At 73.4% G+C, this 56,834-nt stretch carries 51 protein-coding genes and 2 pseudogenes (2 of these 53 running past the window's edge); 21 read left to right on the top strand and 32 right to left on the bottom strand.

The genetic code is table 11. The features are described 5' to 3' along the window. On the top strand, positions 1–55 hold the end of the coding sequence (locus ACN261_RS11735) for a hypothetical protein (RefSeq protein WP_421485194.1). It extends 125 nt beyond the left edge of the window; 55 of the gene's 180 nt are visible here — the last part of the coding sequence; its start codon lies beyond the left edge, outside the window; the stop codon is at positions 53–55. Between the two features lie 63 nt (positions 56–118). On the opposite strand, the gene ACN261_RS11730 is transcribed toward ACN261_RS11735, so the two are convergent. From ACN261_RS11730 to ACN261_RS11690, 9 genes are all read right to left on the bottom strand, one after another. Further along, positions 119–2,491, bottom strand: a complete 2,373-nt coding sequence (locus ACN261_RS11730; RefSeq protein ID WP_421485193.1) for a glycoside hydrolase family 65 protein — start codon at positions 2,489–2,491, stop codon at positions 119–121. After that, on the bottom strand, positions 2,488–3,237 hold the full coding sequence (locus ACN261_RS11725; protein ID WP_425850000.1) for a beta-phosphoglucomutase family hydrolase: 750 nt from the start codon (positions 3,235–3,237) through the stop codon (positions 2,488–2,490). The genes ACN261_RS11730 and ACN261_RS11725 overlap by 4 nt, the downstream gene beginning before the upstream one ends. A 49-nt stretch (positions 3,238–3,286) precedes the next feature. Further along, on the bottom strand, positions 3,287–3,754 hold the full coding sequence (locus ACN261_RS11720; protein WP_421485191.1) for a DUF4442 domain-containing protein: 468 nt from the start codon (positions 3,752–3,754) through the stop codon (positions 3,287–3,289). 143 nt (positions 3,755–3,897) lie between these two features. Next, positions 3,898–5,202: an ABC transporter ATP-binding protein gene (locus ACN261_RS11715; protein ID WP_421485190.1), complete on the bottom strand. Its 1,305-nt coding sequence runs from the start codon at positions 5,200–5,202 to the stop codon at positions 3,898–3,900. A gap of 135 nt (positions 5,203–5,337) precedes the next feature. After that, on the bottom strand, positions 5,338–7,512 hold the full coding sequence (locus ACN261_RS11710) for a bifunctional glycosyltransferase/CDP-glycerol:glycerophosphate glycerophosphotransferase (protein WP_425849996.1): 2,175 nt from the start codon (positions 7,510–7,512) through the stop codon (positions 5,338–5,340). A 17-nt stretch (positions 7,513–7,529) separates the two neighbouring features. Beyond that, positions 7,530–9,494, bottom strand: coding sequence for a DUF5941 domain-containing protein (locus ACN261_RS11705; protein WP_425849994.1), 1,965 nt, complete (start codon positions 9,492–9,494; stop codon positions 7,530–7,532). Continuing rightward, the gene (locus tag ACN261_RS11700; protein ID WP_420116350.1) at positions 9,491–10,231 is read right to left on the bottom strand and encodes an ABC transporter ATP-binding protein; all 741 of its coding nucleotides are present in this window, start codon (positions 10,229–10,231) and stop codon (positions 9,491–9,493) included. The genes ACN261_RS11705 and ACN261_RS11700 overlap by 4 nt, the downstream gene beginning before the upstream one ends. Next, on the bottom strand, positions 10,232–11,059 hold the full coding sequence (locus ACN261_RS11695; RefSeq protein ID WP_421485187.1) for an ABC transporter permease: 828 nt from the start codon (positions 11,057–11,059) through the stop codon (positions 10,232–10,234). A 59-nt stretch (positions 11,060–11,118) separates the two neighbouring features. Beyond that, entirely contained in the window at positions 11,119–12,489 is a 1,371-nt protein-coding gene (locus ACN261_RS11690) for an L-serine ammonia-lyase (RefSeq protein ID WP_425849990.1), read from the bottom strand. Positions 12,490–12,786: 297 nt separating this feature from the next. Between ACN261_RS11690 and ACN261_RS11685 the strand changes: the two genes are divergently transcribed. Further along, positions 12,787–12,993 (top strand): PspC domain-containing protein, encoded by a 207-nt coding sequence (locus ACN261_RS11685; protein ID WP_208565635.1) that lies wholly within the window; start codon positions 12,787–12,789, stop codon positions 12,991–12,993. A 177-nt stretch (positions 12,994–13,170) separates the two neighbouring features. Here the strand turns inward: ACN261_RS11685 and ACN261_RS11680 are convergent, their stop codons facing one another. From ACN261_RS11680 to pdxH, 7 genes are all read right to left on the bottom strand, one after another. Next, the gene (locus tag ACN261_RS11680; protein ID WP_421485185.1) at positions 13,171–13,938 is read right to left on the bottom strand and encodes a DUF4230 domain-containing protein; all 768 of its coding nucleotides are present in this window, start codon (positions 13,936–13,938) and stop codon (positions 13,171–13,173) included. Positions 13,939–14,039: 101 nt separating this feature from the next. Continuing rightward, positions 14,040–15,203: an acyl-CoA dehydrogenase family protein gene (locus ACN261_RS11675; RefSeq protein WP_425849986.1), complete on the bottom strand. Its 1,164-nt coding sequence runs from the start codon at positions 15,201–15,203 to the stop codon at positions 14,040–14,042. A 32-nt stretch (positions 15,204–15,235) separates the two neighbouring features. Then, positions 15,236–15,541, bottom strand: a complete 306-nt coding sequence (locus tag ACN261_RS11670; protein WP_088643534.1) for a type II toxin-antitoxin system VapB family antitoxin — start codon at positions 15,539–15,541, stop codon at positions 15,236–15,238. 179 nt (positions 15,542–15,720) lie between these two features. Then, positions 15,721–16,323 (bottom strand): nitroreductase family protein, encoded by a 603-nt coding sequence (locus ACN261_RS11665; RefSeq protein ID WP_421485183.1) that lies wholly within the window; start codon positions 16,321–16,323, stop codon positions 15,721–15,723. Positions 16,324–16,325: 2 nt separating this feature from the next. Then, positions 16,326–17,255 (bottom strand): aldose 1-epimerase family protein, encoded by a 930-nt coding sequence (locus tag ACN261_RS11660; protein ID WP_421485182.1) that lies wholly within the window; start codon positions 17,253–17,255, stop codon positions 16,326–16,328. A gap of 70 nt (positions 17,256–17,325) precedes the next feature. Continuing rightward, positions 17,326–18,618 carry an MFS transporter gene (locus tag ACN261_RS11655; protein ID WP_425849982.1) on the bottom strand — a complete coding sequence of 431 codons (1,293 nt, stop codon included), beginning with the start codon at positions 18,616–18,618 and terminating at the stop codon, positions 17,326–17,328. Next, positions 18,615–19,244, bottom strand: coding sequence for a pyridoxamine 5'-phosphate oxidase (gene pdxH, locus ACN261_RS11650; RefSeq protein WP_425853588.1), 630 nt, complete (start codon positions 19,242–19,244; stop codon positions 18,615–18,617). Before pdxH ends, ACN261_RS11655 begins: the two co-directional genes overlap by 4 nt. A 270-nt stretch (positions 19,245–19,514) precedes the next feature. On the opposite strand from pdxH, the gene ACN261_RS11645 reads away from it, so the two are divergent. The 4 genes from ACN261_RS11645 to ACN261_RS11630 all read left to right on the top strand — a co-directional run bounded on the left by ACN261_RS11645 (position 19,515) and on the right by ACN261_RS11630 (position 24,315). Beyond that, positions 19,515–20,621, top strand: coding sequence for a citrate synthase 2 (locus ACN261_RS11645; protein ID WP_145917623.1), 1,107 nt, complete (start codon positions 19,515–19,517; stop codon positions 20,619–20,621). Positions 20,622–20,882: 261 nt separating this feature from the next. Continuing rightward, the gene (gene serC / locus ACN261_RS11640) at positions 20,883–22,010 is read left to right on the top strand and encodes a phosphoserine transaminase (RefSeq protein ID WP_357757427.1); all 1,128 of its coding nucleotides are present in this window, start codon (positions 20,883–20,885) and stop codon (positions 22,008–22,010) included. Positions 22,011–22,198: 188 nt separating this feature from the next. Continuing rightward, positions 22,199–23,278, top strand: coding sequence for a septation protein SepH (sepH, locus tag ACN261_RS11635; protein ID WP_421485180.1), 1,080 nt, complete (start codon positions 22,199–22,201; stop codon positions 23,276–23,278). 50 nt (positions 23,279–23,328) lie between these two features. Further along, entirely contained in the window at positions 23,329–24,315 is a 987-nt protein-coding gene (locus ACN261_RS11630) for an aldo/keto reductase (RefSeq protein ID WP_421485179.1), read from the top strand. A 246-nt stretch (positions 24,316–24,561) separates the two neighbouring features. On the opposite strand, the pseudogene thpR reads toward ACN261_RS11630, so the two are convergent. From thpR to ACN261_RS11605, 5 genes and pseudogenes are all read right to left on the bottom strand, one after another. Next, positions 24,562–25,131 (bottom strand): annotated as a pseudogene (gene thpR, locus ACN261_RS11625) (RNA 2',3'-cyclic phosphodiesterase); the annotation flags it as partial. Continuing rightward, the gene (locus ACN261_RS11620; protein ID WP_425849979.1) at positions 25,128–25,643 is read right to left on the bottom strand and encodes a hypothetical protein; all 516 of its coding nucleotides are present in this window, start codon (positions 25,641–25,643) and stop codon (positions 25,128–25,130) included. The pseudogene thpR and the gene ACN261_RS11620, both read right to left, overlap by 4 nt. 92 nt (positions 25,644–25,735) lie before the next feature. Further along, positions 25,736–27,040: an MFS transporter gene (locus tag ACN261_RS11615; RefSeq protein ID WP_088643523.1), complete on the bottom strand. Its 1,305-nt coding sequence runs from the start codon at positions 27,038–27,040 to the stop codon at positions 25,736–25,738. A 66-nt stretch (positions 27,041–27,106) separates the two neighbouring features. Further along, positions 27,107–27,556: a MarR family winged helix-turn-helix transcriptional regulator gene (locus ACN261_RS11610; protein WP_421485177.1), complete on the bottom strand. Its 450-nt coding sequence runs from the start codon at positions 27,554–27,556 to the stop codon at positions 27,107–27,109. A gap of 126 nt (positions 27,557–27,682) precedes the next feature. Beyond that, positions 27,683–29,161, bottom strand: a complete 1,479-nt coding sequence (locus ACN261_RS11605) for an NCS2 family permease (protein WP_425849976.1) — start codon at positions 29,159–29,161, stop codon at positions 27,683–27,685. 89 nt (positions 29,162–29,250) lie between these two features. Here ACN261_RS11605 and ACN261_RS11600 point away from each other — a divergent pair, with 89 nt between their 5' ends. Next, positions 29,251–29,508 (top strand): DUF2530 domain-containing protein, encoded by a 258-nt coding sequence (locus tag ACN261_RS11600; protein ID WP_421485175.1) that lies wholly within the window; start codon positions 29,251–29,253, stop codon positions 29,506–29,508. Between the two features lie 11 nt (positions 29,509–29,519). Here ACN261_RS11600 and ACN261_RS11595 read toward each other — a convergent pair whose 3' ends face one another. After that, positions 29,520–30,356, bottom strand: coding sequence for a DUF3027 domain-containing protein (locus tag ACN261_RS11595; RefSeq protein ID WP_425849974.1), 837 nt, complete (start codon positions 30,354–30,356; stop codon positions 29,520–29,522). An 86-nt stretch (positions 30,357–30,442) separates the two neighbouring features. Between ACN261_RS11595 and ACN261_RS11590 the strand changes: the two genes are divergently transcribed. Both ACN261_RS11590 and ACN261_RS11585 read left to right on the top strand, forming a co-directional pair. Then, the gene (locus ACN261_RS11590) at positions 30,443–32,200 is read left to right on the top strand and encodes an MFS transporter (protein ID WP_425849971.1); all 1,758 of its coding nucleotides are present in this window, start codon (positions 30,443–30,445) and stop codon (positions 32,198–32,200) included. Next, positions 32,197–32,847 carry a futalosine hydrolase gene (locus tag ACN261_RS11585; RefSeq protein ID WP_425849969.1) on the top strand — a complete coding sequence of 217 codons (651 nt, stop codon included), beginning with the start codon at positions 32,197–32,199 and terminating at the stop codon, positions 32,845–32,847. Before ACN261_RS11590 ends, ACN261_RS11585 begins: the two co-directional genes overlap by 4 nt. Before the next feature lie 60 nt (positions 32,848–32,907). On the opposite strand, the gene ACN261_RS11580 is transcribed toward ACN261_RS11585, so the two are convergent. Together ACN261_RS11580 and ACN261_RS11575 are read right to left on the bottom strand one after the other, a co-directional pair. After that, positions 32,908–33,543 (bottom strand): GNAT family N-acetyltransferase, encoded by a 636-nt coding sequence (locus ACN261_RS11580; RefSeq protein WP_425853587.1) that lies wholly within the window; start codon positions 33,541–33,543, stop codon positions 32,908–32,910. 207 nt (positions 33,544–33,750) lie between these two features. After that, positions 33,751–33,924, bottom strand: a pseudogene (locus ACN261_RS11575) (helix-turn-helix transcriptional regulator); the annotation flags it as partial. Between the two features lie 525 nt (positions 33,925–34,449). Between ACN261_RS11575 and ACN261_RS11570 the strand changes: the two are divergent. Beyond that, on the top strand, positions 34,450–35,286 hold the full coding sequence (locus ACN261_RS11570) for a 1,4-dihydroxy-6-naphthoate synthase (protein WP_421485171.1): 837 nt from the start codon (positions 34,450–34,452) through the stop codon (positions 35,284–35,286). Here the strand turns inward: ACN261_RS11570 and ACN261_RS11565 are convergent. Then, positions 35,247–35,633: a cold-shock protein gene (locus ACN261_RS11565; protein WP_425849966.1), complete on the bottom strand. Its 387-nt coding sequence runs from the start codon at positions 35,631–35,633 to the stop codon at positions 35,247–35,249. The two genes, ACN261_RS11570 and ACN261_RS11565, sit on opposite strands and share 40 nt — an antisense overlap. Before the next feature lie 29 nt (positions 35,634–35,662). After that, on the bottom strand, positions 35,663–36,286 hold the full coding sequence (locus ACN261_RS11560; RefSeq protein ID WP_421485170.1) for an HAD family hydrolase: 624 nt from the start codon (positions 36,284–36,286) through the stop codon (positions 35,663–35,665). An 83-nt stretch (positions 36,287–36,369) separates the two neighbouring features. On the opposite strand from ACN261_RS11560, the gene ACN261_RS11555 reads away from it, so the two are divergent. Next, positions 36,370–38,832, top strand: coding sequence for a helicase-associated domain-containing protein (locus ACN261_RS11555; RefSeq protein WP_425849964.1), 2,463 nt, complete (start codon positions 36,370–36,372; stop codon positions 38,830–38,832). Between the two features lie 30 nt (positions 38,833–38,862). Here the strand turns inward: ACN261_RS11555 and ACN261_RS11550 are convergent, their stop codons facing one another. Both ACN261_RS11550 and ACN261_RS11545 read right to left on the bottom strand, forming a co-directional pair. Next, positions 38,863–39,096, bottom strand: coding sequence for a hypothetical protein (locus ACN261_RS11550; RefSeq protein WP_372444601.1), 234 nt, complete (start codon positions 39,094–39,096; stop codon positions 38,863–38,865). Between the two features lie 161 nt (positions 39,097–39,257). Beyond that, positions 39,258–40,145 carry a L,D-transpeptidase family protein gene (locus ACN261_RS11545; protein ID WP_421485168.1) on the bottom strand — a complete coding sequence of 296 codons (888 nt, stop codon included), beginning with the start codon at positions 40,143–40,145 and terminating at the stop codon, positions 39,258–39,260. A 172-nt stretch (positions 40,146–40,317) separates the two neighbouring features. Between ACN261_RS11545 and ACN261_RS11540 the strand changes: the two genes are divergently transcribed. Together ACN261_RS11540 and ACN261_RS11535 are read left to right on the top strand one after the other, a co-directional pair. Next, complete coding sequence (locus ACN261_RS11540) at positions 40,318–41,997, top strand: DNA repair helicase XPB (protein WP_421485167.1); 1,680 nt, start codon at positions 40,318–40,320, stop codon at positions 41,995–41,997. Positions 41,998–42,204: 207 nt separating this feature from the next. Then, positions 42,205–42,501 (top strand): hypothetical protein, encoded by a 297-nt coding sequence (locus ACN261_RS11535; protein ID WP_088643511.1) that lies wholly within the window; start codon positions 42,205–42,207, stop codon positions 42,499–42,501. Between the two features lie 143 nt (positions 42,502–42,644). Here ACN261_RS11535 and ACN261_RS11530 read toward each other — a convergent pair whose 3' ends face one another. Further along, positions 42,645–43,400, bottom strand: coding sequence for a TIGR03089 family protein (locus tag ACN261_RS11530; protein WP_425849960.1), 756 nt, complete (start codon positions 43,398–43,400; stop codon positions 42,645–42,647). Positions 43,401–43,501: 101 nt separating this feature from the next. On the opposite strand from ACN261_RS11530, the gene ACN261_RS11525 reads away from it, so the two are divergent. Continuing rightward, positions 43,502–43,783 carry an SCO0607 family lipoprotein gene (locus tag ACN261_RS11525; RefSeq protein ID WP_425849957.1) on the top strand — a complete coding sequence of 94 codons (282 nt, stop codon included), beginning with the start codon at positions 43,502–43,504 and terminating at the stop codon, positions 43,781–43,783. Positions 43,784–43,823: 40 nt separating this feature from the next. Here ACN261_RS11525 and ligD (ACN261_RS11520) read toward each other — a convergent pair whose 3' ends face one another. Beyond that, positions 43,824–44,735 (bottom strand): non-homologous end-joining DNA ligase, encoded by a 912-nt coding sequence (gene ligD / locus ACN261_RS11520; RefSeq protein WP_425849954.1) that lies wholly within the window; start codon positions 44,733–44,735, stop codon positions 43,824–43,826. Then, positions 44,728–45,666: a non-homologous end-joining DNA ligase gene (gene ligD / locus ACN261_RS11515; protein ID WP_421485163.1), complete on the bottom strand. Its 939-nt coding sequence runs from the start codon at positions 45,664–45,666 to the stop codon at positions 44,728–44,730. Before ligD (ACN261_RS11515) ends, ligD (ACN261_RS11520) begins: the two co-directional genes overlap by 8 nt. Positions 45,667–45,751: 85 nt before the next feature. Between ligD (ACN261_RS11515) and ACN261_RS11510 the strand changes: the two genes are divergently transcribed. Then, the gene (locus ACN261_RS11510) at positions 45,752–46,807 is read left to right on the top strand and encodes a Ku protein (RefSeq protein WP_425849950.1); all 1,056 of its coding nucleotides are present in this window, start codon (positions 45,752–45,754) and stop codon (positions 46,805–46,807) included. Between the two features lie 63 nt (positions 46,808–46,870). Here ACN261_RS11510 and ACN261_RS11505 read toward each other — a convergent pair whose 3' ends face one another. Beyond that, positions 46,871–47,263: a PPOX class F420-dependent oxidoreductase gene (locus ACN261_RS11505; RefSeq protein WP_425849948.1), complete on the bottom strand. Its 393-nt coding sequence runs from the start codon at positions 47,261–47,263 to the stop codon at positions 46,871–46,873. Between the two features lie 188 nt (positions 47,264–47,451). On the opposite strand from ACN261_RS11505, the gene ACN261_RS11500 reads away from it, so the two are divergent. The 6 genes from ACN261_RS11500 to ACN261_RS11475 form a co-directional block, all read left to right on the top strand. Then, complete coding sequence (locus ACN261_RS11500) at positions 47,452–48,099, top strand: FKBP-type peptidyl-prolyl cis-trans isomerase (RefSeq protein WP_425849946.1); 648 nt, start codon at positions 47,452–47,454, stop codon at positions 48,097–48,099. Between the two features lie 140 nt (positions 48,100–48,239). Further along, a complete protein-coding gene (locus ACN261_RS11495) occupies positions 48,240–49,064 on the top strand; it encodes an SCO6745 family protein (RefSeq protein ID WP_421486982.1) in 825 nt (274 codons plus the stop codon). A gap of 312 nt (positions 49,065–49,376) precedes the next feature. Next, the gene (locus ACN261_RS11490; protein ID WP_425849944.1) at positions 49,377–51,164 is read left to right on the top strand and encodes a hypothetical protein; all 1,788 of its coding nucleotides are present in this window, start codon (positions 49,377–49,379) and stop codon (positions 51,162–51,164) included. Then, a complete protein-coding gene (locus ACN261_RS11485) occupies positions 51,161–54,643 on the top strand; it encodes an AMP-binding protein (RefSeq protein WP_425849941.1) in 3,483 nt (1,160 codons plus the stop codon). Before ACN261_RS11490 ends, ACN261_RS11485 begins: the two co-directional genes overlap by 4 nt. After that, entirely contained in the window at positions 54,640–55,614 is a 975-nt protein-coding gene (locus ACN261_RS11480; RefSeq protein ID WP_421485158.1) for a hypothetical protein, read from the top strand. Before ACN261_RS11485 ends, ACN261_RS11480 begins: the two co-directional genes overlap by 4 nt. Before the next feature lie 5 nt (positions 55,615–55,619). Continuing rightward, positions 55,620–56,834: the 5' portion of an ABC transporter ATP-binding protein gene (locus ACN261_RS11475; protein ID WP_425849938.1), read on the top strand. Its footprint extends 711 nt past the window's final position; the window shows 1,215 of its 1,926 coding nt (coding positions 1–1,215); the start codon lies at positions 55,620–55,622; the stop codon falls past the right edge of the window.

The following is a 56,834-nucleotide window of genomic DNA, read 5'->3' as shown; positions in this document are numbered from 1 at the left end:
GGCGGTCGCCCCGCGCGACGCCGGTGGCCGGCCCTCCAACGGCCCCCAGTTCTGACCCGCTGATCAGTCACGGGTGGTGGGTCGCCGTCGCGCCCGCGACGGCGACCCACCGGCGGGGTCAGCCGGGGGACTCGGGCAGGCGCAGCAGCGGGGCCCGGCCGGGCGGCTGCTCCGGTGCCGGGCCGCTCCCGTGGCGCTGCGGCACCGGCACGGTCACCGGCGCGGCGGAGGTGACCCGCACGGTCTCGCCGTGGTGCCGCAGCTCAACCACCGTGTCCGGGCCGCCGTTACGCAGCGAGTACGTCGTCTGGTGCGGCCGGACGTCCACCCGCAGCCGCATCGACCGCCACTGCAACGAGAACTCCAACCGGCTCAACCGGCTGGACAGCCGGGGGGCGAACGACAGCTCGCCGTCGTGGTCGCGCAGCCCGCCGAACCCGGCCACCAACGCGATCCAGGCCCCCGCCAGCGACGCCATGTGCACGCCGTCGCGGGTGTTCTCGTTGAGGTCGTGCAGGTCCATCAGCGCGGCTTCCCGCAGGTAGCTGTGCGCCAGCTCGGCGTGGCCCACCTCGGCCGCGAGCACCGCCTGGGTGCAGGCCGACAGGGACGAGTCCCGCACGGTACGCCGCTCGTAGTAGAGGAAGTTGCGCAGCTTCTGCGCGTCGGTGAAGGCGTCCCCCCGCCAGTGCATGGCCAGCACCAGGTCGGCCTGCTTGACCACCTGCTTGCGGTACAGGTCGAAGTACGGGTAGTGCAGCAGCAGCGGGTACTTCTCGGTCGGGGTGTGCGCGAAGTCCCACTCCTGGAGCCGGGTGAACCCCTCCACCTGCTCGTGCACGTCGAGGTCCTCGTCGTACGGGATGTGCATGGCGGTGGCGGCGTCCCGCCACTCGGCCGCCTCCTCCTCGGACACCCCCAGGTCGAGGGCCTCGTCGCGCAGGCGCATCGCGCAGTCGGCGGCGGTGAGCAGGTTCCGCTGCGCCATCAGGTTGGTGTAGATGTTGTCGTCCTTGACGGCGGTGTACTCGTCGGGGCCGGTCACCCCGTCGATGTGGAACCGGCCGTACCGGTCGTGGTGGCCCAGGGAACGCCACAGCCGCGCCGTCTCCACCAGCAGTTCCAGGCCGATGTCCCGTTCGAGCTGCTCGTCGCCGGTGACCAGGACGTAGCGGCGCAGCGCGTCGGCGATGTCGGCGGCGATGTGGAAGGCGGCGGTGCCGGCCGGCCAGTACGCCGAGGACTCCGGCCCCTCGATGGTGCGCCACGGGAACGCCGCGCCGGCCAGGTTCAACGTCCGGGCCCGCTCCCGGGCCTGCTCCAGCGTGGCGTGCCGCCAGTACAGGGCGTCGCGTACCGCGCCCGGCTGGGTGTACGTCAACACCGGCAGCACGAACATCTCGGTGTCCCAGAACGCGTGCCCGTCGTAGCCGGGACCGGTCAGCCCCTTGGCGGAGATCGGCCGGCGCTCGGCCCGCGCCCCGGCCTGGAGCACGTGGAACAGTCCGAACCGGACGGCCTGCTGCACCTCCGGGTCCCCCTCGACCCGGACGTCGGCGGCGTCCCAGAACCCGTCGAGGTATTCGCGCTGCTCCCGGTGCAGCCCGTCCCAGCCGGTCAGCCGGGCGGCGGCCAGCGCCGCGCCGACCTGGTCGCGCAGCGCGGGCAGTGAGCGCCGGCTGGACCAGCCGTACGCGAGGTACTTGACCACCCGCACCGTCTCGCCGGGCTGGAGCACGCAGCCGATGGTGGTCCGGACCCAGTCCTCGTAGCCCTCGGACTCGAGGGTGGTCCGGCCCGGGGCGTCCACGTCGTGGCCCATCCCGGCGGCCACCCGCAACCCGCTGACCTTGGTGCGGTGGATGAGCAGCCCGCCGTCGTCGGTGGTCAGCTCCTCCTCGGCCTGCAACGGCGACTCCAGCACGGCGGCGACCCGGGGGTCGCGGCTCTGCGCCGGCAGGTTCTCGTTGGCGACCAGCTCGGACTGGAGGATCAGCCGCAGCGGGCCGCTGACCGCCTCCACCTCGTAGTGGATCGCGGCGACCGACCGTTGGGTGAAGGAGACCAGCCGGGTGCTGCGGACCTTCACCTCCCGGCCGGCGGGCGAGCGCCAGTGCATCTCCCGGTAGAGGGTGCCGGCCCGCAGGTCGAGGACCCGTTCGTGGCTGAGCAGCTCGCCGTAGCGCAGGTCGAGGGGTTCGTCGTCGACGAGCAGCCGGATCAGCTTGCCGTTGGTGACGTTGACGATGGTCTGCCCCGACTCGGGGAACCCGAACCCGGCCTCCGCGTACGGCAGCGGACGCAGCTCGTAGAACGAGTTGAGGTAGGTGCCGGGCAGGCCGTGCGGCTCACCCTCGTCGAGGTTGCCGCGCAGCCCGATGTGACCGTTGGAGAGTGCGAAGACCGACTCGGACTGGGCCAGCACGTCCATGTCGAGGCGGGTCTCCCGGATGTGCCACGGCTCGACCGGGTAGGCGCGCTCCCGGATCATGCGGCTGGCCCGCGCAGCAGCTCGGCCAGGTCGGTGACGACCACGTCGGCGCCGTGGGCGCGCAGCTCGTCGGCCTGTCCGGCCCGGTCCACCCCGATCACGTGCCCGAAGCCGCCGGCCCGGCCGGCGGCCACCCCGGCCAGCGCGTCCTCGAACACGGCCGCGTCGGCGGGGTCCACCCCGAGCAGCTCGGCGGCGGCGAGGAAGGTGTCCGGGTGTGGTTTGCCGCGCAACCCCTCGGCGCGGGCGACCAGCCCGTCGACGCGTACCTCCAGCAGGGGTTCCAGGCCGGCGGCGGCGACCACGTCGCGGCAGTTGGCGCTGGCCGAGACCACCGCGCGGCGCAGCCCGGCCCGCTCGGCCGCCTTCAGGTAGGCCACCGACCCGGGGTACGCCTCGACGCCGTCGTGGTGGATCCGGTCCAGCAGCACGACGTTCTTGCGGTTGCCGACCCCGTTGACGGTCTCCGCGTCGGGCGGGTCGTCGGGGCTCCCCTCGGGCAGGGTGACGCCCCGGGAGGCGAGGAAGGAACGCACCCCGTCGGCGCGCGGTTTCCCGTCGACGTAGCGGTGGTAGTCCGGGCCGGGATCGAACGGCCGGAACGGTTCGCCGCCGGCCTCGGCGTGCCGGCGCAGCAGGTCGTCGAAGGTCTGTTTCCAGGCGGCGTTGTGCACCTTGGCGGTCGCGGTCAGCACGCCGTCGAGGTCGAAGAGGCAGGCGGTCACATGAGCAGGTAGGCCCAGCACGCTACGAATCTATCCACCGCCCCACCCGGGCAAACCCCCGCCACGCGGGTCAGCGGTCGGGGCGCAGCGTCCACAGGACGGTCATGGTGGCGGTGACGGTCCCGTCGGGGGTGCCGATCTCGACCGCGACCGGGAACTCGGGGCGCTGCCCGGCGTCCAGCTCGGCGAGCACCTCGGCCGGGGGACGGCCGAGCCGCGCGGTGGCCAGCACCTCGCCCATCGCCACCCGCCGGTACGCGATGTCGGCCCGCACGGCGAGCGGCACGGCCCGGTCGAGCACCTGCCCGAACGCCGCCATCACCACGGCGCCGGAGGCGGTCTCGCCGAGGGTGAACATGGCCCCGGCGTGCGGGCCACCGACGTGGTTGTGGGTGGCCGGCGTGTCGGGCAGCCGGACGACCGCCCGGACTCCGCCCTCGGCCTCCGGCGCGACCTCGACGATCTCGAAGCCGAGCGTGCGGGCGAACGGGACGGCCCGCAGGACCCCGGCCGCCACCTCCCGGGAGTCAACGGTCATACCCCCGACGTTACCCGCGGGTAAACACCCCGCCAAGCCCTCGCACAATTCCCGCAATGTCACTGGAATTGCGGCATCAGAACCTGCGGACACCGCAATTGCAGCGACATTGCGGTATCCGCACCGGGCCAGGGCTCGACGGGTCAGCGCCAGCCGACGTCGATCCGGTCGCCGCGTTCGTCGAAGAAGTGCAGGGCGTCCATCCGGACCGCGACCGCCATCGGGTGCCCCGCCGAGATCGCCGGGTACGGGGCCAGCCGGACCGCCAGTTCCGCCGGGCGGCGGTGGTGCCGGCCGGGGTCGTTCAGCACGCTGGTGCGGTTGCCGCCGGGCGTCCGGTCGACCTCCTCCGGGTCGGTGGCCCGCCCGGTGAGCCGGGACATGACCTGGCCGAACCGGCGCAGCCCGCGCTGACCCGGGACCGCGTCCTCGGCGGGGGCGCTCATCTCGTCGACCATGATGGCGGTGGCGCCGATGTCGAGGAAGGCCAGCGACTCGTGCCCGTGGTGCTCCAGGTAACGCACCCGGCCCTGGAGCACGTCACCGGGGGTGTCCGGGGCGACCGGGGTGAGCGCCTCGGCCCGCATCCCGACCACGATCCGCTCGCCGTGGTAGTGCGCCACGGCCCGGCTGCGGATGTCGTCCCACGGCAGGTAGAGCGCCTGCTCGCCGAGGGTCAGCGTGACGTACCGGTCGAGGTGGACGTAGACCGACGCCTCCAGCAGGTTCATCCGGGGGCTGCCGAGGAACGCCGCCACGTAGAGGGTCGCCGGGCGGCCGTACACCTGGGTGGGGGTGCCGACGTCCTGGAGCACGCCCTTGCGCATGATGGCCACCCGGTCGGCCATGGTCAGCGCCTCGGCCTGGTCGTGGGTGACGTAGATGGTGGTGACGCCCAGCTCACGGGTCAGCGCGGAGATCTCGGCGCGCAGCTCGGCCCGCAGCCCGCTGTCCAGGTTGGACAGCGGCTCGTCCATCAGGAACAGCCCCGGCCGGCGGACGATCGCCCGACCCATCGCGACCCGCTGCCGCTGGCCGCCGGAGAGCTGGCTCGGTTTGCGGCCGAGCACGTCGCCGATGCCGAGCGCACTGGCCACATCCTGCACCCGCTCACCCCGGGGCACCGGCTCGACCCCGGACAGCTTGAGCGGGAAGCCGATGTTGTCACCGACGGACATGTGCGGGTAGAGCGCGAAGTCCTGGAAGACCATGGCGATCTTCCGGTCGCGCGGCGGCAGGTCGTTGGCGACCTCACCGTCGAGCATCACCGCGCCGGTGGTCGGCTCGGCCAGGCCCGCGATCATCCGCAGCACGGTCGACTTCCCGCAACCGGACGGGCCCAGCAGCACCATGAACTCCCCGTCGACGACGTCGAGACTGACGTTGTCGACGGCAATTGTCCCGTCCGGGAATACCTTTGTGACGTCCTTCAGCGCGACGGTGGTCACCGTCTCCTCCCCCAGCTTGGCCGAACCCCGGGGTTGACTGTGACGAGCATCATCGGGTTAGCACATCGGGTAAACGTGCCATGTTCGGCTGATGACAGCCCTATTACGGGCCAGTACGGCGATCCGCCCGGATCCTCACCCTGATTCGCCGAGAAACACCCGCCGGACCACCCGTTCCGCCGCGTGCCCGTCGTCCCAGCCGCAGAACCGCTCCCGGAACGCCCGTCGGGCCCGCTCGGCCGAAGCGCCGGTCACCGCGTCGGAGCGGAAGACCTCCCGGAGTTCGTCGAAGGTCAGCGCGACCGCGCCCGGCGGCTCGGCGGTCACGTCGAAGTAGACCCCCCGGGCCAACCGGTAGGCGTCGTGGTCCGGCGCGTAGATCACGATCGGCCGGTCCAGCACGGCGTAGTCGAACATCGCCGACGAGTAGTCGGTGACCAGCACGTCGGCGGCCAGGTAGAGGTCCTCGACGGTGCCGACGTCACTGACGTCGACCACCCGCCCCCCGGCCCGCTGCCGGACCCGGCCCTCCCGGTCGTGGAAGTAGTGGCTGCGCACCAGCAACCGGCCGGCCGGCCCGAGCACGTCCAGCAGCCGGTACGGGTCGAACGGCGGCCGGTAGCCGGGCAGGTGCTCCCGGTGGGTAGGCGCGTACAGCACCACCCGCTCGTCCGGGGCGATCCCGAGCCCGGCCCGGACCGCACGCACCTCCTCGGCGGTGGCGGTGACCAGCCGGTCGTTGCGCGGGTAGCCCACCTCCAGCCGGACGTAGTCCGCCGGGTAGGCGCGGTCCCACATCTGGGTGGAGAACGCGTTGGAGGTGATGCTGTAGTCCCAGCGGTCCACCCGGCGCAGCAGCCCGGCGAAGTCCATCCCGACCGCGCCGAGCGGGTACCGCTGCTGGTCCAGGCCCATCACCTTGACCGGGGTGCCGTGGTGGGTCTGCACGTGCACCTGGCCGGGGCGCTTGCGCACGAAGTCCGGGAAGTTGACGTTGTTGACCAGCCAGCGGGCCCGCGCCAGCGCCCGCTGGGCGTCGCGGGTGCCGGCGACGACGTACTCGGTGCCGGGCGGGAGGGTGTCGACCCGGTCCCGGCGGACGATCCACACCCCCCGGACCTGCGGGGCGAGCCGGCGGGCGGCGGCGTGCACCGCCGCCGGGTTGCAGGCGTACCCCCGGTACCAGTAGGCGGCGTAGACGGCCAGCGTCGGGTCGATCGGCCGGTGCAGCTCGGCCCGGTAGTACTCGTGCAGCAGCGCGTCGCGGGCCAGCCGGGCGGTCCGCCGGGCCACCGGCCGGGCCCGCCGCCCGGTCACCCGGGCGGTCTCCCGGGCCTGGCTGACGGCGCGCAACGCGCTGAAGGTGTGCCACCGGCCGGCAGCGACCAGCCGGTGCTTGAGCCCGTCCCCGCCGTCCGGCACCGGGTAGCCGCCGGGCGGGCGGAAGCGCCTGTGGTCGGCGGTGATCCGCCGGAAGAACGCCTGCCGCAGCGCCGGGGCGATCCGGTCGCCGTTGCCGAGCACGGTCAGGTAGTGCCAGATCATCCGCTCGAACACCACCGGGCGCAGGCCCGCCAGGTCGGGTCGCCCGTCGAGGAAGGCGAACACCCGGTGCCACTGGTCGAAGACCTCGAAGTGCCGGTCGTCGAGGGTCCGGGTGATCGCGCCCGCCCGACGCTGCCGGTAGTGCACGCAGACCCGGTCGAGCACGCCGATCCGCCCGGCGGCCAGCAGCACCGGGTAGCTGAACGCGACGTCCTCGTACCAGCCGGGGGCGAAGCGCAGCCCGAGGCCGGTCAGGAACTCCCGGCGGACCAGCCGGTTCCAGGCGGTGTGCAGCAGGCGCAGCGTCTCGGGCCGCTCCGCCAGCCGGAACGTCGCCGCGCCGGGCGGGTCGCCGAAGACCTCCGGCAGGGCACTGCGGGTGGCGCGCTCGTCCCAGTGCACCCGGACGTGGTCGACCAGCAGCACGTCGGGGCGGGTGGCGGTGAGCCGGTCGGCGACCTCGGGCAGGCAGTCGGGGGCGAGCCGGTCGTCGCCGTCGAGGAACCAGACGTACTCACCGGTGGCCCGGTCCAGCCCGAGGTTGCGGGCCGGACCGAGCCCGACGTTGCGCGGCAGGCGTAGCGCGTGGACCCGGGGGTCGCGGGCGGCGTACTCGTCGAGGATGTCGCCGCAGGCGTCCGGGGAGCCGTCGTCGACCCCGATCACCTCGATGTCCCGGTACGGCTGGCCGAGCAGCGAGTCCAGGCACTCGCGCAGGTAGCCCTGCACCCGGAAGGCCGGTACGACGAAGCTGATCAGCGTCATCCGCCCCGCCCCCGTCGTCAGCCCGGCGAAGCCCCCCGCACCGGTACGGCAGCCGCCCGGCCCGCGCGCGCCGGCAGCACGACCCAGGCCAGCACGACACTCGCCACGAAAACCACTAGAAGGTACGTACCGATTGTAGCCATGGCAGGGGCGGCAAATCCGGCGATCGCCGCCACCGCCAGCAGCACCGAACGCCCCTCCCAGCCCAGCGTCCAGGCGTGCAACGGCGGGGCCGCCTGCCGCTTCTCCAACCGGGCGGTCAGGTCGTAGTGGTGCACGGTCAGCACGAAGACGTACCCGAAGACCAGCCACGCCGGCACCCCGCCGACCACCCCGACCACGGCGGCGAACAGGTACTCGCCGGCCCGCAGCGCCGCCGGCACCAGCCAGTCCAGCGGCCCGTTGTGCGCCGCGCCCGCGCCCAGCCCGGCGACCAGCAGCACCACCAGCGCGACCGGCAGCCACCAGCGCAGGCCGCCCGGATCGCCGTCACCGGCCGCCCGGAACAACCCCACCGCCAGCAGCACCGCCGGCCCGAGCGCCCCGAGCACCGCCAGGGTCAGCGGGCCCATCGGCCGGACCACCGGCAGCCGGGCCGCCAGCGGCCCGTCGTCGCGGTGCAGCGTCGCGTCGACCGTATCCAGCACCGGCACCCACATCCAGCGCGCCCGCAGGGTCCGCAACGCGCCCGTGTAGCCGAAGGCCAGCACCCCCCACACCAGCACCGAGACCAGGCTGACCAGCGGCCCGAACAGCGCGGCGGTGACCGCGATCAGCGCCCACCGCTCGCCGATCGGGAAGACCACCGTCCGCTTCAGCCAGTACGACACCGAGCCGGTGTCCGCCTGCACCCGGGTCGAGGCGGCGTTCAGCTTCCCGCCGATCCCCCCGGCGGCCGGACCGGCCGGGCGCGGACGCCGGGCCGCCTCGTCGTGCAGCACCCCGTACCAGGCGTCGGTCATGTGCCTGACAGTCTGCAACGTCATCGCGGCGATCGCCAGCGCCCAGCCGTAGCGGAACCCGGCGTGCGTCGCGCCGTAGCCCAGCCCGGCGTAGACCAGGTACTCCTTGGCCCGGTCGGCCATCGTGTCCAGCCAGCCGCCCCAGGCGCTGAAGTGCCTGGTGTAGCGGGCCAACTGCCCGTCCACGCAGTCCAGCACGAAGCCCAGGTAGAGCAGGACCGCGCCGGCCACCAGGGCGGGCCGCCCGCCGGCACCGAAGAGCACCGCCGCGACCACCGCGAACAGCACCGAGATCATGGTGACCCCGGTCGGCGTCAGGCCCAGCCGGGCACACGCCTTCGTCACGTACGGCGACCAGGTGCTGACGAAGTAGGTGGTGAAGAAGTCGTCCCGTTCCTTCACCGACAGCCGCAGCTGCGCCCGGTCCTCGTCCACCCCGGCCAGGGCCGTCTCGGCGGCGGCCAGCCCGGCCGGGTCGGCGACCCGGTGCGCCACGAGCAGGCGTACCCGGTGGGCGAAGGTCAGGGTGCCGAGGTCGGCCAGCGCGGCGAACAGCCGGTCCACGGCGGCACCTGACGCCGGGGCGACGGCCGCCGAGCGGGCGGCGGCGGCCAGCGCCGGCAGGTCGTCCGCGCCGACCCGCACCGCGCCGCCGAAGACGCCGGTGGCGTCGGGCAGCTCCGGGCCGGCGTCGACCACCTGCCCGCGCTCCTCGCGCACCTGCGTCGCGCCGGCGGCCGGCGGGTCGGTGAGCACCAGGGCCACCGTCGGGCCGACCGGGCTGGTGGCCAGGTGCCGCAGTACGGCGGTGTGTGCGACCAGGTCGCCCCCGGTGACCAGGGCCGGGCCGGTGAGGGTGTCCACCAGGGCGGCGAGCGCCTGCAGGTCGGTGACGGTGTGCACCCGGTCCGCCCCGGCCCGGTGCAACTGCCCGGCGAGCCGGTCGGCCAGCGGTTCGCCCGTGCCGGTGGGCAGGCCCGCGGCCGGCGCACCGGCGGCGAGCACGATCGCCACGGTCATCGCGGCACCGCGGCGTGGTACGCGTCGAGCGCCTCGGCGACCGTCCCGTCCACGGTCAGCCGCCCGCCGTCGAGGTAGAGCCCCCGACGGCAGAACCGGGTCAGGTCCTTCTCGTTGTGTGACACCAGCACCAAGGTGCGCCCCTCCGCGAGCAGTCGGTCGATCGTCGAGTAACACTTCTGGCGGAACTCCGCGTCGCCCACCGCGGTCACCTCGTCCATCAGCAGGATCGGGTGCGGCAGGTGCGAGATGATCGCGAACCCGAGCCGCACCTTCATCCCCGACGAGTAGTGCCGCACCGAGGTGTCGATGGCCCGTTCCACCTGCTCACCGGCGAACCCGACGATGTCGTCGAAGTGCCGCCGCAGGTAGCCCGTGGAGAGCCCGTGCAGCCCGCCGACCAGGTAGAGGTTCTCCCGGCCGGTCAGGTCGTTGGAGAAGCCGGCGGAGAGTTCCAGCAGCGGCGCGACGTCACCGGAGACGGTGATCCGCCCCTCGTCGGGGATCAGCACCCCGGCGATCAGCCGCAGCAGGGTGCTCTTGCCGGTGCCGTTGCGCCCGATCACGCCGAGCGTGTCGCCCGGCGCGACGGTGAACGAGACGTCCCGCAGCGGCCAGAACTGGTCGGTGGCGGCCCGCCCGCCCCGGTGGATGAACAGTTCCCGCAGCCGGAGCTGCCGACGCCGGTTGCGGACGAACCGGATGCCGAGCCCCTGCGCCTCGATGATCGGCGGCACCTACAGTTCCTTCAGCACGGCCGGTTCGAGCCGGCGGAACGCCCACCAGCCGGCCGCCAGCACCAGCAGGCTCCCGGCGATCGTGGTGGTCAGCAGCCGGGCGTCGGGGAACTCGTCCGGGTACCAGATGGCGTGCTGGAGCTGGAAGATGCCGACCAGCGGGTTCAGCTCGTACGCCACCTTGATCCAGCCCGGCATGCCCGACTCCCGGACCAGGCTCAACGGGTAGATGATCGGGGTGGCGTAGAACAGCACCCGGATGACCAGCCGCATGAACCGTTCCACGTCGCGCATCAGCACGTTCACCGCGGACAGCAGCAGGGCCAGCCCGATCAGCAGGGTGCCCTGCACGGCGACGGCCAGCGGCAGGCTCAGCAGCGACCAGCCCAGCCCGATCCGGCCGTTGGCGGCGTAGACGGCGGCGACGGCCAGCAGGATCGGCAGGCCGGCGACGTACTCGGCGAACCGGCCGGTGACCCGGCCGATCGGGAAGACCTGCCGGGGCACGTTCATGGTGGTGATCAGGCGGGACTGCCCGGTCAGCGCGTTGGTCGCCTCGCTCAGCGCCGAACTCGTCCACATCCAGGCGAAGATGCCGGTGATCAGGAACAGCGGGTACGACCCGGCGGCCTCGCCGAGGTGCCTGTTGGTCGGCCCGGAGTAGAGCACCCCGAAGACGAAGAAGTAGATCGCGCCCATCCCCAGCGGCTCGATCAGCGACCAGAGGTAACCGAGCACGGACTGCTGGTACTTCACCGCGAGATCGCGTCTGACCAGGATGCGCAGTGAGTTGCGGTGCGACCACAACGCCGTGACGCCTGCGGTCACCGTCGCCTCCCGCCTGACAACAACGGACGACAGGTTAGCAGTCGGTGAACGAACGCCCCTCAGCACTCGATCACGTTGACGGCCAGGCCGCCGCGTGCCGTCTCCTTGTACTTGACCTTCATGTCCGCCCCGGTCTCGCGCATGGTCTTGATGACCTTGTCGAGCGAGACGTGGTGCACCCCGTCGCCGCGCAGCGCGAGCCGGGCCGCCGTGATCGCCTTGATGCTAGCCACCGCGTTGCGCTCGATGCAGGGGATCTGCACCAGCCCCCCGACCGGGTCGCAGGTCAACCCGAGGTTGTGCTCCATGCCGATCTCGGCGGCGTTCTCCACCTGCTCGGGGGTGCCGCCGAGGGCCTCGGCCAGCCCGGCGGCGGCCATCGAGCACGCCGACCCGACCTCGCCCTGGCAGCCCACCTCGGCCCCGGAGATCGAGGCGTTCTCCTTGAACAGCACCCCGATCGCCCCGGCGGCCAGCAGGAACCGCACCACCCCCTCGTCGGAGGCGTCCGGCACGAACCGGGTGTAGTAGTGCAGCACCGCCGGGATGATCCCGGCCGCGCCGTTCGTCGGGGCGGTCACCACCCGGCCTCCGGCGGCGTTCTCCTCGTTGACCGCGAGCGCGAACAGGGTCACCCAGTCCATCGCGCGCAGCGGGTCCGTCGAGCCGGCGTCGGCCTCCAGGCTGCGGCGCAGCTCGGCGGCGCGCCGCCGGACCCGCAACCCACCCGGCAGTACGCCGTCGCGGGTGCCGCCCCGGGCCACGCACTCCCGCATCACCCGCCAGATGTCCAGCAGCCCGGCCCGCACGTCCGGCTCGCTGCGCCAGGACAGCTCGTTGGCGAGCATCACCCCGCTGATCGACAGGCCGGTGCCGGTGGTGACGTCGAGCAGTTCGGCACCGGTCGAGAAGGGGTGCGGCACGGCGGTGGTGTCCACCGTGATCCGGTCCGCCCCGGCCGCCGCCTCGTCGACCACGAACCCGCCACCGACCGAGTAGTAGGTCCGTTCGCGGACCTGCGCCCCCGCCGCGTCCCAGGCCGAGAAGACCATCCCGTTCGGGTGGTACGGCAGCGACCGGCGGCGGTGCAGCACCAGGTCCCGGTCCGGCTCGAAGTCGATCTCCTGGGTGCCGAGCAGGGCGAGCCGGCCCCGGGCGCGGATCTCGGCGACCCGGGGGCCGACGCTGTCGGTGTCCACCGTCTCCGGGCTCTCGCCGGCCAGGCCGAGCAGCACGGCCCGGTCGCTGCCGTGGCCGTGGCCGGTGGCGCCCAGCGAGCCGAACAGCTCGGCCCGGACCCGGGTGACGGTGTGCAGCAGCCCGTCGGCCTTCAGCCCGGTGACGAAGGTGCGCCCGGCCCGCATCGGGCCCACCGTGTGGGAGCTGGACGGGCCGATGCCGACACTGAAGAGGTCGAAGACACTGATCATCGCTGCGCTTCCTCGCCGTCGCCCGGGTGGTGCCGGGTCGGGCCGGGTCCGTGGCCGCCGGGGTCGCCGGTGACCTGCTGATCCCGCCCGGGATGGGGGCGGTGTCGACCGGCGAGCCTACCCGCCCGGCCCACCGCACCCCGTCGTCGCCGCGGGTAGGCGTCGGCCGGGGTCGACTCGGGTAACCACCTACGGGTACGGGGTCACCGGATCACCCTCGGGACGGAGGGCACGGTGGCCGCCCCTTCCTACCGTGGAATGCAGCGCGGCGGATCGCCGCAGAGTGGGAGTACGACGATGAGTCGCAAACTGGTCCGACCCCGCGAGGGGCGCATGCTCGCCGGTGTCTGTGCCGGCCTGGCCCGCCGGTTCAACACCTCGGCCACCCTGGTCCGGCTGCTGTTCCTGCTGTCGCTGCTGCTGCCGGGCACGCAGGTGATCGTCTACCTGGTGCTGTGGATCCTGATGCCCAACGAGGACCGCTACGCCACCACCACCTACTGACCGCCCCAGGCCCCACCCGCCCGGGCCCCGCCCAGGTTACGCCCGGTGATCAAGAGGTTTGCGTCAACTTAAAGATCGACAATGACGCCAACCTCTTGATCACCAAGACCGCCGTCGGACCCCCGGCAGCGCCCACCGCCACGCGGCACCGGGGCCGCGTGGCGGTGGCGCTTCTGGTCAGGGGGCCGTGTAGGTGATGGTGATCTTTTCGTAGCCGAGCGAGCGGAGCAGGCCCTCCAGCATCTTGCGGGTGTTCTCCTCGGCGCGCTTGGCCAGGCCGCTGTCCCGGGCCGCCGTGGTGATCCGCTCCTCGGCCATCCGGTAGACCTGCTGCTGCCGGTTGGGGTCGCCCTTGACCAGGTCACCGATCCGGTTGAACAGGCCGCGCTCCTCGGCGAAGACGTAGCTCTTGTCCATGTCGAGGTTGGTCTCGCCGAGCTGCGGCGCGGGCAGCTTGATCTCGACGGACTTGCCGTCGGCGGACGGCACCACCGCCCCCTCGCCGATCTTGCCGAAGTCGACGTACGCCTCGACGCTGCCCGCCCCGACGAACAGCGTCCGCTGGTTGAGCAGGAACTCCGGCACGTTGTTGCGGTCGTTCTGGAGGTCGACCACGACCTGGAAGTTGCCCTCGGCCGCCACGTAACGGCTCAGATCCTGGATCGACTTGAGCAGCGGCGGCTGGCTGCGGTCGGTCTGTTCCTTGGCGAACGGGTTGCGGAAGTCCGGGAAGATCCCGGTCACCTGCGTGCCGAGCAGCACCACCACGACCAACGCCGCCGCGCCGAGCACCCAGAGCAGCCCCCGGGCCGGACCGCCGCCCGAGCGGGGCGGGTCGGTCGGTGGGGTGTCGGGGTCGACCGGGTCGCCCGACCGGGTACGCAGTGTGTCGGCGGTCGGGTAGCCGGGGAACTCACTCTGGGGGGTTTCACCGTCGCGGGCCATCGCCCTCACCGTCCTCGTCAGACACGTGCCTCTGTCGATGACGGTACGGCCACCGTACGACGCGCGCGCGGCGAGCGACCCGAACGGGTGACGGGCGGTGGTCAGCCGAAGGCGGACAACCCGGTGAGCCGCTGCCCGACGACCAGTTGGTGGATCTCGGAGGTGCCCTCGTAGGTGAGCACGCTCTCCAGGTTGTTGGCGTGCCGCATCACCGGGTATTCGCCGGAGACCCCGTTCGCGCCGAGGATCGTCCGGCACTGCCTGGCGATCGCCAGCGCCTCCCGCACGTTGTTCAGCTTGCCCACGCTGACCTGGTCCGGGCGTAGCGTGCCCGCGTCGGCCAGTCGGCCCAGGTGCAGGGCGAGCAGCAGGCCCTTGTTCCACTCCACCGCCATGTCGGCGAGCTTGGCCTGGGTGAGCTGGAAGCCGGCCAGCGGCCGGCCGAACTGGGTCCGGGCGCCGGCGTAGGACAGCGCCGTCTCCAGGCAGTCCCGGGCCGCGCCGAGAGCGCCCCAGACGATGCCCTGCCGGGCCTCGGTCAGGCAGCTCAGCGGCGCCTTGAGCCCGACCGCGCCGGGCAGCAGGGCGTCCGCCGGCAGCCGCACCCCGTCGAGGGCGATCTCGCCGGTCACCGAGGCCCGCAGCGACATCTTGCGACGGATCTCGCGCGCCGTCACCCCGGGGGTGTCCATCGGTACGAGGAAACCCCGTACCCCCTCGTCGGTCCGTGCCCAGATCACCCCGACGTCGGCGATCGGCGCATTGGTGATCCACATCTTCGCGCCGTCGAGGACCCAGTCGTCGCCGTCGCGGCGGGCCCGGGTGGTCATCGAGGCCGGGTCGGAGCCGTGGTCGGGCTCGGTCAGCCCGAAACAGCCGATCGCCTCACCGGCGGCCATCGCGGGCAGCCAGCGTTGCTTGTGCTCCTCGTCGCCGAAGCGCCGGACGGCGTACATGGCCAGCGAACCCTGCACCGACACCAGGGAACGTACGCCGGAGTCGCCGGCCTCCAACTCCAGGCAGGCCAGGCCGTACGCGACCATCGAGGCGCCGGCGCAGCCGTACCCGGTCAGGTGCATGCCGAGCAGGCCGAGGCGGCCGAACTCGCGGGCCAGCTCCCGGGCCGGGACGTCGCCGTCCTCGTACCAACCGGCGACGTGCGGGCGGACCCGGTCGTCGACGAGCCGGCGGACGACGGCCCGGATCTGACGCTCCTCCTCGCTCAGCGAGGCGTCCACGTCCAGCAGGTCAAGCGGGGTGCCCATGGCCGCCACCTTAACGACTGCTCAGGCGGACGTCACTCGGGCTGGCCGTTGTAGACCAGCACCCGGGCGTGGATCTGGTTGCGCTGCTGCAAGGCCGCGCGCAACGCCCGGTGCAGGCCGTCCTCCAGATAGAGGCCACCGTTCCACTGCACCACGTGCGGGAACAGGTCGCCGTAGAACGTGGAGTCCTCGGCGAGGAGCTTGTCCAGCGCCAGCTCGCGCTTGGTGGTGATGAGCTGATCCAGCCGCAACGGGCGGGGCGGGATCTCCGACCACTGCTTCAGCGTCAGGTTGTGCTCCGGATAGGGACGCCCGTCCCGGACCGCCTTGAAGATCACGGCACGCTCCCCTCCCCGTGGTCGGGCCGACCCTCGGCGTGGTGCCGGGTCACGCCGAGCTGCCGCACCGTGCGGCACCGATCACGGTGCCAGCCTATCCGCCCCCGCCACACCACGTTCTGCTCCCTGTTGTCGGTTTCCCTCGCCCCGACACCCACCGCGCAGGGTACGAACCGGCATCAACTCCACCGGCCGCGCCGGACCACCTCGTCCACCGGCCGACGCCCCCGCCGCAACGACGGTGACCGGTGATCGACCGCACGGTAACCTACCGTGATCGCACCGATCGGGTGGTACTCCCCCGGCACCCCGAACGCCTCCCGGTACGCCGCCAGCCGGTCCGGCGGGACGCCGAAGAAACACGCCCCCAACCCCTCGTCCACGGCGGTGAGCAGCATCAGCAGCGCGGCGAAGCCGGTGTCGACGTACCAGTAGGGCACCGGCCAGCGGTCCTCCGAGCGGTCCACCCAGCCCTTGTCCGGCTCGGCGTACCGCTCCAGGTAGGCCGAGCGGTTGGCGTGCGGTACCACGATCAGCGGGGCCCGGCGCATCCCGGCCAGCCACCGCTCCCGCCCACCACCGCCGGGCGTGGCCGCCGCCCAGAACCGGTCCCGGTCCGCCGGCTCCTCCAGCACCAGGAAACCCCAGCCCTGGGCGAAGCCGGCCGACGGCGCCCGGACCGCGTGGTCCAGCAGCCGCTGCACCACCTCCGGTGGGACCGGACGGTCCGGGTCGTAGTTGCGCACCATCCGGCGACGCCGGACCACCTCGCCGAACTCCACGCTCAGACCCCGGGCCGGATGCCCCAGGTGCCCCGCCAGGTCTCCCCCGGGGCCAGCGCGATCACGTCCCGACCGGAGCGGAACGCGTCCGGCGGGCAGGTCATCGGCTCCACCGCCACCGACCGGCGGTGCCGCTCGCCGGTCAACGCGTCCCCGGTGAAGACCTGCCACCAGCCGAACTGGTGGTCGGCCCACAGGCGCACCCCGTCCGCGTCGTCCGGGGCGGTCAGGGTCACCGACGAACCACCGTCGTCGTCCCGGATCACGTCCCCGAAGCAGAGGTCGAGCTGCGCGTCGCCGATCGGCCGGGCGGTGGTCCAGTCGTACTCGGTGCCGGCCACCGGGGTCGCCCCGATCGGCAGCAACCGGGCGTCGACCTGGAGCCGGCTGCGGGCAGGCAGGCGCATCGTCAGGTCGTCCACGGCCACCCCGGCCAGCCGCAGGTACGGGTGGACGGAGAAGCCGAACGGCGCGGCCTCGGCCCCGGTGTTGGTCACCTCGTGCTCGCCGCGCAGCCCGTCCGCGCCCACGCTCCACCGGCTCCGCAGCCGCAGCGACCACGGGTAGCCGGGAGTGGGCGGCAGGTCGTAGCCGAGGGTCACCGCGTCGGCCGACTCCTCGATCGGCTGCCAGCGCACCCAGTTGACCAGACCGTGCAGGGCGACCCCCCGGGTCGGCTCGGTCAGGTCGAGCTGCAACGACCGGCCACCGAAGGAGTACTGCCCGTCCCTGATCCGGTTCGGCCAGGGAGCCAGCACCTGCCCGGCGCTGCCGGGGGTGATCTCGTCCTCCGCGTACCCGTCGAGGTAGTCGACCCCGTTGCGCCGGTAGGCCCGAATCCCACCGCCGACCTCGACGATGACGGCCTCGTGGCCGTCGGCGGCGATCGTCCACTGTGTCCCCGAGGGCGGGCGGTGCGCAGCGTTGTCCATGCCGTGACCTTAGTCCGTGCCCCGGGCCTCCCGCCGGACCCGGCGCACCCGTCCCACCCGGCACGGGAGTTCAGCCACGGCCCGGTGCCGTCGTGCCCGCCCGGTAGCGCAGCAGGGCCGGGAAACCCACCACCAGCAGCACCGCCAGCCCGGCCGAGAGCAGCCCGCCGGCCACCCAGGCGACCGAGCCACCGAACCCGGCGGCCATCGCCCCGGCCCGCAGGTCGCCCAGCCGGGGCCCGCCGGCCACCACCACCGTGTTCACCCCCTGGAGCCGGCCGCGCATCCGGTCCGGCGCGTAGATCAGCAGCATCGACTGCCGCAGCACCGCGCTGACCAGGTCAGCCGCCCCGGCCACGGCGAGCAGCAGCACCACCAGCCAGAGCTGCCGGGCCAGCCCGGCCGCCGCGATGGCCAGCCCCCAGCCGACCACCGCCACCACGAGAGCGAGCCCCTGCCGCCGCAGCCGGCCGATCCAGCCGGAGGTCAGCCCGCCCAGCATCGCGCCGATCGCGATGGCGCTGTAGAGCCACCCGACCGCCGCCCCGCCGCCGAACCGCTCCTGCGCCACCTCGGGGAAGAGCGCCCGGGGCATGGCCAGGATCATCGCGATCAGGTCGATGGCGAACGACGAGAGCAGCACCGGCGTGGTGGCCAGGTAGCGGAACCCGTCGAGGATGCCCGCCAGGCCACCCCGGCGCGCCTCACCCTCGGCCGGTGGGGCCGGGGGCATCGCGGGCAGCCGTACCGTCGCCACCACCAGCCCGGTGAACAGCAGGGCGTCGGCCGCGTAGGCGACCGGCAGCCCGGCGTCGGTGCCGAACCCGGCGAAGACCAGGCCGGCGGCGAGCGGGCCGGCCACCGCCGCGGCGGTGAAGGTGGTGTAGTTCAGGGTGCTGCCCGCCGGGACCAGCTCGGGCGGAAGCAGCCGGGGCAGGATCGCCGACCGGGCCGGCGAGCTGATCGCGAACGCGATCGAGTGCACCGTCACCAGCGCCAGCAGCAGCACCGGGCTGCCGAGCCCGGACAGCGCGTGCCCGAGCAGGCCGAGCATCGACAGCCAGAGCAGCGCCGAGCCGGCCAACAGCACCCGCCGCCGGTCCCGGGCGTCGGCCACCGCCCCGCCCCACAGCCCGAAGACCAGCAGCGGCAGGAACCCGGCCACCCCGAGCAGCCCGACCCAGAAGGAGTCCCGGGTCAGCGCGTACATCTCCACCGGTACGGCGACCGCGGTGAACTGGAACCCGAACATCGCCACCGTGTTGCCGAGCCACATCCGGCGGTACGCGGGGACCCACAGCGGGCGCAGGTCGATGGCCAGCCGACGGGCCTGCCCCGGCCGGATCGGTGTGACGGCGGTCACGGGGCCAGCCGCTCGACGGCCCAGCCGTCCCCCTCGACCCGGCGGAACCGCAGCCGGTCGTGCAACCGGCCGGCCCGGCCCTGCCAGAACTCCACCGTCTCGGGGTGGACCCGGAACCCGCCCCAGTGCGGGGGCGCCGGGACCGGCGTTCCGGCCGGGAACCGCTCGACCACCTCCCGGTACGCCTCCTCGAGCGCGGCCCGGTCCGGCACCACCGCCGACTGGGTGCTCGCCCAGGCCCCGAGCTGGGAGCCGCGTGGCCGGGACGCGAAGTACGCCTCGGTCTCACCCCGCCCGACCTGCGCCACCCGGCCGGTCACCACCACCTGCCGCTGCATCGGGAACCAGGGGAAGACCAGGCTGGCCCACGGGTTGTCGGCCAGTTCGGTGCCCTTGCGCGAGCCGTGGTTGGTGAAGAAGACGAACCCCTGCGGGTCGTACTCCTTGAGCAGCACGGTCCGGCCGCTGGGCCGACCGGTGGCGTCGGCGGTGCCGAGGACCATCGCGTTCGGCTCGGGCAGGCCGGCGGCGACCGCGTCGGCGAGCCAGCGGCCGAACTGGGTGGGCCAGTCGGCGGCCAGGTCGGTCTCGGAAAGCCCCAGGTCGGCGGCGTACTCGTGCCGCATGGCCGCCAGGGCAGGTGTGTCGCCCGTCACGTCGTCCTCCTCACGCCGGCCGTCCGCGTCCCGACGACGCTGGTCAGCCCACCGACCAGTCTCACGGAGCGCACCCCGGCGTCCAGCGGCGGGGATGTCGCGTGCAGCACAGTCGCAGCGGGTCGCGCGCTTGGTTACTCACCAGGCAAGATGGCGAGAACACATCACTGAGGGTCGCCTTAGGTACCGGGCCGGACCGAGCCCGTGGCGGGCGCACCGAGCCAGAAGCCAGGAGACGACATGGCCGACTTCAAACCGGGCCTCGAAGGCGTCGTGGCCTTCGAGACCGAGATCGCCGAACCGGACCGCGAGGGCGGCGCGCTGCGCTACCGGGGCGTGGACATCGAGGATCTGATCGGCCAGGTCTCCTTCGGCAACGTCTGGGCCCTGCTGGTCGACGGGCGTTTCGGCCCCGGCCTGCCGCCCGCCGAGCCGTTCCCGGTGCCGGTGCACTCCGGTGACATCCGCGTCGACGTGCAGTCCGCGGTCGCGATGCTCGCCCCGTACTGGGGGCTCAGTCAACTGCTCGACATCTCCGACGCCCAAGCCCGCGCCGACCTGGCCCGGGTCTCGGTCACCGCGCTGTCCTTCGTCGCCCAGTCCGCCCGCGGGCTGGGTCTGCCGGCGGTGCCGCAGAAGGAGATCGACAAGGCGGAGACCATCGTCGAGCGGTTCATGAAGCGCTGGCGCGGCGAGCCCGACCCCCGGCACGTCAAGGCCGTCGACGCGTACTTCATCTCGGCCGCCGAGCACGGCCTGAACGCCTCCACCTTCACCGCCCGGATCGTCGCCTCCACCGGGGCCGACGCGGCGGCCTGCATCTCGTCGGGCATCGGCGCGCTCTCCGGGCCGCTGCACGGCGGCGCGCCGTCGCGGGTGCTCACCATGCTGGAGGCCGTCGAGCGCAGCGGCGACGCCGAGGGGTACGTCAAGGGCGTCCTCGACCGGGGCGAGCGGCTGATGGGCTTCGGCCACCGCGTCTACCGGGCCGAGGACCCGCGCGCCCGGGTGCTCCGGCGTACCGCCCGGGAGCTGGGCGCACCACGCTTCGAGGTCGCCGAGGCGCTGGAGAAGGCCGCCCTGGCCGAGCTCCAGGCCCGTCGCCCGGACCGGGTCCTCGCCACCAACGTCGAGTTCTGGTCGGCCGTGGTGCTCGACTTCGCCGAGGTGCCGGCGCACATGTTCACCTCGATGTTCACCTGCGCCCGGATGGGCGGCTGGTCGGCGCACATCCTGGAGCAGAAGAAGCTCCAGCGGCTCGTCCGCCCGTCGGCCCGCTACGTCGGGCCCGGCACCCGCAAGCCGCAGCAGGTCGAGGGCTGGGACGCCATCCCGCACGGCGTCTGAGCACACCTGCCGCAGGGGGCGTCGACCGGCCGGTCGACGCCCCCTGCGCGTGGCCGGCCACCCGCCCCCGGTGTGTCCGACGCCTCAGCCCCGGGCCTGGGACCAGCCGGCATCCGGGCCGCCACGGGTGCGAGGATGAAGGCCGGCAGTGTCGCCGGACCAGGCCCGGACCCGGCCACGACGTGCGCCAGCGCGCGTCCGCGGCGGCTCCGCGCCCGTTGAAGGGCCCGCCCTCGCCCATGCGGAAGGATCGAGAAAACCGTGGCTGACGCACCGACCATCCGGATTCCCGACGACATCAAGCCCGCCGACGGGCGGTTCGGCTGCGGGCCGTCCAAGGTCCGTCCGGCGGCGGTCTCCGCGCTCGCCGACGTGGCGACCAGCTTCCTGGGCACCTCGCACCGGCAGCAGACCGTCCGGGCCGAGGTCGCCCGGCTCCGCCGGGGCCTGGCCGAGTTCTTCTCCCTCCCCGAGGGCTACGAGGTGGTCCTCGGCAACGGCGGCACCACCGCCTTCTGGGAGGTCGCCACCTTCGGGTTGGTCCGTGACCGGGCCCAGTTCGCCAGCTTCGGCGAGTTCGGCGCGAAGTTCGCCAAGTCGGTCTCCGACGCGCCGTTCCTCGGTGAGCCGACCGTCCGCAAGTCCGAGCCGGGCAGCGCCCCGAGCCTGGTGGCCGAGGCCGGGGTGGACGTCTACGCCACCCCGCACAACGAGACCTCCACCGGTGTCGCGGTGCCGATCGGCCGGGTCGCCGACGCCGACCCGGGCTCGCTGCTGCTGGTCGACGCCACCTCCGGGGCCGGCGGTCTGGACGTCAACGTCGGCGAGACCGACGTCTACTACTTCGCCCCGCAGAAGTGCTTCGGCTCCGACGGCGGTCTCTGGCTGGCCCTGATGTCGCCGGCCGCCCTGGAGCGGGCCGCCGAGATCAAGGGCTCGGGCCGCTACATCCCGGCCTTCCTCGACCTGGTCACCGCGATCGACAACTCGCGGCTGGAGCAGACGTACAACACCCCGGCGCTGGCGACCATCTTCCTGGCCGCCGAGCAGACCGACTGGATGAACTCGCAGGGCGGCCTGAGCTGGGCGGCCAAGCGCACCGCCGAGAGCGCCGGGATCGTCTACGGCTGGGCCGAGCGGTCCGCGTTCGCCACCCCGTTCGTCACCGATCCGACGCTGCGCTCCAACGTGGTCGCCACCGTCGACTTCGCCGACGGGGTGGACGCCGCCGCGATCGCCAAGGTGCTGCGGGCCAACGGGATCGTCGACACCGAGCCGTACCGCAAGCTCGGCCGCAACCAGCTGCGGGTCGCGCTCTTCCCGGCGGTGGAACCGTCCGACGTGGAGGCCCTCACCGCCGCCATCGACTACGTGGTCGAGCGGCTCTGATCACATCCGTCACGGTGGGTGGTCGCAGCGGCTGCTGTGGCCACCCACTGTGATCATTGCCGCAGCTCAGTCGCGACATGCGGATTCACCTCCCCCACCTGTGGGCAGATGGGCGTACGGTGGTGCGAGGACGCCCGGGTGGCCGGCTCGTGGCGTGACGGCCAGCGAAGCGGGACGGAGGCTACGCCATGCGCCCAGTACGCTTCGTCGCCCTCTCCGAGGACGGCCAGGCGCTGGTGCTCGCCGACGAGGTCGGGCGCCTGCTCGCCCTCCCCATCGACGAACGCATCGCGACCGTGCTGCACGCCGAGCCCGGCACGCCGCCGCTCGCCGTCGTCCCGGTCGGGGTCGATCCGACCCCGTCGTTGTCCCCCCGGGACATCCAGGCCCGCATCCGCTCCGGCGAGTCCGCCGAGGACGTCGCCCGGATCGCCGGCGTCCCCGTCGACCGGGTGCTGCGCTACGCCGGTCCGGTGCTCCAGGAGCGGGCCATGCTCGCCCAGCACGCCCGGCGCACCCGGCTCAAGGGCGCCGAGAAGGCCACCCCGCTGGCCGAGGTGGTCAACGGCCGGCTGGCCCAGCACGGCATCGACACCGAGAAGATCTCCTGGGACGCCTTCCGGCGCGACGACGGCACCTGGCGGATCATCGCGACCTGGCCGTCGGGCAAGGCCACCGCGCAGGCCGTCTGGGATCTCGACAAGCTCCGGCAGAACGTCACCCCGCACGACGACATGGCGCAGTACCTCTGCGCCGAGCGTCCCACCCCGATCCTCGGCCAGGAGCCGGCACCGGAGCGGGGCGGCCACGCGCTGCCCGGCCCGTCGCGCGGTGAGCCGAGCCGGGGCGGGCACGGCCTGCCGGCCGCCAACGAGCAGGCCCGACCGGGCCGGGACCCGATCCGGGCCGGCCGGGACGCGCTGCTCGCCTCGCTGGACCGTCCGCTCGGCGGCACCTCGGGGCGGGGTCTCGACCCACGCTCCCCGGCCGCGCTGGCCGGGGCCGACGCCCCCCGTCAGCGGGCCGTCGGCGGCGGCGCCGCCGCGCTGCTCGGCGGTGGGCAGGGTTCCGCCTTCGACGACGACTCGGACGCGCCGAAGGAGGTCCCGGCCGTGCCGTCGCTGGCGGTGCTCCGGCCGCGCCGCACCGGCGCGGCGGCTGCCGCCGGCGGCGAGTCGACGGACGCCTCGGGCAAGCCGCGTAAGCGCCTGCCGAGCTGGGACGACGTCCTGTTCGGCAGTGGCCCGGCGGCCCGCGAGTCCTCCTGATCCGGGGCTCCACCCCGGCGGTGTTCCGCCGCGCGTGCCAGGGTGGGGTCATGGAGTACACGAATCTGGGACGCACCGGTCTGTCGGTGAGCCGGCTCTGCCTCGGCACGATGAACTTCGGGCCGCAGACGTCCGAGCCGGACAGCTTCGCCATCATGGACCGGGCGCTCGAACACGGCATCAACTTCTTCGACACCGCCAACGTGTACGGCTGGCAGACCGGTGAGGGGATCACCGAGCAGATCATCGGCCGCTGGTTCGCCCAGGGCGGCAGCCGGCGGGACAAGGTCGTCCTGGCCACCAAGGTCTACGGCAAGATGGGCGAGTGGCCCAACGACCAGGGCCTGAGCGCCAGGCACATCGTCCGGGCCTGTGAGGACTCGCTGCGCCGGCTCCAGACCGACGTGATCGACCTCTACCAGATGCACCACGTCTCCCGGAGCACCCCGTGGGAGGAGATCTGGCAGGCGATGGAGACCCTGGTCGCACAGGGCAAGGTGATCTACGTCGGGTCGTCCAACTTCGCCGGTTGGCACATCGCCCAGGCACAGACCGCCGCCGGGAAGCGCAACTTCCTCGGTCTGGTCGCCGAGCAGTCCATCTACAACCTGCTCACCCGGCACGTCGAGCTGGAGGTGATCCCCGCCGCGCAGCACTACGGGCTGGGGGTCATCCCGTGGTCGCCGCTGCACGGCGGGCTGCTGTCCGGGGTGCTGCGCAAGATGGCCGAGGGCGGGGCCGCGCGGGGCACCGCCGGTCGCGCCGCCGACGGGCTCGCCGCACACCGGCCGGCCATCGAGGCGTACGAGAAGTTCTGCGCGGAGCGGGGTCAGGACCCGGCGGACGTGGCGCTGGCCTGGCTGCTCTCCCGGCCCGGGGTGACCGCCCCGATCATCGGCCCGCGTACCGTGACGCAGCTCGACAACACCCTGGGGGCGCTCTCGGTGGAGATCGACGAGGCGACGGAGCAGCGGCTCGACGAACTGTTCCCGCCGGTCGGCAACGGCGGCCCCGGTCCGGAGGCCTGGGCCTGGTGACCCACCCGCCGGGGTGATCAACTCAACGGGGGCGATGGCGGTGTCCGAACGCTCGGACACCGCTGTGTCGCCCCCGTTGCGCCGGGGCAGCGCGTCGGGGCGGGGCAGCCCGTCGGGGCGGGGCAGCCCGTCGGGGCGGGGCAGCCCGTCGGGGCGGGGCAGCCCGTCGGGGCGGGGCAGCCCGTCGGGGCGGGGCAGCGCGTCGGGGCGGGGCAGCGCGTCGGGGCGGGCAGGCGGGCGCGGTGCCAGGGGCCAGGTGGCCAGGGGGGTGTGGTGCGGGCCGGGGCGGCTGTGGACCAGCACCAGGTCGGTGGCCGGCCACGACGGGCCGAGGTGGGCGTCGAGGGCGAGCCGGTCGGCCTCCACCTCGGACGGGGTGAGCCGGTCCCCGGGACGGGCCACCGTCAGGTGCGGGCGGAACGGCTTCCCGTCGTACGGCAGGCCGGCCCGGTCCAGCTCTGCGCGGATCAGCCGGGCCAGGGTACGCAGCGCCGGCACCTCCCCCGACACGTCCACCCAGAGCACGGTGGAGCGGCCCTTGCCGAAGCAGCCCCCGCCACCCAGCCGCAGCCGGGGCGGGTGCGTCCAGCCGGCACGGGCGGTCCCGGCCGCCGCAGCGAGGGCACCCTGGACCTCGGCCAGTCGACCGGGTGCCACCTCGCCGAGGAAGCCCAGCGTGACGTGCAGGTGCGCCGGCTGTGCCAGGCGAACGTCGAGGCCGGCGGCGGTGGCCGCGCCCACCCGCAGCCGGGCCGTCCGGGCGGTGAGGTCGGCGACGGCGGACGGCGGCGGGTAGACCGCGACGAAGAGTCTCACGCCCGCCGGTCACGGGGGCGGCGGTCGGCGCGGGTGGCCGGCAGTCCCAGCCCCGCGTCGGCGAGCAGCCCCTCGACCCGGACCCGTTCGATCTCCCGGTCGACCCCGGTCAGCTCGGCCAGGTGCTCGGCGATCCCCAGTGCCCGGCAGGCGGCGCGCAGCCGGTCGTCGTACGCCTCGATGACCGAGCTGTGCCAGACCACCGAGCGGCCGCCCGCGGCGAGCCGGTGCCGTCCGAGGCGGCGCAGGTCGGCGGCGAGGAGTTCGAGGGGGCGGCGGTCGGACCGGTCCAGCTCGGTCAGGTCGACCTCGCCGGTGACCGGGTCGGTGGCGAGGGCCCGGTCGAGCCGGGCGATGGTGCGGCGTTCCCGGCGGCGTTCCCGCCACTCGGCCCAGCCGCAGGCCACCCGGTCGAGAATCTCGTCAAAACAGAAGACCAGGGCGAACGCCGCCGGCAGGCAGGCCACGGCGAGGATAGCCAGTACCAGCGTCAGTGCGCTCTCGCCTGCCACACCTCGACGCTAAGGCCCGCCGGGTCCGCGCGCCACCGCTTTGTTGCTATCTGAACGCTGTGCGTGTCTGTCGCCGGGACGCACGGCACCGCTCACCGCCCGCTGGGGGTGAGCAGCCCGGTGCGGGACACCACGTAGAAGCGGGGCATGGGCAGCACCCGGAAACGCAGCCGGGCCCCGGAGCGGCGGAGCTGCCAGGTGAGCGCGAGCAGGGCGGTGGCCAGGGAGATGAGCCCACCCATCCAGATGCTCGCCCCGGCGCCGAAGGTCTCGGCGACCCAGCCGATGATCGGCGCGCCGACCGGGTTGGTGCCCAGGAACACCAGCACCCACAGCGCCATCACCCGGCCCCGGAAGGCGGCGTCGGTGCCGAGCTGCACCCGCTGGTTGGCCGCCTGGGCGAAGAAGACCATGAAGAAGCCGGTCGGCAACAGCAGGGTCACCACCAGCCAGTACGCCGGGGCGAGGCCGACCAGGGTGCCGAAGACCGCGCAGCCGACGGCCGCGCCGAGCACCAGCCAGACCGAGGGACGGCTGCGCCGGCCGGTGCCGGCGAGCGCCCCGACCAGCGCGCCCACCGCCAGCGCGGTGCTGAACAGGCCGAACGAGGCGGCCCCGGTGTGGAAGACCGTCTTGGCCAGTGCGGCGAGGGTGAGCTGGAAGTTGAACAGCGACATCCCGATCACCGACATGACCACCATCGGCAGCAGCAGGTCGGGGCGGCTGCGGACGTAGCGCAGCCCGTCAATGATCTTGGCCGAGTCCCGTTCGCCGAGCGGTGGGAGTTCCTTGCGGTACAGCTCGGCCGGCCGCATCCGGACCACGTTGGCCAGCGGCGCGACGGAGCTGACGGCGGTGAACAGGAAGACCGGGCCGACGTCGAACGCGGCGATGGCCAGGCCGGCGACGGCGGGGCCGATGATCCGGGCCGAGTTGAACACCGCCGCGTTGAGCGAGAGCGCGTTGGGCAGCAGGGTGGTGCCGACGAGTTCGCTGACGAACGCCTGCCGGACCGGGGTCTCCACCGCGTTGGCGATGCCGAGCAGGGCGGCGAACGCGAAGACGTGCCACAGCTCGACCAGGCCGGTGAGCACCAGCAGGCTCATCCCCAGCGCCAGCACCGTCCAGAAGGCGTTGGCGACGAACAGCAGCATCCGCTTGTCGTACCGGTCGGCGAGCCGGCCGGAGAGCAGGGTGAGCAGCAGCACCGGGGTGAACTGGAGGGCGGTGACCACGCCGAGCGCGGTGGCGGAATTGTCCGAAAGCTCAAGGACGAGCCAGTCCTGGGCGATGAACATCATCCAGACGCCGATCAGTTTGACCAGCTGTCCGGTGGCGAAGAGTCGGTAGTTGCGGACTCGTAGGGACTGGAACATCGTGCTCAGCTTCGCCTGCACTCTTGGTGCGCCTCCTCGGGCCGGGTACGCGTCATCGACGGCGGACGGCGCGGACCCGGTGGGGCGTCAGGCGCGGGCGAGCTGCTGGAGTATCTCGGCGGCCCGCCGTAGCGTGTCGCGTTCGTCCTCCGTGAGCGCGGCCAGCCGGCTGGCCAGCCACTCGTCGCGGGCCCGCTCGAACTGGTCGAGCACGGCCCGACCTGACTCGGTGGCCGCCAGGATGACCTGCCGGCCGTCGGTCGGGTGGGGGGTGCGCTGCACCAGGCCGCGCTCCTCCAGCTTCGCGACGATCTTGGTCATCGTCGGTGGCTGGACCCGTTCGACGTCGGCCAGCTCCCGGGGCGTCAGCGCACCCGCCAGCCGGAGGCTGGTGAGCGCGGAGAGCTGGGTGACCGTCAGGTCGCCGACCGGGCGGGCCTGCCGGACCCGCCGGTTGAGTCGGGTGATCGCATCACGCAGCTGGGGTGCCAGCTGCGCCGGTGGCACGCGGTTCGCCGTCACCGTCCGCTCCGTCACAGTCGTTAGCCTAACTAATGAGCCTGGCTAATGACATGCCATATGACCATGCTCACGAGGGGGAATGCCGCCGCCCCGGGCCGGGCATCCCGACGGGTCGCCCGGCCCGGAGGCCGACGGGTGGGGCTACATCACCGCGGACTCGATCGGCCCCCGCAGGAAGTAGAGCACGAACAGCGCCGCCACCGCGTAGAGCAGCGGGTGGACCTCCCGCGCCTTCCCCTTGGCCAGCTTCAGCACCACGTAGCTGATGATGCCCGCGCCGATACCGTTGGAGATCGAGTAGGTGAACGGCATCAGGGTGATGGTGAGGAACGCCGGGATGGCGATCTCGTAGTCGGTCCAGTCGATCGTCCGCACCGCGGTCATCATCAGGAACCCGACCACCACCAGCGCCGTCGAGGCCGCCTCGAACGGCACCACCGTGGACAGCGGCGACAGGAACATCGCCAGCAGGAACAGGGCACCGGTGACCAGGTTGGCCACCCCGGTCCGGGCACCCTCCGCGACCCCCGAGGCGCTCTCGATGTACGACGTGTTGCTGGAGACGCTCGCCGCGCCACCCGCCGCAGCGGCGATCGAGTCGACCAGCAGGATCTCCTTCGCCCGGGGCGGGGTGCCCTGCTCGTCGAGCATGTCCCCCTCCTGGCCGATCGCGACCATCGTGCCCATCGTGTCGAAGAAGTCCGTGATCAACAGGGTGAAGACGAACATCAGCGGGATCAGCCAACCGGCCCGGCTCCACGAGCCCAGCACGTTGAAGTTGCCCAGCAGCGACAGGTCGGGGATGTCGACGAGCCGCTCGGGCAGCTTCGGCACGTTCAGCGACCAGCCCTCGGGGTTGGGCTTGCCGTCGACGAAGGACGGGCCCACCTTGGCGACCGCCTCCACGATGATCGCCAGCACGGTCGAGGCCAGGATGCCGATCAGGATCGCGCCGCGTACCCGGCGTACCACCAGCACCAGGGTCACCAGCAGGCCGACCACGAAGACCAGCATCGGCCAACTGACGATCTTGCCGTTGATGCCGAGGCCCACCGGCACGGTGCTGTTCGCCGCGTCCGGCACCCGCCTGACGAAACCGGCGTCGACCAGCCCGATGATGGTCAGGAACAACCCGATGCCGACCCCGATCGCGGTCTTGAGCTGCGTCGGGACCGAACGGAACACCGCCGTACGCAGGCCGGTGAGCACGAGGATCGCGATGAGCACACCCTCGATCACCACCAGCCCCATCGCGTCCGCCCAGGTCATCTGCGGGGCGATCTCGAACGCGACGAGCGCGTTCACCCCCAGACCGGCGGCCAGCGCCATCGGGAACCGCCCGACGACCCCCATCAGGATCGTCATCAGGCCCGCCACCAGCGCGGTCGCGGCGGCCAACGCGGGGATCGAGAGCTTCTGGTCGTCACCGTCGACGGCCCCGCCCAGGATCAACGGATTCAGTACCACGATGTACGCCATCGTGAAGAAGGTCGCCAGGCCACCCCGTACCTCGCGGCTCATCGTCGAGCCACGGGCGGAGATCTCGAAGAACCGGTCGAAACCGTTCCGGGGTCGAGCGGGATCAGAGGGAATGCCGTTGTCCGGCGGCGCAATGGCCATCAGGTCCTCGCAAATGATCTACCGTTGTCGCGCGCATCGTCCCAGATCAGCGGCGGGCCGGGAAAGTACTTCGCGGTACGCTTCTGCCCGTGCCGCAGGAGCAACCACCCCGACCCGAACCACTCGACCCGCCGATGGTCCCGTTCGCCGTCGCCGGGCTGGTCGCCTGGGCGGTGGCCGGGCTCCTCCTGCTGGTCTTCTTCCGTGGGTGGCTCACCGAACACGGCCACCAGGACTGGCTCTGGACCTGTCTGGCCGGGTTCCTGTGGGGCTTTCCCGGTCTGGTCACGATGATGCGGCACGACGCCCACCGGCGTCGCCGTCGGGAAACCGCCCCCCGGGGCTGACCGTCCGACGGTCAGGCGGGGTCGGTCGACTCCACCGGCACCGGCTCGTCGGCCGTCGGCGCGACGTCCACCGTCATCGACTCGACCGCGCTGTCGTCGTACACCGTCGGAAGCTCGTCGACCACCGGCTCGGGAGTCTCCACCAGGGTCTCCGAGTGCGCGCCACACCCGTGGTCGGCGCTGACCACCCGACCGTCGTCGGGGGCGTAGAAGTTGCCGCAGGCCCCGAACGCCAGCCGGAGCGCACCGGCCAGCGGCAGGTAGAAGCCGCAGGTGCCGCAGCGGGCCGACGCGGGTGCGGCGGTGGAGATCGGCGCCGACGGGCCGTGGTCGCCGTCATACCAGCGCTGGGCCGTCTCGGCCCGTCCCTCGCGGGACAGCACCCGGGGGCGGCCCAGGCCCAGCTCCCAGGAGGTCTCCTCGACCGCAGGGTCGTCGGAGAGCAGGTAGCCGGGGGCGAGCCGGTCGTCGTCCGACGGGGTGGGCAGCAGGTCACCGGGGCCGAGGTCACCCGGCTGGAGGCGTTCCTGCCAGGGCAGCCAGCCTGGCGCGAGCAGCGCGTCGGAGCCGGGCAGCAGCACCGTCTCACAGACGGTGACCTGCCGGCTGCGCGGCACCCGGGTGACCGTCACGGCCCAGCGCCAACCCCGGTAGCCACCGAGCAGACACTCGAAATAGTGGGTGACGACCCGGTCGCCCTCGGCGACGGCCCGCAGGTGGTCGCCGATGTCGGAGGGCTCCACCTCGGTGATCGCGTCGCGGGCCACCTCGACGGCGGCGGCGCAGACCTGGTCGAGGCGGGCGGCACGGGCGGGAGCGGGCCTGGTCACCCGACCATTGTTCCCCATGCGCGCCGCGCGCTGACAGGCACTCCCCGAGTGAGTCTTCCCCCGTGGTGCGGCGTACCTGGAGCAGATGGGCAAGGATGGTGCACATGCCGCTGTTCTCCCGCTCCGGGTCGTCCGTCCTGGGACGGACCGTCGGCACCGGCATCCGCGCCACCCGCCTGCTGCTGCGTGGCTCGGTCAACGGCGGACGCTGGGTGACCCGCCGCGCCGGCTCGGCCCGCGCGCGGGGGGCCGGCGGCGAGACCGGCATGGTCCGCCTGTTCGACCTGCACGCCGTCTCCTGCGCCGGGGACACGTTGATCGCCATCGGCCTGGCCGGGACCATCTTCTTCGACGTCCCGCTCGGCGAGGCCCGCAGCAAGGTCGCGCTCTACCTGCTGGTCACGATGGTGCCGTTCGCGATGCTGGCCCCCGTGGTCGGTCCGCTGCTCGACCACTTCCGGCACGGCCGCCGGTACGCGCTGGCCACCACCATGCTCGGCCGGGCCTTCCTCGCCTGGCTGATCTCCGACTATCTCGGCAGCCTCGGACTCTATCCGGCCGCGTTCGGCGTGCTGGCGCTCTCCCGGGCGTACGGGGTGGCCCGGTCCGCCGCCGTACCCCGGTTGCTGCCGGAGGGTCTCGGATTGTCCCAGGTGGGGGCGCGGGCCAGCGTCTACGGCACGGTGGCCGGGGCACTGGTGGCCCCGCTGGGGCTGGCGGCGTTCTGGTTCGGGCCGCAGTGGCCGCTGCGGGTCGCCTCGGTCATCTTCCTGGTCGGCATGGTGATCGCGCTGCGGCTGCCACCCCGGGCGGACTCCGAGCCGCCCGAGCGGGTGCCCCGACCACTGCGGGCGCTGCGCCGCAAGGGCGACCGTCCGCTGGGTAGGGGGCGACCGGCGGGCCGGCTGGTGATCGCCACCCTGATCGGGGCGGCGGGCCTGCGCGCGCTCTACGGCTTCCTCCTGCTCTTCCTGGCGTTCGCCCTGAAGAAGGGGGACCTGACCAACGACCTGTTCGGCCGGGAACTCAACGACCAGGCGGCGCTGGGCCTGATCGGCGGGGCGCTGGCGGTGGGCGGTTTCCTGGCCACCGCGGTCGGCACCCGGCTGCGCATCCACCGGCCGGCGGCGATCCAGTCCAGCACGATGATCATCGTGGCCGGGGTGGGCATCCTGACCGTGCTGAAGTTCTCGCTGCCGATGGTGGCACTGTTCTGCCTGGTCGCCGCCCTGTCCAGCGGGATCGCCAAGCTCGCCGTGGACGCCTCGATCCAGGAACGGATTCCCGAACGGCTGCGGGCCAGTTCCTTCGCCCACTCGGAGACCGTCCTGATGCTCGCCTTCGTCGCCGGGGGTGGGCTCGGCCTCGTCCCGTTCGAGGGTCGGATCGGCATCGCGGTCGCTGCCGGGGTGGGTGTCCTCGCCGCCGTCCGGGGGGTCGTCGTGGCCGGCCGGCTCCGCGCCCAGCGGCTGCTCGGCCGGCCGCTCACCGACGAGGAACTGGCCGCCCAGGACCGGGCCGACGCCGCCGACGACGCGGCACGCCGCGCCCGCAGTGGCCGTGGCGCCACCGACGACCCGGCGGCCCGTACCGGTGGGGACGCCGCCGACCGACCGGACGGCGACCGCGCCGGCCCGACCACCGGTCAGCTGGCCGAGAGCGCCGACGACGCGGCGGCCGAGGCGGCGGCCCGCGCCGCGCCCACCTCACCGGCACCGAGCGGGGCGGGCGACTCCAGGTCTTCCGCCGACGGGCTGGCCCCGCCGGGTTACCACATCTACCGGCCGTCCTCGGCCGTCCCGGGCAGCGGCAGCGGTGTCGACGACGACCAGCGACGGCAGTCGCCGGGGTCGGTGTCGTGACGGGCCTGCTGGTGCTGACCGCCGTACCGGCCGAGGCGGAGGCCGTCCGGGCCGGGCTGACCGATCCGACGGTGACCGTCCGGGCGATCGGCGTGGGTCCAGCCGTGGCCGGTGCCACCACGGCCCGGATGCTGGCCCTCGCCGAGGCCGCCGGTCGCCCCTACCGCGCGGTGGTCAGCGTCGGGATCGCCGGCGGTTTCGCCGGCCGCGCCCCGGTCGGCGCCACGGTGCTCGCCTCCCGCAGCGTCGCCGCGGACCTCGGGGCCGAGTCCCCGACGGGCTTCATCCCCGTCGACGAGTTGGGCATGCCACCGGAACTGCTCGGTGGCGGCCCCACCATCGACGTCGACCGGGTGCTGCTGGGCGCGCTGCGCGCCGCACTCCCGCAGGCGGTCGTCGGGGCGGTGCTGACGGTCAGCACGGTCACCGGCACGGCCGCGAGCACCACCGCCCTGGCCGACCGGCACCCGGACGCGGTGGCCGAGGCCATGGAGGGGTACGCGGTGGCGGTCGCCGCCACGCAGGCCGGCCTCCCCTTCGCCGAGCTGCGTACCGTCTCGAACCCGGTCGGCCCCCGGGACCGCGACGGCTGGCGGATGCGGGAGGCGTTCACCGCCCTGACCGAGGCGGCCCGCGCGCTGGCCTGAGCCGCCACCCGCCACCCGCCAGCCCGGGGGCCGGACGGTTGCGGCAATCCGGCCGGGCGGCTACGGCGGTCGGAGTGTTCCCGGCGGTCGGGGTGGCCGGGGCGCGGGCCCTGCCGGGCGTGCCAGGGCCATGGCGAGGGGACGAGCGGACGCGACCCGGAACCCGCAGGCCGACAGGAAGCGGATGGCGACGTGCTCCTCGACCACCGTGCGGACCAGGCCGATGCCCGTCTCGTCCATCCGCCGTGTCATGGCCGCCATCAACCGGTCACCGATGCCGATCCGCCGGTGCCCGACCGCGACCAGCACCCCGTCGAGTACGAGTTCGCGCGGCCGGTCCCCGTCGTCCCCACGGACCAGGTGCAGGTCACGCTCGTGGGCGCGCAGCTCCCCCAGGAGGGTGCCGTCGGGCAGCTCCGCCACGAACCGCCAGGCGGTCGCCGGCCGACCGTCACCCTCCACCCACCGGACCCTGACGTCCCGACGGACCCGCTCCGCCGCCCGCCGCCGGTCCCGGTGTCCCCGATTCCGTACGTACGCCGCCGGCGGCAACCGCAGCGGCCACAGCGGGGGCGGCAAGTTGTACCAGTCCGCCCACCAGGCACCCGGCCAGTCCTTCGGCTCCCGCACCGGCCAGACGTCGAGGTGGGCCGGATAGCGCCGCCCGGCGGTGTCCCGCAGGTCGTCGTGTGGCACCGGCGGCAGCGCACAGGTCACCTCGGCAGCCGACGCCGCAGGCGGGGCTGTGGTCGGGGCCGAGGTCGGCGCTGTAGCCGGGGCTGTGGTCGGGGCCGTAGCCGGGGCTGTGGTCGGCGCTGTAGCCGAGGCTGTGGTCGGGGCCACCGACGACGCCGGCTCGACCGGCAGTGCGACCGTCAGGGTTCCGCCGACGGACCGCACCAGGCGCTCGACCGTGTGAAACCGAGGGTCGGTCGCCCTGCCGGACTCGATCCGGGCAATGGTCGCCTGGGGCACCCCGGAACGCCGGGCCAGCTCCCGCTGGCTCAGGTCGGCCGCACGGCGCAGCGCCCGGACCGTCCGGCCCAGGTCGGCCAGCGGGGCATCCTCCGTCGTCACCCCACCATGCTCCCGTTGCGTCAGCGCTGTTTCAACAGCCCCGCCCAACCTGTGGATAACCCTGTGGAAACCCGCTGGAGCTGGGGACAAGGTACCGAGTTCGCGTCCTTTCGAGCTGATGACCTCACCGAATCACACGGCCACAGGGCCACAGGGCCACAGGGCAGCCAAGCACCCGGCGGGGCAGATGCCCAGACGCGGGAGCCGATTCCTGAATCGCTGACGCCGTCAGATCGAAAGGACGCGTGGGAGTACTTCCCACCCCGCCCGGGTCCGCCCGGAACCCGCCCTCCGACCGACCCTGCGGAACGATCGGAGCATGCGGCCAGCAGCCCCGCCGAGGCCGGGTGGGGCCGGGGCCGGGTGGGGCCGGGGCCGGGTGGGGCCGGGGCCGGGTGGGGCCGGGCCACAGCGGCCCCCGACCACAGCAGGCCGCCGACGGGACGGTTGCCATCGGCAGGGGGCGGGGTCACATCGGGGCGGGCTCGGCGGGAGGACGCTCGGGAGCGGCGTTACCGTGGGGACGTGCCGCTATCCCTGGCGATCTCGCCCTGCCCCAACGACACCTTCGTCTTCGACGCGCTGGTGCACGGCCGGGTGCCGGGCGCGCCGCCGGTCGCGGTGACCTTCGCCGACGTCGACGTCACCAACACGGCCGCCGAACGGGGAGCCTTCGATCTGGTGAAGGTCAGCTACGCCGCGCTCCCCTGGCTGCTCGACGACTACCACCTGCTGCCGTGCGGCGGCGCGCTCGGCCGGGGCTGTGGCCCCCTGGTGCTCACCCGTGGGGAGACCGACCGGGCCGACCTGGACGGAGCCACGGTGGCGGTGCCCGGTGACCGGACCACGGCGTACCTGCTGTTCCGGCTCTGGTCGGCCGGACGGCCGCCGGCCCGGATCGAGGTCGTGCCGTTCCACGAGATCATGCCCGGCGTCGCGGCCGGCCGGTACGACGCCGGGCTGGTGATCCACGAGGCCCGCTTCACCTACCACCGGCACGGGCTGACCGCGCTGGTGGACCTGGGCGAGTGGTGGGAGGCCGACACCGGCCTACCCATCCCGCTCGGGGCGATCCTGGCCCGCAAGGGTGTGGTGGACCCGGTGGCCGCCGCCGGCTGGGTCCGCGAGTCGGTACGCCAGGCGTGGGCCGACCCCTCGGCCAGCCGGGAGTACGTGCTCGCGCACGCGCAGGAGATGGAGCCCGACGTGGTGGACCGGCACATCGACCTCTACGTCAACGAGTTCACCGCCGACCTGGGGGACGCGGGGTTCGCTGCCGTGGAGGCGTTGCTGGGCCGGGCCGCCGACGCCGGGCTGGTGCCTCAGACCTCCAGCTCGCGGGCCACCGCGTGGACCAGCTGAGCGATCTTCTGCGCGGTCTTCTTGTCGGGGAACCGGCCCCGACGCAGATCCGGCTGGACCTTCGCCTCCAGCACCTTGATCATGTCCTCGACCAGGCCGTGCAGTTCCTCGGCCGGCCGGCGGCGCAGTTCGGCAATGGACGGCGGTGCGTCCAGCAGCTTGACCCCCATCGCCTGGGCGCCGCGCCGGCTGTCCACCACGCTGAAGTCGACCCGTTGCCCACCCTTGAGGTCGGTGACACCCGCCGGCAGCGCGCCCTTCGGCAGGAACACGTCGCCACCCTCGTCGCTGGTGACGAACCCGTATCCCTTGGCCGCGTCATACCACTTCACTCGCCCCGTCGGCACCTTGGAGACCCCTGCTTCACTCGATACGACTACTGCTCCAAGGCTAGCCCGATGATCCGGTCGAGCGCCGCCGGGAATCCGGTGAGGTCGTCGAGCACCACCTGCGCCCCGGCCGCACGCAGGTCGTCTGCCGGGCAGGGGCCGGTGGCCACGCCCACGCCCGGGATGCCGGCCGCCCCGGCCGCCACCATGTCCGCCACGTGGTCACCGACGTAGAGCGCGGCACCGTGCTCCCGCAACGAGGTCGCCTTCTGTTCGGCGAAGAGGTCGCCGGCCAACTCGTCGACCGCCAGCCCGAGGTGGTCCAGGTGCAGCCGGGCGAGCCGGCCGATCTTGGAGGTGACGACCATCACCCGCCCGCCGTGCGCGTGCACCGCGTCCACCGCCTCCCGGGCCCCGGGCATCGGCACCGACGGGGTGATCGCGTACGCCGGGTACAGCTCCCGGTAGAGCGTCACCGCCTCCTCGACCTGCTCGGCCGGGAACCAGTGTGCGAGTTCGGTGCGCAGCGGCGGGCCGAGCCGGGAGACGGCCAGCTCGGCGTCGACCGGCACACCCGTACGGGCGGTGAGCGCCCGGTAGGCGGCGGCGATGCCGGGGCGGGAGTCGATCAGGGTCATGTCGAGGTCGAACCCGACCATCAGCACGGACATTCTGCGAAGGTACCCGGACAGGTCGCCCGAGCCGGACGTCCGGGCGGCGCGATCGGGCGTCAGCGGGCTAGCGTGGAACGACGATGACCACCTCACTCGCCGACCAGCTGCGCGCGCTGCCCGACGAGGCGCTCGCCGCGCTGCTCCAACTGCGGCCCGACCTCGTCGTGCCGGTGCCGGCCGACGTCTCCGCGCTCGCCCTGCGGGCCGAGTCGCGGGTGTCGGTCGCCCGCGCGCTCGACGGGCTGGACCAGTTCACCCTCCAGATCCTCGACGCCGCCCGGCTCACCCGGGACCCGGCGGAGGGCACCACCTCCACCGAGGCGGTCCTCGCCCTGGCCACCGCCGGGCCGCACCCGCCCGCCCCGGCCACGGTCCGTGGCGCCGTCGACCGGCTCCGCGCCCGGTTTCTGCTGTACGGCCCGGAGCAGGCCCTGCGGGTCACCGGGAGCGTGGACGAGCTGGCCCCGTACCCGGCGGGGCTGGGTCGGCCGGCGGAGGAGCTGGACCTGCGGGCGGCGGCGCTCTGCGCGGACGCCGCGAAACTGCGCCGGACGCTACTCGCCGCGCCCCCGTCGGCACGGGCGGTCCTGGACCGGCTCGCCGCCGGTCCACCGGTCGGCAGCGTGCCGCCCGGATCGCTGCAGGCACCGGCGCTCGGCGCGGAGGACGACGTACCGCCCGACCCGACCAACGGTGGCGCCCCGACCGGGTCGCCGGTGCGTTGGCTGGTCGAGGCCCGGCTGCTGGTGGCGGTCTCCGCCGGGACGGTCGAGCTGCCCCGCGAGGTGGGACTGCTGCTGCGCCGGGACACCGGCCCGCTCGGACCGCTGCGGATCGACCCGCCGCCGGTCGCGGCACCGCCCCGGGAACCCAAGGCCGTCGACTCCGCCGGGGTCGGGCAGACCATGGAGGTGGTACGGCACACCGAGGCGCTGCTGGAGGCGTTGACCGCCGAGCCGGCACCGGTGCTGCGTTCCGGCGGGATCGGGGTACGCGACCTGCGCCGGCTGGCCCGCACGGTGTCCCTGGACGAGTCGACGACCGCGCTGCTGGTCGAGGTGGCGTACGCGGCGGGTCTCCTCGGCGAGCTGGACCTCCCCGCCGCCGCCAGCCGGTACGGCGGCGAACAGCAGGTGCTGCCCACCGGTGCGTACGAGGTGTGGCGGGCGGTGTCGGTGGCCCACCGCTGGGAGCAGTTGGCCCGCGCGTGGTTGACGATGAGCCGGCAGGCCGGTCTGGTGGGGCAGCGCGACGACCGGGACCGACCGGTCAGCGTGCTCTCCGCCGAGGCGGAGCGGGCCGGTGCGCCGGCCGCCCGGCGGGCGGTGCTCGGGGTGCTGGCCGAGTTGGAGCCGGCCACCGCACCCACCGCCGAGGAGGTGCTGGCGCTGCTCGACTGGCGGGCCCCCCGACGCAGCCGGGGGCGGGAGGCCGCGCACCGGGAGGTGCTGACCGAGGCGGCCCGGCTGGGGGTGACCGGCCTCGGCGCGCTCACCTCGTACGGGCGGCTGCTGCTCGCCGACGTGACGGACACCGACGAGCGGGGTGGGGACGACCCGCTGGGGTTGCGCTCCGACGTCGACAGCGGTGATCCGTCGGGCACCGTCCGGGCGTTGGACGCCCTGCTTCCCGCACCGGTCGACCACTTCCTGGTGCAGGCCGACCTGAGCGTGGTGGTGCCCGGCCCACCCGACCCGACGCTCGCCGCCGAGCTGGAGACGGTGACCGAGCCGGAGTCGGCGGGTGGGGCCAGCGTGCACCGGGTCACCACGGCCAGCGTCCGACGGGCCCTGGATTCCGGCTACACGGCCGACGACCTGCACGACCTGTTCCGGCGGCGGTCGCGTACCCCGGTCCCGCAGGGGTTGACCTATCTGGTGGACGACGTGGCCCGGCAGCACGGTGGGCTGCGGGTCGGCTCCGCCGGCGGGTACGTGCGCAGCGACGACGAGGCGCTGCTCGCGGAAGTGCTGGCCGACCGGCGGCTGACGGCGTTGGCGTTCCGCCGGCTGGCTCCGACGGTGCTGTGCACCCCGTACCAGGTGGGGCGAATGCTGACCGCGCTCCGGGACGCCGGGTACTCCCCGGTGCCGGAGGACGCCACCGGCACGACGGTGCTGGCCCGACCCCGGGTGCGGCGGGCCCCGGCCCGGGTGCTGACCGGGCGGGCGGTGGACCCGCTGGCCACGCCCCGGTTGGCGCTGCCCCGGCTGTTGGGTGTGGTGGAGCAGATCCGGCGGGGCGAGGCGGCGGCGCGGGCGGCCCGGCGGGCACCGGCGGTGGTCCGGGGCGGTGCGGCCCGCGCGGCGGCCGGACCGATGCCCGCGCACGGTCACGCCGAGGCTCTGGCGGTGCTCCAACAGGCGGTCCGGGACAAGGCGCTGGTCTGGGTCGGCTACGTCGACGCCCACGGGGCGACGCTGTCCCGGCTGCTGCGGCCGGTGTCGATCGGTGCCGGCTACCTGCGTGCCGAGGACGAGCGGACCGAGATGCTGCACACCTTCGCCCTGCACCGGATCACCGCGGCCGTCCGGGAGCACTGACCGCCCGGCCGCGCCGTCCTCCGCTGCGGCTCAGCGGCGGCTGCGGCGGACGGTGCCGACGACGGAGACGATGAGCAGCAGGGCGAAGCCGGTGCCGGCGGCCTCACCTACCGAGTCGATGAAGCCCTGCCGCTGCACCAGCCATCCGAAGAGGAACCAGCCGACGACGGCGATCCCGGCGACGGCGTACCCGACCATGGTGGCCGTGGACACCTCGTCGGTCGGTGTCACCTGCTCGCCGTTCGCCGCGTCCTCGGCGATCATCTCGTGGTCGACGCTCATCCCAGCCCTCCCACCCCGTCCGGCCCCCGGCTTCCAGGGTGGCACCCGGTCGCCAGGACGGACAGGGGGAAATACCCCCGATCCGGCCCCTATGGAGAACTACCGAGGGGCCGGAGACGAGACGGGCAGGGTGGACGGAAGGCTCAGGTGCCGGGGCGACGACCGACCAGGACCACCCGGGAGCCGACCTTGCCCAGCTCCCACCAGCGCACCGCGTCGGCGTGCAGCAGGTTGACGCAGCCGTGCGAGCCGATGCCCGCGTTGTGCAGGTAGGTGGTGGTCTCGTGGAAGCCGATCCCGCCGTTGAAGCGCTGCCAGTAGGGCAGCCACACCTCGTACGGGTTGGACCACTCCTTCAGGTTGCGCAGGTTGACCTTGTACGTGCCGGCGGGGGTGGCGTACCCGGCCATCCCGGTCCGGGTGACGGTGGGCTTGGCGACCACCTTGCCGTCGCGCATCACCCAGGTGGTCTGCCGGGTCAGGTCGACGCAGAAGGTGGTGCCGGAGCCGGCGGAGCAGCGCTTGACGTCGGTGGTGGCCAGTCGCTTCGCCACGTCGAGCGTCAACGGGCCGGCCCGGCCCTCGGCGGGGCGGATGTCGTACCGCTGCTGGAACTTCTTGATCGCGGCGCAGTCGGCGTCGGTCTGCCGGCCGTCCACGGTGACCGTGCCGAACCCGCCCAGCCGGGCCAGGTACGTCTCCACCTCACGCTGGTGCTCGCCCACCTGGCAGCGGGTCTGGTTGGACTTCTGCGGGACGCGCGGGCGACGCCCGGTCGACGCCTTCGGGGTCTTGGTCGCGCGGACCTTCGGCTGCGGCTTCTCCCGGTGCCGGGGCTTCGTGTCGGACCCGGTCAGCTGGTCGGGCAGGGAGGAGGCACCCGCCCCCGTTACCTGTTCCGCACTGCCGACCGGGGCGAGCCCTCCTCCAGTGCCACCCGGATCGGCCTGCGGCACGGACGCACACCCACCGGCGCCGACCAGCATGACCATGGCCAGGGCGACGACCCGGGCTCTGTGGCGGACCTGCATAGTGTGCCTCCCCGGATCGGTCGTCCCACTGGTAGACGTGTGTCCCCCGGGAAACGTTGCACCCATTGCGAAGATTTTCTGGCAGTCTCCCACCCCCGTGCAACACTGGATGGTCGACCTGCGGCGGGATTCGCCGCCGGTCGCGGAATCCGGCCGAGGAGGGGGACCTGGCGTGAGCGGTGGACCACTGATCGTGCAGTCCGACAAGACGCTGCTGCTGGAGATCGACCACCCGGACGCGCAGTCCTGCCGGATGGCGATCGCGCCCTTCGCCGAGCTGGAGCGTTCCCCGGAGCACGTGCACACCTACCGGCTCACCCCGCTGGGGCTGTGGAACGCCCGCGCCGCCGGGCACGACGCCGAGGCCGTGGTCGACGCGCTGCTGAAGTTCTCCCGCTACCCGGTGCCGCACGCCCTGCTGGTGGACGTGGCCGACACGATGGACCGGTACGGCCGGCTCCAGCTCGCCAACGACCCGGCGTACGGCCTGGTGCTGCGCGGGCTGGACCGGATGGTGCTGATCGAGGTCGCCAAGAGCAAGAAGCTCGCCGGAATGCTCGGTGACAAGATCGACGACGACACGATCCGGGTGCACCCGTCCGAGCGGGGTCGACTGAAGCAGGCACTGCTCAAGCTGGGCTGGCCGGCGGAGGACCTGGCCGGGTACGTCGACGGTGAGGCGCACCCGATCGAGCTGACCGAGGCCGGCAAGGACGGCGGCAAGCCGTGGACGCTGCGGTCGTACCAGCGGGAGGCGGCGGAGGCGTTCTGGGCCGGCGGGTCCGGGGTGGTGGTGCTGCCCTGCGGGGCGGGCAAGACCATGGTCGGCGCGGCGGCGATGGCCGAGGCGAAGGCGACCACGCTGATCCTGGTCACCAACACGGTCGCCGGCCGGCAGTGGAAGCGGGAGCTGATCGCCCGCACCTCGCTCACCGAGGACGAGATCGGGGAGTACTCGGGTGAGCGCAAGGAGATCCGTCCGGTCACCATCGCCACGTACCAGGTGCTCACCTCGCGGCGCGGCGGCGCGTTCACCCACCTGGACCTGTTCGGCGCCCGCGACTGGGGTCTGGTCGTCTACGACGAGGTGCACCTGCTGCCCGCGCCGATCTTCCGGTTCACCGCGGACCTCCAGGCCCGCCGCCGGCTGGGCCTGACCGCCACCCTGGTCCGCGAGGACGGGCGGGAGGGTGACGTGTTCAGCCTGATCGGCCCCAAGCGGTACGACGCGCCGTGGAAGGACATCGAGTCGCAGGGCTGGATCGCCCCGGCCGAGTGCACCGAGGTCCGGGTCACCCTGACCGACGCGGAGCGGATGTCGTACGCGACGGCGGAGGCCGAGGAGCGTTACCGGATGGCGGCGACCGCCCGGACGAAGCTGCCTGTGGTGAAGGCGCTGGTCGGCCGGCACCCCGACGACCAGGTGCTGGTGATCGGGGCGTACATCGACCAGTTGCACCAACTCGGGGAGTACCTGGACGCGCCGATCATCCAGGGTTCCACGACCAACAAGGAGCGCGAGCGGCTATTCGACGCGTTCCGCTCGGGTGAGCTGCGCACGCTGGTCATCTCGAAGGTCGGCAACTTCTCCATCGACCTGCCCGAGGCGGCGGTGGCGATCCAGGTGTCCGGCACGTTCGGCTCCCGGCAGGAGGAGGCGCAGCGGCTGGGCCGGGTGCTCCGCCCGAAGGCCGACGGCCGGCAGGCGCACTTCTACACGGTGGTCTCCCGGGACACCATCGACACCGAGTACGCGGCCCACCGGCAGCGCTTCCTCGCCGAGCAGGGGTACGCGTACACGATCGTCGACGCCGACGACGTCCTCGGCCCGAAGCTACCCACGGTCGACTGACCCGGCTCGGGCCCCGCTGCTCCCCGCCCAGCCGGTGTTTTCGGGTCGCGGGTGTGGATGGTCGGTGCGCGTCCTTTCGAGCTGATGACGTCGACGACTCAGTGGACGGTCCCGCCGCCGTACGCCGCGCCTGCCCGGCAACCACGCCCCCCGGCAGGTACGGTGTCCACAGTGGATAGTGACATCGACACGTCGAAGGGATTCCGAGTGAAACGCCGACTTCTGCACGCCCTGGCGATCGCGCTCGTCGTCGCCCCGGGCACCGTCGTGGCCGCCACGCCGGCCTCGGCCAGCGACGCACCCGGCTTCGTCTGCAACCTCACGCAGAACACCTGGCTCCGCACGGCACCGCACGGCCAGGTGCTACGCACCCTGACCGCGGGTCGCGGCTTCCGCTGGCACGGTCAGGGCTGGTCCGAGGACAACGACACCTGGATCTACGGCCACGGCGCGGAGGACCCGTCCCTGGACGGCTGGGTCCCCGCCACCAACACCACCTGCTGACCCCTGGCCGACACACACCCCCACCCCCACCACCAGCCCGGTGATCAAGAGGTTTGCGTCAACTTGAAGATCAAGACTGACGCAAACCTCTTGATCACCGCACGCACCCCCAACGGGGCGAGGCGGGCGCGGGGCGGGGTGGGTCAGAGGGTGTGGGTGGTTCGTTCGGTGGCGATCCGGGTGGGCAGGGTGGCGGGGTCGAGGTTGGCGCAGATGACCACGGACGCGCCGACCGCCAGCGGGGCCAGCAGCCACTTCACCGGTTGTTCGTGTTCGGCGGCGTCCACCAGCAGCCGGTCGCCGGGGCGCAGGTCGAGTTGGGCGGCGACCTCCTTCGCCAGGCGCCCCCAGGCACCGTAGCTCGTGCCGTCGGGGGTGGCCGGGGCAGCCGGGTGCACGGCGGCGTAGTCGGGCGGGGTGTCGGTGTGCCGCAGCACCTCGGCGGACCAGTCCAGCCACCCCACCGGCACGTCGGCCAGCGACCCGGGGGCGGTGCCGACGAGGTAACGGTGCACCCCGTCGGGCACGTCCTCCAGCCAGTCGTCGAGGCGTTCCGGGGTGACGAAGACCGCGTCGTACGGCCGCTCGCCGCCCGGTTCGAGGACCGGCAACCCGGCGGTGGCACGCGGCCGGAACGACACCGCCATCCCCACCGACCAGGCCCCGAGCAACACCGCGGCGGTACGCCAGTGTGGCGGCAACAGCACCGCGACCCGGCTGCCCGGCCCGAGCCCGCACCCGTCGCGCAGCAGACCGGCGGTGCGCGCCGCCCAGTCACCGAGCTGCTTCGCGGTCAGCTCCGTCCGCTCCCCGGTCGCGTCGTCGCAGTAGGTCAGCAGCGGCCGTTCTGCCTGCTCAGGCGCGTCGGTCGACGTGGTGACGGCGAGGTGGGCAACCATCGGGCCTCCTGTCCGGACGGAGAAGTCCCACCCTACCCAGCCGGGGAGAGTTGAGTACGCGTGCGCATGACAGCGCCGCCCGCCGCCACGAGACTCGACCCATGCGTACGCGGATCATGATCGTTCTTGCCGGGGTGGGCCTGGGCGGCCTGCTGTTGACCAGCGGCTGCGGCTATCGGGAGAGCATCTGCAGCGATGGCGAGTACCCGGCGATCGCGGTGGGTGGGCAGGGCGGCAGCGCCTGCTTCCCCGACGGCCAGGAGCCGACCGCGCCGTACGTCAGGTACCCGCAGGGCAAGGTCCCGCAGCACGTCGACGACGAGTGGGACGTCTACTGGCGTGACCACGGCATCGACCCGAACGGCGTCATCATCGATCGCTGACCGGTCGACCGGGCCCCGGGGGCACGGAGCGCGACGCGACTCACGCCGTCGGCAGCGCCGGGCCGCCGTCGAGCAGCGCGGCGAGCAGGTCGCCGGACTTCTCCACCCGCCGCAGCACCTCCCCGGCGGTGTACGGCTTCGCCGACGGCCGCTTCCCCGCCGCCCCCGCCTCGACCTCGTCCCAGGTCAGCGGGGTCGACACCGCCGGTACCGCCTGCGCCCGCAGCGAGTACGGCGCAACTGTCGTCTTCGCCGCGTTGTTCTGACTCCAGTCGATGAAGACCTTCCCGGGCCGCAGGTTCTTCGCCATCCGGGACACGACCAGGTCAGGGTGTGCCTGCTCCAACTCCTGGGCGATCCGTTTCGCGTAGTCGGAGACGACGTCGGCGTCCTGGGTGGCGCTGACCGGGCAGCAGAGCTGCATGCCCTTCTTGCCGGAGGTCTTCGGGTACGCCGTCACCCCGTCGCGGGCGAGCCGGTCGCGCAGCAGGAGCGCCACCCGGCAGCACTGCCGCAACGTCGCCGGCGGGCCGGGATCGAGGTCGACGACCATCAGGTCCGGGTGGGTGCCGATCCGCCACTGCGGGGTGTGCAGTTCGAGGGCGGCGAGGTTGGCCAGCCAGACCAGGGTGGGCAGGTCGTCGGCGACCACGTAGTCGATGGTCTCCCGTCCCCTGCTCGACCCGGGCACCGGCAGCGTCTCGGTGCGTACCCAGGCGGGGGTGGCGGCGGGGGCGTTCTTCTCGAAGAACGAGCCGCCGGTGACGCCGTTGGGGAACCTGATCCGGGTCAACGCCCGGTCGGCCAGGTGCGGCAGCAGCACCGGGGCGATCCGGGTGTAGTAGTCGATCACCTCGCCCTTGGTGAAGCCGGCCTCCGGATAGAGCACCTTGTCCAGGTTGGACAGCTCCAGCGTCCGGCCGTCGACCTCCACCCTCACCCGCTCAGGCATCCTCCACCTCCCCGGGTGGCTTGTCGGGGCGCAGCCGCAGCACCCGGGGGAACCGTAGCCGCCCGTCCGGGGTGCGCTGGCCGTACTTCACCTCCACCACGATCCGGGGGGTCACCCAGATCGCGCCCCGGGCATCCTCGCGCGGCACGTCCCCGGCGAACGGCGACCCGTCGGTGCGCAGCGGTTCGAGTTCGCGCAGCAGCTCCCGTTCCAGGGCCGCGCCGATCCCACCGCCGACCCGCCCCCGGTAGGTGAGCCGCCCGTCCGGGCCGGGCACCCCGACCAGCAGCCCGCCGATCTTCCGGGCCCCGGGCCGCCAGCCGCCGATGACGAAGTCCCCGGTCACCTCCAGTTTGACCTTCACCCAGTCGGGTGAGCGCACCCCGGGCCGGTAGACCGAGTCGGCCCGCTTGGCCAGCACCCCCTCCAGGCCGTGTTCCCCGGCCGCCTGGTAGGTCGCCGCGCCGTCGGTGAAGCAGGGGGGCACCGTCCACCGGGCCGCGCCGAGCCCCAGGCCGTCGAGCGCCGCCCGCCGTTCGTGGTACGGCCACCCGGTGAGGTCCTCGCCGCGCCACCGCAACAGGTCGAAGATCATGTACGTGACGGGGAGGGTCGCCGCCAGCCGGGCCGCCTTCGCCCCGTCCCGGACGTGCATCCGCTCGGCGAGGGCGGTGAACGAGGGCTGTCCGGCCGGGTCGAAGAGGACCACCTCACCGTCGAGCAGCGCGTCGTCGACCTGCTCGGCGAGCGTCACCAGCTCCGGGTACGCGGCGGTGATCTCCACGCCGGAGCGGGCGAACAGGTGCGGGTGACCCCCGGTCAGGTCGGCGAGCGCGCGGACCCCGTCCCACTTGAACTCGTACGCCCAGCCGGCACCCACCGGGAGCGGCCCGGTCGTCGCGAGCATCGGCTTCAACGGCGCGCCGGGCACCTGTCCGACTGTAGTTGCGCACCGAAGCACGTGCGGGGGCTTCGATCGTTTGCGATCCTGGTCAGGGCGGGAGAGGAGCATCGGGATGCGGGCGATCTGGAAGGGGGCCGTGTCGTTCGGGCTGGTCTCGATCGGGGTGAAGCTCTACTCGGCGACCGAGGAGAAGGACATCCGGTTCCACCAGGTGCACCGTGAGGACGGCGGCCGGATCCGCTACAAGCGCACCTGCTCGGTCTGCGGCGAGGAGGTCAGCTACGACGACATCGCCAAGGGCTACGACCTGGGCGGCGGCGAGATGGTCATCCTGACCGACGCCGACTTCGCCGACCTGCCGCTGACCAGCTCCCGGGCGATCGACGTGCTGGAGTTCGTCCCCGCCGAGCAGGTCGACCCGATCCTCTACAACAAGGCGTACTTCCTGGAGCCGGAGGGGACCGCCACCAAGCCGTACGTGCTGCTGCGCGACGCGCTGGCCGACTCGGAGCGGGTGGCGATCGTCAAGGTGGCGCTGCGCCAGCGGGAACAGCTGGCCACCCTGCGGGTCCGCGACGGGGTGCTGCTGCTCAACACGATGCTCTGGCCCGACGAGGTGCGTACCCCCGACTTCGGTTTCCTCGACGAGGACCTGAAGGTCCGCCCGCCGGAGCTGGCGATGGCCGCCTCGCTGATCGACTCGATGGCCGGGGAGTTCCAGCCGGACGCCTTCACCGACGACTACCGGGCGGCGTTGCAGGAGGTCATCGACGCCAAGGTGGAGGGCCGCGAGGTGGTCCAGCCGGCGGAGGAGGAGGCCGCGCCGGCCGCCGCGGTGGACCTGATGGCGGCGCTGAAGGCGTCCGTGGAGCGGGCCCGGGTGGCCCGGGGCGAGGCACCCTCCGGCGGGGCCGGCGAGCCGACGCCGATCTCGTCGGCCCGGTCGGCCAAGCAGGCGGCGAAGGCACCGGGGGCGAAGACACCGGGGGCGAAGGCCGGACCGGCGAAGAAGACCACCGCCGGCAAGACCACCGCGAAGAGGACCCCCGCGACGAAGGCGGAGCCGGCGAAGAAGACCGCCGCGAAGAAGACCACGGAGAAGAAGGCCACCAAGGCCCCGGCCAAGAAGACCGCCGAGAAGAAGGCCGCCCCGCGCCGCAGCGCCTGAGCGGCGGGCCCGCGCCCGTCCCCCGGCGCGACGGTGGGCCGTCCCGCCGGGGTCGTGCGTCGGTCAGCCCCGGCCGAGCTTCTCGGTGGGGGTGATCCGGACGATCACCCGCTCCTCGTCGGGCCGCCGGAACGGGTAGGTGTCCTGCCCCAGGTACTTCTTCGCCAGCCGGTCGATGTGCGCGTCGGCGCCCTCGGTGACGAACTCGGCGGTGCCCTTCACCCAGAGGGTGCGGAAGTCGTCGGCCCGGTCGACCACGGAGACCGCGACCACCGGGTTGCGGGCGATGTTGTGGTACTTCTGCCGCCCCTTGGCGGTGTTGAACACGATGTGCTCGCCGTCGACGTCCACCCAGACCGGGGTGACGTGCGGGGTACCGTCCGCCTCGATGGTCGCCACGTGGGCGAGCTGCGGCTCGGCGAGCAGGGCCTTGTCTTCGTCGGTGAGGATCGCCATGGTCGAGAACCTACCGCCGGACGGCCCCCGCCACCCGGGAAGACGGGCACGAACGGGGAGGCCCGGCCCGATGACCGGACATGGCGGGCGGGCGACGGCCCACCCTCGGCATCGATCCGGGTACCGTGTGCGCTGGCCACGGAACCGGTCGCCGGGCCGGCCACCCACATCAGCAGGGAGTCGAGGACGTGAGCGAGCGTACGGAGAACCGTTCGGGGGGCCAGGGTCAGGCCCCGGAGACGAAGGCACAGCGGCGACTCGCCGCCCAGTTGGCGGCCCAGAAGGCCGCCGAGAAGCGCAAGCGCCGCCAGGCGTGGCTGGGCGCCGTCGCCGGCGTGGCCGTCATCGCGGTGATCGTCGGGGTGTTCGTGGTGGTCCGCAACGGCGAGAAGGACGACCCGAAGCCGGCGGCGGCGCCGGCCGGCTGCGCGGGTGACTTCCCCAAGCTGCCCGAGGGTGCCGACCAGGCGCTGTGCACCAAGCCGCAGGCCACCAAGGGCGAGGGCGAGCTGACCGGGCTCAAGGCCACCCCGCTGATCCGGGGCACCGGCCCGGCCGCCCAGGCCGGCCAGCAGATCACCGTGAACTACGTGGGTGTGTCGTACAAGACCGGTGAGGAGTTCGACGCCTCCTGGAAGCGGTCCGAGCCGTTCACGTTCGGCCTCGGCCAGGGCAACGTCATCCCCGGTTGGGACCAGGGCATGCAGGGTCAGACCGTGGGCAGCCGGGTCCAGCTCGACATCCCCGCCGACCTGGCGTACGGCGACAAGCCGCAGCGTCCCGGCGCGCCCTCCGGCCCGCTGCGGTTCATCGTCGACGTGCTGGCGGTGCAGTAGACCACACGGGTCTTCCGGCCGGCACCTACCGGCAGTAGGTTCGGGGTCACCGTGGGCGGCCGGTCCGCGCCACGGTGACCCCCACCGACCCGGAGGTGCGCGTGCCGCCGCTGGACGATCCCGGGCGCACCGCCCGGTTGATGTGGACGCACGTCGAACCCCTGCACGCGATCACCTACTTCCATCCCCGGGCCCGCGCCGCCACCGAGGCGATCGGGCTGCGCGGCTACTGGCGGGGTTACTTCGCGGGCCGGGCCGCCCCGCTGGGGGCGGTCGACGCCGCCCCGGTGACCGCCGTCTTCTTCACCTTCGCCCCGCCGATGGTGGGCCGGGCGCTGCCGGCGGTGTGGCAGCTCGCGGCCCCCGAGGAGGCGTTGCGCGCCCGGCTCACCGGGGCCGTGCAGGCGCTCGCCGAACTCACCTACGAACTTCCCGAGGCGCACCTGGCCGAGGCGGCCGAACTGCTGGAGGTCGCGGCGGTCGGCGCGGACACCGCCGGCCGGGTGCTCGGTGCGGCCAACGCCGCCCTGCCGCGCGGCGACTACCCGCTGGCCCGGCTCTGGCAGGCGGCCACCACGCTGCGCGAGCACCGCGGTGACGGGCACGTGGCGGCCCTGGTCGCCGCCGGTCTCGACCCGGTCGAGACGCTGGCGTTCCGGGTCGCCCAGGACCGGCCGGAGGAGCACCTGCTCGGCCGGGGCTGGACCGGGGACGAGTGGGCGCAGGCGCGGGCCCGGCTGGTCGACCGGGGGTGGCTGACCGACGAGGGTGCCCCCACCGAGGTGGGGCGCGCCGGGCTGCGGGCCGTGGAGGACGCGACCGACCGGGCTGCCGCCCGCCCCTGGCTGGCCCTCGGCCCGGACGGCACGCAGCGGCTCCGCGAGCTGCTGGTGCCGGTCGCCCGCGCCTGCCACACGGTCATCCCCGCCGACAGCCCGATCGGGCTCCCCGCGCTCTCCTCCTGACCACCCCGGCCCGTCGCCCGATTCGGACCATCGGTGTCGTACCGGATGGTCGCGTCGTAGCAGGTCGTCGGTGGCCGACACACGTTGTTGACACATGTTTCATCGTCGGCAAGACTTCGTGATCGGGAGCGCTCCCACACCGGGGTGGAGTGTCGTCTCCTTCTCGCCGTGGCACTGCCACGGGAGCCTTCCACCCTCCAGGTCGGCTGCCGGCCGCCGCATGCCCTGTCGTCACCGCACGGCGGTGGCCGTCGTCGTACGAGCCTCATCGTGCGAACGCCGCAGCCTGCCCTGGTCGAGAAAGGCGGGACCGTGCGACGTACGAAATTCGACCAGTGGAGCCAGGAACTGCGCGACGTGCGCGACCCTGTCGAACTGTTCGACGGCAGCGCCCAGACGGCCGTCCTGCGACTGCTCACCATGGCCGGCAAGGTGCCCTTCCGGTCCGCCTTCGACGGCCTGACCCTGCGCGAGCAGGCGATCGTCCGGCACCTGCTCGGCCGGCAGCACCTCCGGCTGACCGCGCCGGGCACCGACGCCACCGCCGCCCAGTTCGTGCTGGCCCACTCGGCGCTGGGCAAGCTGACCATCCACGAACCGGCGCGCGGCGACCTGCCGACCGAGGAGGTGGTGGCCGAGCTCGCCCTGCCCGGGTGGATGGTCGAGATGATCGACGAGGAGTGGCTGCCGGCCCAGGTCGAGGAGGAGCACCAGCGCCGCGAACTCGACCAGATGCTGCACACCTGGCACGCCGACGGCGGCCTGCCGGAACGGCTGGAAGAGGTCATCGACTGGGTCGAACGGGTCGAGACCGTCCTGATCTTCGTCGAGCGCCGGGTGTTCTCCCGCTCCGACTCCGGCTCCAGCACGCTCATCCGCGACGGCGTGCTGCCCGCGTTGCGGGGCCGTCCACCGGCCGACTGGAGCCCGGAGGAGCGGCTCTTCGTCGCGTCCATCCAGTTGCTGTTCCGCACCGGCCGGGCGGTCCGGTTCGAGGAGTTCAACGGCCGCCAGCTCAACGCGGTCAGCCTCCGCAAGGTGCTGACCGGCCGCTGCGCGACGTACCTGCGCGCGCTCGACGGGCAGGCCACCCGGGAGCTGAGCACCGCGACCCTGACCGAGTTGGCCACGCTCGCCGGTGAGCTGGTCGAACTCGTCGACGGCAGCGGTCACATCCGCTACCGGCGGATCAACGGGCTGACCTACGCCAAGGACGAGTACCTGCTGCCCTGGGAGGGCGGGCAGCGCAGTCAGGTCGAGCTGCCGCCGACCCTGCGGACGTCCACCGGCCTGCGGCCCGAGCCGGTCGACGGCGAGGACGCCGCCTCCTGGGTGCGCCGCGCCACCACCGCTGCCCTGCGCAGCGTGCACGCGGGCGGCGACGAGCGCGAGCTGACAGGCATCCTGGAGGGCATCGTGCTGGGCGCGGTCGTCGACAGTCGCGCCGACTACGGCATGTCCAGCGGCATCCGCGACCTGGCCCGCCTCGACGGTCCCGCCGGTCGGTACGACGAGGAGGTGGCGGGGCTGAAGAAACCCGACTTCTTCTGCTGCGTGCTGCCCAGCCCCCGGATGGCCGCCGACCTGCCCGCCCCAGCCGTCACCGATATCCTGTGGCAGGTCGCGCAGCGGATGATGTACAACCGCTGGCACTTCGTGCCCGGCAACTTCGACCGGGTCGAGGTGCCCCGCCAGCGGCACTACTTCTTCCCGCCGCTGGTGCCCGACATCGCCGAGTGGGGCGACCTGCGCCACGGTGGGCACAGCACCTCCCGCGTCCGCTACACCCTGCGGGCCCCCGGGGCGGCGATGTGGAAGCAGCCGTTCACGGTCGGCGGCCGACAGTACCGGGGCGCGTTCGACATCCGGCTGGTCCGCATGGACGGGCCGCCGTTCACCCTGGCCGAGCTGCGGACCGCCTGCCGGTACTCGGCGCTGGTGGACGTGTTCTGGCGCGAGATCGCCGGCTACGCCGACGCGCACGACGGCTGGGCCCCGGCGATCACCTCGTTCAGCGGCGACTGGTACACCAAGGAGTCCTGGCGGGACGCCGTCGAGCGGCTCGACGTGGCACAGCAGGCGGTCGGAGGGCTCGCGTGAGCGTCGACCCGCAGCAGGTCGTCGTCAACGGCGAGGACCAGTACTCCCTGTGGCCGGCGGACCGGCCGCTGCCGGGCGGCTGGACGACGGTGTTCACCGGGCCCGTCGAGGCGTGCCTGGAGCACGTCGCGGCACACTGGACCGACCTGCGGCCCGCCTCGCTGCGTACCGCCGGGGAGGCCGGCACCGGCGCTGCCATCCGGCCGGCAGCGGCCACGGTGGACCCCGCGTCGTCGGTCGCGACCGGCCCCCGCCGCCCGTTCGGGGACACCCCGCTGCACGTCCTCGTCGACCGGGCGCTGGCGGCCGACCCGGGGCGCGTCGCGGTGCGCTGCGCCGGGGTCGCGGTCACCGCCGGGGAGCTGCGGGACCGGGTCCGGCACGCCGCCCGGGTGCTGCGGGGCCACGGCGCGGGGCCGGAGACCCCGGTCGCGGTGCTGCTCCCCCGCTCGGTGGACGCGGTGGTGGCGATCCTCGCGGTGCTGGCGGCCGGGTCGGCGTACCTGCCGCTGTCGGTGCACGACCCGGCGGACCGGCGGGCCCGGATCCTGGCCGACGCGGGCGATCCGGTGCTGTTGACCGGCCCGGAGCACCGGGGCCTCGTGGCCGCCGGCTACCCGTCGGCCGTGCTCGACGTGACCGACCTGCCGGAGCCGGCCGGTGACGACGGTGACGGCGGCTGCCGGGTGGAGAACCTGGCGTTCATCATGTACACCTCCGGCACCAGCGGCGCTCCGAAGGGGGTGCTCGGCACCCACCGGCAGCTGGTCAACTACGTGCACTGGTGCGCCGGGGAGTTCGCGTTCCAGCCCGGGGAGCGGGCGGTGCTGCACGCCCCGCTGTACTTCGTCGGGTCGGTGATGACGCTGTTCACGGCGCTGGTCGCGGACTGGGAGCTGGAGGTCGCGCCCGAACCTGTCGCGTTCGACGACCTGATCGCGTTGACCGCCGCCGCCCCGTGCGGGTTCCTGAAGCTCACCCCGTCGCACGTGCGGGCGATGACCGCCCTCGGTGGCGTCGACGACGTCGCCCGCCAGGTGATGATCGGCAGCGAGCCGCTGTACCTGACCCCCGAGTTCGACGCGTGGATCAGCGGCAGCCCCAAGTCGGGCTTCGGCAACCACTACGGCATGAGCGAGACCGTCGGCGCGACCTGGTACTGGATCGGCGCGGACCGGACGGTCGGGCGGCGGCTGCCGGTCGGTGCCCCCATCCCCAACGCCGAGGTGCACATTCTCGACGAGCAGGGCCGGGCCGCACCGCCGGGGCAGACCGGCGAGATCTGCCTGGGCGGGGCGGTGATCGGCCGGGGCTACCACGGCCAGCCGGTGCTGACCGCCCAGCGGTGGATCCCGCACCCCGGCGGCGACGGGCGGCGGCTGCTGCGCACCGGCGACCTGGGCCGGCTGGGCCCGGACGGAGTGCTTGACGTGCTCGGCCGCGCCGACCGGCAGGTGAAGATCCGGGGCCAGCGCGTCGAGCCGCCCGCCGTCGAGGACGCGCTGCGCCGCTGCCCCGGCGTCGCCGAGGCGGTGGTGATCGCCGAACCCGACGGCCACGACCTGCACCTGGTCGCCTACCTGCGGTCCGAGGACGAGCCCCGGCCGACCGAGGCGCAGCTACGCGCCCACGCCGCCGGTCTGCTGCCGGAGGCGTCCGTCCCGAGCCGGTTCCTGTACGTGGCGCAGTACCCGCTCACCCCCAACGGCAAGGTCGACACCCGCCGGCTGCCCACCACGCCGGTGGTACGGCCCGCGCTGAGCACCGCGTACGTCGCGCCCTGCGGTGACCTGGAGACGGCGGTGGCCGGGGTGGTCGGCGCGGTGCTGCGGGTGGACCGGCTCGGTGTCGACGACGACTTCTTCGAACTCGGCGGCGACTCCATGCAGGTGGTCGAGGTCGTCACCAGGTTGGACGAGGAGCTGGGCCTGCCGGTGGGCATCGCCGACCTGTTCGACAGGCGTACGGTACGCGCCCTGGCCGCCGGGATGTCCGACCACCGACCACCGGCCCCCGTGGTCCCGGCGACGCCCGCCGGTGGGCAGCCGGACCGGTCCCCGCGGGCGGACACCGGCCGGCCGGCGGTCGGGGACGCGGCGGTGCAGGCCCGGTTCTCCGGGGCGTCCACCGGTTCCGCGCCGTTGACCTGGGGACAGACGGCCATGTACCGGCCGATGCAGTGGTTCGGCGAGGCCAGCCGGGACTTCAACATCCGGCGGGTGCTGCGGTTGGCCGCCCCGGTCACCACCGAGCGGGTCACCACGGCCTGGTCGGCGCTGGTGCTGCGGCACCAGGTGCTGCGCACCCTGATGACCGAGGACGCCGACGGGCCCCGCCAGCACCTGCTCGCCGACGGGTCGTACGCGCCGCTGGTGCGGGACACCACCGCCGCCGACCTGCCGGAGGCGGCGGACGCCGCCGCCGCCGAACTGGCCGGCACCGCGTTCCGGCTGGACCGGGACTGGCCGGTCCGGTGGGCGCTGCTGCGCGTCGACGGCCAGGTCGAGGCCGTGGCCGTGGCCGCCTCGCACGTGTCGCTGGACGGTTGGTCGCTGGAGCTGCTGCTGGCGGAGCTGCGCACCCTGATCGAGGGCGAACGGACCCTGCCCGCACCGGGTTGGCAGCCGCTGGACCAGGCCGGCTACGAGGCGTCGCCGGCCGGGCAGCGCCGGGCCGACCGGTCCCTGGCGTACTGGCGGGAGCGGCTGCCCCTGGTGCCGCAGCGGATCTTCGACGGGCCGGAGCAGGACGCCGGCCCGCTGCCGGTCGTCACCTGGCGGATGGAGTCCACCGCCGTGGCGGCGGCGGCCGGCGCGCTGGCCGAGCGGACGGGGGCGTCGTCGTCCACCGTGGTGCTGACCGCCGCGCTGCTGGTCCAGGCGGCGTTGACCGGCCGCGACCGGGCCGTGGTGAAGCTGATCGCGGGCAACCGGAACACCCCCCGCCAGCGGCAACTGGCCACGGGTATCGCCCAGAACGCGCTGCTGGTCTTCGAGATCGGCGACGGTGACGTCGACGACGCCGTGCGGCGCTGCTACCGCGACTCGACGGAGTCCTACTTCCACGCCACCTATCCACCGGACGCCCTGGACGAGCTGATCGCGGCCGAGGGCGCGCAGGCCGACCTGTCGGTGTACTTCAACGACGCCCGGCTGGGTCGCGACTTCGACGTGCCGGCGCAACCGCCCGACCGGGCCGCGCTGACCGCCCTGGCGGCGCAGACCACCGTGCGGCAGGTCACCGCCGTGGCCCGGCACGACATGACCTTCTTCCTGGCCATGCCCTACCTGGCCGGTGGCTGCGCGCTGCAGTTGCTGGCCGACACCCGGCGGGTGCCCGGCGTCGTCTGCGAGCGGGTGCTGCGGGGCGTCGAGACGCTGCTGTGCGAGGCCGCGCTGCGCCCGGTGGCCCTGCGGGACGTCGCCGCGCTGCTCGACCTCGGCCGCACCCGCCCCTCCGACCACCAGGAGTCCCGATGACCGACCCCTATCCGCTGCTGCACCGGCTGGCCGCCGCCGGCGACGACGCCCTGACCAGCGTCCCGCTCCCGCCCGACGGTCGCTACCAGGTCGTCACCACCACCGTCGACGAGGTGACCGCCCAGATCGTGGACACCCTGCGCGACGGCTTCGCCGGCCGTGGCCCGGCCGACTACCCGCTGCTGGTGCTCGGCTGGGGGCGCTGCCGGGTCGGCTCGACCGCCGTGACCAACCTGTTCGGCATGGCGCGGGCGGCGGCCTACTACCAGCCGGTGAAGACCATCGGCCGGTTCGCGCTGACCGGTGGCGAGGGTTCGCCGTGGAAGCTGCCCGACGGCGAGCCGGTGTTGTTCGCCAAGGAGATGGCCGGGCCGTACGTGCCGTTCGAGGCGCTGTTCAACCCGGCCCGCTGCCTCGTCGAGGCCGGCTGGCCGGTCGACCGGCTGCGGCTGCTGGTGCTGGACCGGCAGCCGCGTGCCTCGCTCGACTCGTGGATGGCCAAGTGGGAGGGCAAGATCGGGCGCGAGCGGGTGGTGGAGAACTTCGTGCTCAGCACGCTCAACTACGCGCGGATGCGCGCCTGGGCCGGGGCCGAGGGGCTGGCGGTGACGCACTTCCCGTACGAGTGCAGCCGTGCCCCGCAGGAGACGGTGTCCCGGTTGTTCGACCGCCTCGGCATCGGTCACCTGTACCAGCCGGAGATGCTCACCGGTTGGGGTGCGGCCGGCGACCTCAACTCCGACCAGTCGAAGATCCACAACCCGGTGGAGCCGGAGCCCTACGTCGTGCCCGGTCTGCACGGCAACGCCGACGAGTACCGCTTCCGGCCCCGGTCGGTGACGGTGCTGACCGACGCGGAGCTGGCCGTGGCCGACAGCCCCGAGGTGGTGGAGTCCTACGAGGTCTCGGTACGGTCCTGCGCGCAGGAGCTGGACCTGCCCGCGTCCCTGCGGGACGAGATCTTCGGCTGACCGCGATGACCGCCTCTCCCTCCGGCGTCGGGCAGTGGCGTGCGGCCGCCGCCGCCCGGCTGCGCATCGCCCGGCAGTGGCCCGCCGCCGGTGCCGGGTGGAGTGCCGTCGCGCTGGCGCTCAGCGTGTCCCGGGGGGTGCTGCCGGTGGTCTTCGCGATCGCCGTCAGCACCACCGTCGGCCGGATCGGCCCGGTGCTGCACGGCACCGCCCGACCGTCCGGGGTGTGGTGGCCGCTGGCCGTCGCCGGGGCGGCGCTGATCGCGGCGCAACTCGCGGAGGCGGCGCAGAAGGCCGTCGCCGAGCAGCTCAGCCGCCGCGTCGACGGGCACATGTACCGACGGCTCATCCAGGCGTCGCTGTCGACCCGGGAGATCACCCCGCTGGAGGACCCGGCGGTGCTGGACGAGCTGGGGGAGGCCGGGCACGAGCTGCGGTTCGCGTTCCGCACCCCGGGTGCGGCGTACGCCGGGCTGATCGCCCTCGTCGGGCCGTACACCCAGGTCGCCGGGTTCACGGTGGTGGTGGCGGTGGTGCTGGGGCCGTGGGCGGCGCTGGTCATGCTGGCGGTGGTGCTGCTGTTCCGGCACGGCCAGCGCGGCGGGTTGCGCCGTTACGCCCGGGTCATCCGGGACGTGGCGGCCCTGCGCCGGGAGAGCCGCTACCTGCGGGGGCTGGCGATGGGTCCGTCCGCCGCCAAGGAGCTGCGCGTCTTCGGGCTCACCGGCTGGCTGACCGAGCGCTACCGGCAGGTCTACCGCCGGGCCCTGGCCCCCGTGTGGGCCGAGCGCCGCCGGATCTACCTGCGGCCCTACCTGGCGTACACGGCGGTGGGGTTGGTCGGCGTCGCGGCGGTGCTGGCGCTGGCGGGGGTCCGCGCCGCCGACGGGGCGTACGACCTGGCCGCGCTGGCACTGGTGTTGCAGGCGGTGCTGGCCCTGATCCGGCTGGGCGAGTTCTACCCGGACTCCGACACCCAGACCCAGTACGGCATGAACGCCGAGACCGCCATCACCGCGTTCGAGCAGGCCATGGCACGCTACCCGGAACCCGCCGACCGGGGCGGTGCCGGGCCGCCCGCCACCGTCGCCCCGGCCATCGACTTCACCGGGGTGCGCTTCGGCTACCCGGGTGGGGCCACGCCTGTGGTCGACGGCCTGGACCTGCACATCCCCGCCGGACGCTGCACCGCCCTGGTCGGGGTGAACGGCGCGGGCAAG

This window comes from Micromonospora sp. WMMD723 (assembly GCF_049863385.1).
Taxonomy (GTDB): domain Bacteria; phylum Actinomycetota; class Actinomycetes; order Mycobacteriales; family Micromonosporaceae; genus Micromonospora; species Micromonospora wenchangensis.
The sequence above is the reverse complement of the archived record's forward strand: the minus strand, read 5'-3'. Positions and strand labels throughout refer to the sequence as shown.

What these genes read in the sequence shown, in the direction of transcription:
- ACN261_RS11730 (WP_421485193.1), bottom strand. Translation starts at nt 2,491, where the DNA reads ATGATCCGGGAGCGCGCCTACCCGGTCGAGCCGTGGCACATCCGGGAG.
- ACN261_RS11720 (WP_421485191.1), bottom strand. Translation starts at nt 3,754, where the DNA reads ATGACCGTTGACTCCCGGGAGGTGGCGGCCGGGGTCCTGCGGGCCGTC.
- ACN261_RS11710 (WP_425849996.1), bottom strand. Translation starts at nt 7,512, where the DNA reads ATGACGCTGATCAGCTTCGTCGTACCGGCCTTCCGGGTGCAGGGCTAC.
- ACN261_RS11705 (WP_425849994.1), bottom strand. Translation starts at nt 9,494, where the DNA reads ATGACCGTGGCGATCGTGCTCGCCGCCGGTGCGCCGGCCGCGGGCCTG.
- ACN261_RS11690 (WP_425849990.1), bottom strand. Translation starts at nt 12,489, where the DNA reads ATGATCAGTGTCTTCGACCTCTTCAGTGTCGGCATCGGCCCGTCCAGC.
- ACN261_RS11685 (WP_208565635.1), top strand. Translation starts at nt 12,787, where the DNA reads ATGAGTCGCAAACTGGTCCGACCCCGCGAGGGGCGCATGCTCGCCGGT.
- ACN261_RS11680 (WP_421485185.1), bottom strand. Translation starts at nt 13,938, where the DNA reads ATGGCCCGCGACGGTGAAACCCCCCAGAGTGAGTTCCCCGGCTACCCG.
- ACN261_RS11675 (WP_425849986.1), bottom strand. Translation starts at nt 15,203, where the DNA reads ATGGGCACCCCGCTTGACCTGCTGGACGTGGACGCCTCGCTGAGCGAG.
- ACN261_RS11660 (WP_421485182.1), bottom strand. Translation starts at nt 17,255, where the DNA reads ATGGACAACGCTGCGCACCGCCCGCCCTCGGGGACACAGTGGACGATC.
- pdxH (WP_425853588.1), bottom strand. Translation starts at nt 19,244, where the DNA reads ATGCGGCACGAGTACGCCGCCGACCTGGGGCTTTCCGAGACCGACCTG.
- ACN261_RS11645 (WP_145917623.1), top strand. Translation starts at nt 19,515, where the DNA reads ATGGCCGACTTCAAACCGGGCCTCGAAGGCGTCGTGGCCTTCGAGACC.
- sepH (WP_421485180.1), top strand. Translation starts at nt 22,199, where the DNA reads ATGCGCCCAGTACGCTTCGTCGCCCTCTCCGAGGACGGCCAGGCGCTG.
- ACN261_RS11630 (WP_421485179.1), top strand. Translation starts at nt 23,329, where the DNA reads ATGGAGTACACGAATCTGGGACGCACCGGTCTGTCGGTGAGCCGGCTC.
- ACN261_RS11605 (WP_425849976.1), bottom strand. Translation starts at nt 29,161, where the DNA reads ATGGCCATTGCGCCGCCGGACAACGGCATTCCCTCTGATCCCGCTCGA.
- ACN261_RS11595 (WP_425849974.1), bottom strand. Translation starts at nt 30,356, where the DNA reads ATGGGGAACAATGGTCGGGTGACCAGGCCCGCTCCCGCCCGTGCCGCC.
- ACN261_RS11590 (WP_425849971.1), top strand. Translation starts at nt 30,443, where the DNA reads ATGCCGCTGTTCTCCCGCTCCGGGTCGTCCGTCCTGGGACGGACCGTC.
- ACN261_RS11560 (WP_421485170.1), bottom strand. Translation starts at nt 36,286, where the DNA reads ATGTCCGTGCTGATGGTCGGGTTCGACCTCGACATGACCCTGATCGAC.
- ACN261_RS11555 (WP_425849964.1), top strand. Translation starts at nt 36,370, where the DNA reads ATGACCACCTCACTCGCCGACCAGCTGCGCGCGCTGCCCGACGAGGCG.
- ACN261_RS11550 (WP_372444601.1), bottom strand. Translation starts at nt 39,096, where the DNA reads ATGATCGCCGAGGACGCGGCGAACGGCGAGCAGGTGACACCGACCGAC.
- ACN261_RS11545 (WP_421485168.1), bottom strand. Translation starts at nt 40,145, where the DNA reads ATGCAGGTCCGCCACAGAGCCCGGGTCGTCGCCCTGGCCATGGTCATG.
- ACN261_RS11530 (WP_425849960.1), bottom strand. Translation starts at nt 43,400, where the DNA reads ATGGTTGCCCACCTCGCCGTCACCACGTCGACCGACGCGCCTGAGCAG.
- ACN261_RS11525 (WP_425849957.1), top strand. Translation starts at nt 43,502, where the DNA reads ATGCGTACGCGGATCATGATCGTTCTTGCCGGGGTGGGCCTGGGCGGC.
- ligD (WP_425849954.1), bottom strand. Translation starts at nt 44,735, where the DNA reads ATGCCTGAGCGGGTGAGGGTGGAGGTCGACGGCCGGACGCTGGAGCTG.
- ACN261_RS11510 (WP_425849950.1), top strand. Translation starts at nt 45,752, where the DNA reads ATGCGGGCGATCTGGAAGGGGGCCGTGTCGTTCGGGCTGGTCTCGATC.
- ACN261_RS11505 (WP_425849948.1), bottom strand. Translation starts at nt 47,263, where the DNA reads ATGGCGATCCTCACCGACGAAGACAAGGCCCTGCTCGCCGAGCCGCAG.
- ACN261_RS11495 (WP_421486982.1), top strand. Translation starts at nt 48,240, where the DNA reads ATGTGGACGCACGTCGAACCCCTGCACGCGATCACCTACTTCCATCCC.
- ACN261_RS11480 (WP_421485158.1), top strand. Translation starts at nt 54,640, where the DNA reads ATGACCGACCCCTATCCGCTGCTGCACCGGCTGGCCGCCGCCGGCGAC.